Source organism: Rhizobium oryzihabitans, from assembly GCF_010669145.1.
Classification (GTDB): domain Bacteria; phylum Pseudomonadota; class Alphaproteobacteria; order Rhizobiales; family Rhizobiaceae; genus Agrobacterium; species Agrobacterium oryzihabitans.
This window is the reverse complement of the sequence record NZ_CP048635.1, coordinates 687,644-743,353: the sequence shown is the minus strand read 5'-3', so window position 1 is coordinate 743,353 and position 55,710 is coordinate 687,644. Positions and strand designations below refer to the sequence as shown.

The window sequence follows — 55,710 nt, the reverse complement described above, 5'->3', positions numbered from 1 at the left end:
GCCCCCGATGCGACACTCCCGCTGCATTTTTTTGGAGCTGCTATGCAGACCTGAGATCTTCTGGTGAGCGACATTAAGGGAGGGACATGCAGCGCGAGCTGGTCCAGTTGGCGCAGACGATCGTCTGGCCGTTTCTGGAAGAGCATTTTGGCGAGGTTTATCAGGATGGATCAGATATCCCGCCGCTGCCGACCCGGCTGGGAATCCTCAAGCATACATTCAATCTATCGGGTTGGAATGTGCGTCTGCTGCCGCGACAGTCCGTACTTCCGCAAGCGAGCACTTCACACAGTCCTCACTAACTTCTTACAAAGAAGGCGATCACGCGATAACGGATGGGTCTAGCCCCCGTCGGATCGCCTCTTGTTAGGGAACACGCAGTATTCCCTTTGCATTTTGATCGCCAAGCACCTTGCGTCTTCCTTCCGGGGAGATTTGACCTATCGCATCCACCAACGGACCGCCGATTGCGTCCATAAACTCCGTCCAGGCGGACTGCGTTGCACTGAGGGCCGTCAGTGTTGCGACAGGATCAAATTGGTCAGAAGATATCTGCTTCAGCATTTCTTGCCGCGCCTGGGTAACGTTCTTCACGGCTCGCGCATATCGCGGTTCTTCTTGGAGAAGAGTCTGGCGGAATGACTTGAAGTCAGAAGCAGAAAGGGTCGCTTCCGCAACAGCCAGAATGCGAGCAAGAGGGTCAACACCTTTTGGAACCTCCGGTGTCGCACGCAGCATTTGCCCCCCCAGGAAAGCGAGGAGGAACATGTTCAAAACGAGTGATAGGGGAAGAGCAATTCGCAGCCATTTTCTTGTGCCAACCTGTTTCTGAACCATATTGCTGTTCATTCCGCGAAAATTGGGATCGATGCGACCTGAAGCGTGGAAAGCAGGTCACCGGAGGCGGGTAAGTTCGGGGAGTGCATCCCGATGAACAGTCCCGCGGCCACTGCTATTCCGCTACCGGAGGAAAGACCGATCCAATTCAAATCGGGCCATAGCCCGCGAACATGCGCAAAAAGTCGTGCACCGAACGGGATCGGCCCGGATGGTGCTGGCGCAATTCGCGCAGCGACGTTCGTTCTCAGGCGCACCAGGGCGGCATTGCGTTCGCCCGGCGACCACAGGGAAATCTCTTGATGCCTACGCGCCGCCGCGAGCACATCATCCATCAAGCGTTCCTCCGCAAGAACGGTATGCGCCACTTTCGAGATCTTTAGCAGAGACAACGCATCGGCCTGCACCTCTACAGGCCAGAGATCAATATTTGATCCGTAACTTCGCGCCAGAGATGTAAAACGTTCGATCTTCAACATATTTATTCTCCCTGTTTATCACGCTCTGCCAGCAGCCGCTCACGAAGTGTCGTTCTGGCGCGGGCAAGCAGACGCTCTATTGCTTTGGCCGATAGCCCAAGAATACGTCCCGCCTCAGCACCCGATACGCCTTCCTCGTAGACGAGTATCATCGCGGCCTGTTGGCTCGCGGGCAATGCGCGTATGGCTGCAGCGAGGGCGGCATCGCGCTCGGTACTCGTCAAAATCTCGTCTGCTGCGGCTCCTGGATCGACAGCATCAAAGTTGTCTGGAAGGGACTCCGGCTCTTTACGGCGGCGGCGATCAATACAGAGATTGACGACGATCTGGTAAAGCCAGGTTCTCAACTGAGCGCGCTTTGGGTTGAAGCGGCCAGCGTGCTTCCACACCTTGACCATTGCCTCCTGGGCAATGTCCTCAGCATCGCGAAAATTCGGGGTTATGCGGCTGGCTACACTTAGAACAAACGCACCGTGACGAACAACGATTTCGTCGAAGGCTCTCCGGTCTCCTTGTGCAGACCAGAACAGGAGTTTGTCATCAGCAACCTTGTTATAGGCCCGGGGTTCGACCATGCCGGTGCCCAGAGTCCGCCTGACTAGCAACGCGAGCGCGTCCCATTCGAGTTCCATCTCCTGCCATCGCGCTGCCAATTCCTGTGCCTGCATGTGCGCCGCTCGCTTTTCCCGGCTCTTGCAGCTTATACGGGGCGCGCACCTGTTTCCCCCTCATGCGATCGAGATTATGCGCGGCAATCCCGATAGGCACGCGGGCGACTTCCCGCCCAAACGCGCAGACGGGAATTGCATGGCCGCAGGTTCAACCGTTGCGCTCATATCGCGCCATCGCCCTACAACCAGATCGTCAATCCTTGCCCCAGGATGCCGCGCGCACAGCTCGGGCTTGACCGCTGGGCTAGCGCAGGAACGCCCTGAAACGGCGCAGCGAGAAGAAGAACAGCGCCACCCCAAGAACCAGCAACGCCAGAAACTGAGGCCAGACGACATCCAGGCCCGCGCCTCGAAACAGTATCGCCTGCGCCAGCATGACGAAGTGCGTATCGGGTGCGACGAGCATGACGTCCTGGATGATCTGCGGCATGCTCTCGCGCGGCGTCACCCCGCCCGACAGGACGCGCAATGGCAGCAGGGTCAGCATCAGGAGAAGACCGAACTGTGGCATTGAACCGGCCACCGTCGCGAGAAATATGCCAAGCGAGGTGGTGGCAAACAGCTGAAGCACCGTGCCCGCCAGAAACAGCATCAAAGAACCTTCGATCGGCACCTTGAGCAGACCTTTCACGACGAAGACAAGCGAAACCGTTGAGGCGAGAAGCACCACAAGTCCCATCGACCAGACCTTGCTCACCATGATCTCGGTCGGAGTAACCGGCATGACGAGCAGGTGTTCGATCGTGCCGTGCTCACGCTCGCGGATCAGGGCAGCACCCGTAAGAACGATCGCGAGCATGGTGATCGAGAAGATCACATTGTTGACTGCTCCGAACCACGCCTTGTTAAGCGACGGATTGAAGCGGGCGCGCAGAGCCAGATCGACAGGAAGGGTGGTGTTTCCCCGGTAACGGTTCAGGTACTCGCTGACCTCGCCCGAAACGATCGACTGGACGTAGCCGCCGCCGCTGAAAGCTTGGGTCATCCGGGTGGCGTCGACATTGAGCTGGATCGTCGGCGCCTTACCGGCGAGCAGGTCGCGCTGGAAGTTCGGGGGGATGTCGAGGGCGAAGGTATCGAGGCCGCTGTCCATGCGGCGGTCCATTTCGTACTGCGAAATGATCTTTGGGATAGAGAAATAAGGTGGATAGAATGCGGTCAGGATGCGCGAGGAGACAGGAGACTGATCCTCATCCACGACCGCGATCGCCGCATTGTTGAGTGTTTCAGGCACTGCCGTCGACGCGGTGTAGATCGACAGCGTGAATGCGTAGACGATCAGGACGGCGAGCATCGGATCGCGGGCAAGCCCCCGCAATTCCTTGACGCCGAGTTGAATGACGTTGGCCAGTCGCATGGATCACGCCGCCTGTTTCTTGAGGAAGGCCACGGTCATCCCGGTGAGAATGGGAATGGCGATCAGGAGGGGGATGAAGGAGGTGGCGAGATCATTGAAACCGAGCGACTTCGAAAACGTGCCGCGGGCGATCGTCACGAAATAGGTTGCTGGATAGATCTGGCCGATATAGGCGCCAATGCCCTGAAGCGACGAGACGGGGTCGATCATCCCCGAATATTGGACTGCCGGAATGAGAGTGATGAGGGCCGTGCCGAAGATGGCGGCGATCTGGCTGCTGATGAAGCTCGAAATCAAAAGTCCGATTCCGGTCGCTATGATGACGTAGAGGAAAGCCGCTAGCGTGAGTGTGAGTAGGCTCCCGGTCAGCGGCACCCCGAACACAAACACCGCAAACGCCGTCAGCATGGCGAAGTTCAGCATGGCGAGCGCGATATAGGGCAGTTGCTTGCCGAGGATAAATTCGAAGCGCGTCACCGGCGTAACATAGAAATTGACGATGGAGCCGAGCTCCTTTTCGCGAACGACGCTCAGCACTGCCAACATGGACGGGATCAGCATCAGGAGCAGTGGAATGACGGCCGGTACCATGGCGATCAGACTGTCGACGCTCGGATTGTAGCGATATCTGAGCGCGATCTGGAATTGGCCGATCGTCGCCGCATCGCCGTAGAGTTCGCGCGCCTTCTGGGTCAGCCAGGTCTGATGCATGCCCTGCACGTAGCCCTGGACGGTCTCGGCGCGCGACGGCGAAGCCCCATCGATCCAGGCGCCGATCTCGACTTTTGTGCCACGCGAAACATCGCGTCCGAAGCCAGGTGGAATTTCCAGCGCCAGGCTGAGCTCGCCATTGCTCATGCGCCGGTCGAGGTCAGCGTAGTCGGTGATCGGGGCCTTTTCGGTGAAGTAGCGGGAACCGGCGATCTGAAGCGTGTAGTCGCGGCTGACCGTGGTGTCGTCGCGATCGAGCACGGCAAAGGACAGGTTCTCGACATCCATGTTGATGCCGTAGCCGATGACGAACATGAGGATGACGCTGCCGAGAACGGCAAGCGTTGCCCGGATCGGGTCGCGGCGCAACTCGAGCGCCTCGCGTTGTGTATAGGCCAGCATGCGCCGCATGTTGAAGGCAGATGGGGCTCGGGCGGCGACGCCCCATCTGCCTCCTCCTCCTCACGCTGCGCGTGGGGTGTTCGCGCAGGTGAAGCCTGTTCGCCAATTGCTTCTTCGAGATAAGAAATAAAGGCTTCTTCAAGCGTCGCCGCGCCCCGCTTTTCCACTATGGCACGAGGCTTGTCGCTGATCAGAACCTTGCCGGCATGCATCAGCGAGATGCGGTCGCACAGCTCCGCTTCGTTCATGAAATGGGTGGAGACGAAGATCGTCACCCCGTCATTGCGCGACAGATCGGATAGAATCTGCCAGAAGCCGTCGCGCGCGACCGGATCAACGCCGGAAGTCGGCTCGTCGAGGATCAGGATGTCCGGAGCGTGGATCATTGCCACGGCGAGCGACAATCTCTGCCGGATACCGAGCGGCAGCGCATCGGGCAACGCATCCATGATCTCGGTGAGATCAAAGCGCGCGGCCATCTCGGCGATGCGCGCCGGGATCTTTTCGAGCGGCAAGTTGAACAGGCGGGCATGCAGATCAAGGTTCTGACGAACCGTCAGCTCGGTGTAGAGCGAGAAGGCCTGGCTCATGTAGCCAACCTTTCGCCGGACCTCGATATCGTTCGGATCGACCTCATGTCCGAACAGTTTCGCGGTTCCCTCACTTGCCGGCAGGAGACCGGTCAGCATCTTCATCGTGGTGGTCTTGCCGCAGCCATTCGAGCCGAGGAAGCCGAAAATCTCGCCGCGCGGGATCTGGAAGCTGACATCGTCGACCGCCGTGAAATCGCCGAAGCGCATCGTCAGGTGCTCGGCTTCGATAGCGAACTCCGCCTCCCCTCTATCGGGTCGGGGCGGTATGACGACCTCGTGATGGCCCTGCCGCTTTTCTTCCGGAAGGAGGGCGACGAAGGCGGCGTCGAGATTGGCGGCTCCGGTGCGGGACAGCAATTCGGCGGGCGTTCCAGTTGCAAGCACGCGGCCGGCATCCATCGCGACGAGCCAGTCGAAGCGCTCGGCTTCTTCCATGTAGGCGGTCGCGACGATCACGCTCATTCCCGGACGCTCGCCCCGGATGTCGTCGATCAGTTCCCAGAATTGCCGGCGTGACAGCGGATCGACGCCCGTGGTCGGTTCGTCGAGAATGAGGAGGTCGGGATCGTGGATCAACGCGCAGCAGAGACCGACCTTCTGTTTCATGCCGCCCGAGAGCTTTCCGGCCGGACGATCCGGGAAAGGTGCAAGCCCCGTCCGCTCCAGCAGGTCGCTGATGCGGCGCTGCCTTTCTTCCTGGTCCTGGCCGAACAGGCGCCCGAAGAAATCGATGTTCTCAAACACCGACAGTGTGGGATAGAGGTTCTTGCCGAGACCCTGCGGCATGTAGGCAATCTGCGGGCAGGTGCGGTTGCGGTGCCTCACGTCGGCAATGTCGCCGCCGAGCACTTCGATCCGGCCGCCCTGAACCGTGCGGGCTCCGGCGACGAGGCTAAGCAGGCTGGACTTGCCGACACCGTCCGGGCCGATGAGCCCAACCATGATGCCCGACGGGATATCGAGGCTCACATTGTCGAGGGCCCTGATTTTTCCATAGGACAGGCCGACATTTGCCAGCTTCGCGACCGGCGCAGTCTGCGTTTGGTCCTCCGTCTCTCGCGGCGTTTCCCCGGTCATTGAACGAGCGCTTTCGTGAGCTGTTCAGGCCATTCTGCCTTGGGGTCTATCCGGACATAGGCCATACCCGGAAGACCGGTCTTGGCCTGCTGAATGTGTTCGCGAAGCAACTCCGGCGGGATCTTCGCCTTGATCCGGAACATCAGTTTCTGTCGCTCCTCCTCGGTCTCCACTGTCTTGGGCGTGAACTGGGCGACATCGGCCACGAAACTCACGCTCGCCGGGACGACAAATTGCGGCGCTGCGTCGAGTACGAGACGAACATCGGAACCGATTGCGACACGTCCAGCCTGAGCCGTCGGGAGAAAAAATGTCATGTAAACGTCGGAGAGGTCGACGAGATTGAGTACCCGCCCACCGGAGGCCAGGACCTCGCCGGGCTCCGCGACGCGATATTGCACACGCCCGTCGCGTGGCGATCTGAGGGTGCTGTCATCGATATCGGCAACAATACTTTCAATCGCCGCATCTGCGGCAATGACGGCAGCCTCTGCATCGACGATCTGGGCCTTCGCAGCGCCGATCGCCGCATCGGAAGCGGAAAGAGAAGCCCGGGCTGCAGCAGTAGCCGCCCGTGCCCCCTGTGCCGTCGCCCGGTCGTCGTCGAACGTTTGCTGGGAGGTCACGTTGGTCTTGATCAGTTGCTCCGTTCGAGCGAGCTTTCGTTCTGCGGCATCCTGTTCAGCCGCGCGTTGAGCGATCACCGCAGCTGCAGATTCTTTTTCAGCCTCGCGCTGGGCGAGGAGGCTTTTCGCCGTATCCACACTGATCACGGCGCGTTGACGGGAGGCTTCGGCTTGCCGCCGTTGTGCCTCCAATTGCTGGGTGTCCATGCGCGCCAGCACCTGTCCGGCGGTGACGAGACTCCCTTCGTCGACGAGGATCTCCTTGATCCGCCCGGCCGTCTTGGCGGAGACGTCGATTTCGGTTGCCTCGATGCGGCCGTTGCCGCCGACGATCCCGGCCGGCAGGCCCGTACCGTCATACATCCGCCAGCCATAGTAACCGCCAGCGAGAACCGCGACGCCGAGAACGGTCAGTATCCAATTTTTAGCGGACTTCACGACTGCATCCACCCAGCTTTTCTGTCACTGAGGGAAAGTCCGTCGGACTCTTTTGTTGTTGGGCTTGAATGTTGGGAATGAGTATTCGCCATAAAAACCTACCTTATCTTGATTGACGTGTGTCGCGGCCGATCGAGGTTCATGACCGGCCTCTGCCTTGTGCCTGGTGTTTAACGTGTCCCTACCGAAGGCGCTGCACGCAGGGCACAGAGCAGCAATCGATCGCTATGTACCTGGGGTCATCCGACGGGCGAAAGATTGGCCATGCCCTGTTTGGACGTATGCCTTCCTTCACTTATCCAACCCGTCATAAACTCGCGGATGTTGCTGCCGCGACCAGCAAGCATCTCGGCAGGCTGATCGATTGTCGACAGTTTGCGAAGGTAGGTCGCTTGCTCTGGGACGAGGCGCAATGTCGCCTTGAGGCTTCCTCGATATCGTCCAGAATAAAAACCGGCTAAAGACGATGATAATGATTTCATCAAATAGAATGAAATCATGCCGACGTCGTGTGTCGACCTATTCTGTAGCCTTCTCGCCTTGCCGGTTTTCATCGCCCCTCACTTCATTGTTGGTTACATGAAATCCCCCAACAAGCATGCGCATCGAAACGGACACGTTGCATTTTGTTATATCATCACCTGTTGACCGCCTTGTCAACAGGTGATGATTTCGTTGCTGTCGTTTGATAATACTCCGTCTGGTGAAGGCGACTCGTTCACCCTGAGTGCGTTCGGGTTCGCTACGGCAGACGGTCTCGGCGTTTGCTCTCCTCGGCTTTCGAAAAGCTGGGCGCAGTAGTGAGTGGCGTGCCCTTGAAATCGCGCGGTGTCGGTAGCTCGGCATCCAATGCGTGGCAGACCGGCGATCGAACCGGTCGACAGCCTTATCGTTGCCGCCAAATGCAGCCCGACGACCTTTGCCGGATTGACGGCAACCTCAATAATTATTGCGGAATTTGCAATAATACTGAATTCGTCACCCATCCCAGGGAACTCAGTCTAGTCATCATGCGTTGACTGTTAAGCTTTGTGCAGCTAATCCTGCTACTCGGTCAATAGGAGAAATCATGCCCAACCGAGTCATAAGCCCGGATGCCAACGACACGACGCGCGAGCGCATTCTAAAAGCCGCCATCCTTCGTTTTTCGGCCCATTCCTATGACAATACGGGCCTTCGCGACATTGCGGCCGACGTTGGGGTGGACATGGCTTACGTCCACCGCTCCTTTGGATCCAAGGAGAAACTTTTCTACGAGGCGGTCAAGGAGAGCGGCAAACCCGAGCAACTCTTCGCCGATGACGATGGCTGCCTGCCCTCAATTCTGACGAAGCAGATCCTGTCAAGGAAGGCCGCCAACGAGATTCGGGTACTCGATATCGTGATACAATCGTTCGCTAGCCCGGCAGCCTCGCGCGTGCTCAACGAGTTCCTCGAAGAGGATTTCGTTACTCCACTGGTGAGCAAGCACCCGATGGTACCGAGGAGGCGGGCAGCACTGGTCGCAGCGTTTCTGGCGGGTGTTGGCATTCTTAAGGACGTGATCAAGGCCGACCCTCTTCTGAAGGGAGACGCCGCGGCGCTGGAAGAAGACGTCAGGATGGTCATCGCGGCCATCCTTGAGTTGGGCCCGAATGATCGCGACACATCTTGCGATTAAGTTCCGCGCGAACGCGCCGCTGATGACTGAAACAGTTCCGAGTGGACTTGCCGTGCCCAACCTCTCAGCGCACAGCGACGGCCACGATACCCGCATGGCGCCCGACGGATGTCACCTTCGTGTTGACCAGCGCGTCCAGAATGCCGGGATTGTTAGCGAACCCGGTCATCGTAGTCGACGCTATAGCGTCGCCTTGAACCGAACGGCTGATCTCTGCCTCAGCCCGGATGATGGATTGGCGCAGCGATGCAAAAGGAGGGGTCCTGGTGGGAGGAATGGCAGGGCTGGCTTTCGGCGCAGTCGCTGGCTGGACGCGTACCTCCGCCAAAAATGGACGCGTCTGACTCGGAATTTCCGCCGCTCTGCGGTGCTCGCGGCACCTATGTTTTTCAGAAGTGAGGCTATCGTGGCTCCCGGCAGGCTGAGGAATCGAACATTTGACGAGTTGGAGCTCGGAGACACGGCCTCTCTGGTGCGGGTCGCGGGCGTGGACAAAGGCGAGATCGACCCGCCAATGGCAACGGGCGAAGGCGATGCGTCACCGGATACGGCTGCCGAGGCGATGCACGTCTTCAATAGCGTCGTCACGAATGGTGCATGGACGGGCACGCTGATTTCCGAAGTGTTGGGTTCGCAACTGCCCGGGCCCGGGACAACCTATCTCGGACAGGAGTTCCGCTTCCTCAAGCCGGTCCTGTCTGGCGACACGATCACAGCGACGGTTCGCGTCACCAGGAAACTGCCGGCAAACCGGGTTGTGATCCTCGACACGACATGCTCGAACCAGAAGGGCGAAGAGGTCCTCTCAGGGACTGCGACGGTGATTGCGCCTGCCCATTCCATAGAGTGGCCAACGCCGCAACCGTCCGGTCACGCAACGGCACGCAGCGATCGATACGACGCCTTTGTGCGGCAGGCCCGCGAACTGCCGATGGTACGCGCGGCGATCGTGCATCCATGCTCGACCGAGGCAATACTCGCTGCCGTCGAAGTCCGCGAAAGAGGATTGTTCGAGCCGCTCCTTGTCGGCCCCGAGGCCAAGATCCGGGCGGCGGCGGCAGTCGCGAAAACCGACCTCGACGGGATCGCGATCGAGCACGCGCCGCATAGCCATGCCGCGGCGGCGCGTGCGGTGGAACTTGCCGTTTCCGGCAGGGTGGCGGTCCTTGTCAAAGGCAGCCTGCATACAGACGAATTGCTTGGCGCCATCGTCGCGCCGGGATCCGGGTTGAGAACCGAGCGCCGCATCAGCCATGTGTTCGCGCTGGACGTGCCCGCCTACAGCAAGCCGTTGATCGTTACCGATGCGGCGATCAATATCCAGCCGACGCTCGATCAGAAGCGAGACATTTGCCAGAACGCAGTCGATCTGCTGCGGGCACTTGGCGTCGAAAAGCCGCGCGTTGCTGTGCTCGCCGCAGTCGAGACGGTGAATCTAAAGATGCAGGCGACCCTCGATGCGGCCGCCCTGACCGTAATGGCGGCGCGGAGTCAGATTACTGGCGCGTACGTCGACGGGCCGCTCGCATTCGACAATGCGATCAGTATCGATGCGGCGCGGACCAAAGGGATCGTCTCCGAGGTCGCCGGCAAAGCCGACATCCTCCTGGTCCCCGACCTTGAAGCAGGCAACATGCTCGCCAAACAACTCATCTATTTTGCCGGAGCAACGGCAGCCGGGATCGTGCTCGGGGCACGCGTGCCGATCGTGCTGACCAGCCGCTCCGACCCGCTCGCCGCGCGGATCGCTTCGGCAGCCCTCGCAAAGTTGCTTGTGGGCCGCAGCGAGCGGCTCGCGGCGGGGACAGCAGCATGAGCGCCAAGCTGCTGATCACGTTCAACGCCGGTTCGTCGACCGTCAAGATCGGCCTGTTCTCCGTGGAAGGGCGGCATCTCGAACCTGTCGGCAAGGGCATGATCGACTTTCGAAGCACGCCGCTGCGCTTCCAATTCCTGGAAGGGTCGCAGCATGTCGATGTCGAGCTCAAGGCACAACCGGGCGAGGAACTGGACGAGGTTCTCGGCGAAGCGTTCAATCATCTGGCAGGGCACTACAGGCTCGACTGTCTGGCGGCGATCGGGCATCGCGTGGTGCATGGCGGCGACATATTCTCAGGCCCGGTGCTTGTCGATGAAGGTTCACTACGTCAGATGGAGGCCCTTGTTCCGTTAGCGCCGCTGCACCAACCGCAGGCCCTTAGACTGATCCGCGCCATCAGGCGGCTCCGGCCAGACCTTCGCCAGACCGCTTCCTTTGACACGAGCTTTCATCGCACAAATTCCGACCTGGTGCGCCGCTTCGCCCTCCCGCGAGCACTCCACGAGCGCGGGATCAAGCGCTACGGGTTTCACGGACTATCTTACGCGTTCATCGCAGGCGAGCTCGCACGCAACTGGCCACAACTGGCCGGCGGCAAGGTCGTTGCTGCCCATCTTGGTTCCGGTGCCAGCCTCTGCGCCATGCAGGACGGCGGCAGCGTCGATACCAGCATGGGCTTTTCGACCCTCGACGGCGTGCCGATGGCGACGCGATGCGGCGCGCTGGATGCCGGCGTGCTTCTCCATCTGCTGTCGCAGGAAGGGATGCCGGTGGCAGCTCTGGAGGATATGCTCTATCACCGCTCCGGACTACTCGGTGTTTCCGGCATCGGCGCCGACAGCCGCGACCTTCTGGCCAGCGAGGCGCCGCAAGCAAGGGAGGCTCTGGATCTCTTCACGCTGCGCGTCGCCGGAGAAGCTGCTCGGCTTGCCGCAACGGTGGGTGGTCTCGATGCCATGGTGTTCACCGCCGGCATCGGCGAGCATCAACCAGCGATCAGGGCCGACATCTGCAGCCGACTGATGTGGCTCGGCATCGATCTCGATCCCGCCGCGAACGCCGCCAATCAGTCGATCATAACAAGCGCCGCGAGTCGGATCCCGGTGATCATCATTGCGACGGACGAGGAGCAGGTGATCGCCACCGATGCCCTGGGCGTCCTGATGATGTGAGATATGGAGGCGGTCTCGATCTGTGCGGGAAACGTGGGCTCGTCGTCAGCGTAGCAAATGAGACGCCCATTGCGGTCGGCTGCGCGACGGCGTTCCGTGCTGTCGGCGTAGACCTCACGATCACCTATCTGGATGAAAGGGCGGCTCCGTTCACCGACAGATCCGACTGCCTGCAAGCACGCCTCGAAAAGCCGCTTTCCTATTCCGACATTTTTCCTGGCGATTTGGACTTTACGGCCGCCTCCCCACTACCGGTATCCTGAACCGGGACAGGGTCACCGGGCGAGCTCTCTCCATCTCTTTCGACCAAAGACAGATATTCATCCATGGCTTGAAACCAGTGGTCGAGTTCTTTTCCGTTCGGGCACCCTACTGCTTCCCATATTTCATGCGCGCGATTGCGAACCCAGTTCTCATCGATGTCCGACATTTGATCGTCTTCCTCAAGTGTGTGGATTGTTTCTGTGGTTGTAACGGATCGGCAGGTCAATATCCGGTCATGCGCCTCCGCTTTCTCGGCATATCTGCGTCACCGCCCACCGGTCGATTAGAAAGCGGCGCAAGCCTGCCCATTCGAGCAAGTCAACGATGTGGCAGAAGCCAAATCAAAACCCTACCAAGCTGGTGTTGGAAACGTCTTCACAGGAAATTGCCGACATCCTCATTTTGGCGGCAATTTAGATTAATCATCACTCGATGACAACAGGAATCATCGGACGATGATAACTTCTGTCGCGGAGCCCTGGCCCCCAAGTGCCCAGCGATATGAATCTTTGTCAGTGGTGATGCGCTTGGCAGCGACCAGTGGGAGCGGAACAAGGATTTCGTGCCCAGTGATAGGAAGATCACTGTTCGAGGATGTCTTCGCCCATGAGCGCGTAGATGAGCGACGATTGCGCAACATTTCGGCCTTCCACGGACGCGACTGCCGTCATTTGGCTACCCTCGGGATCCCCTCCGCGCTTTCTGATTGATTTTAGTCAACGACTGATGACAAGATCATCTATAGGGTTCATGCTGTTTTAAGGCGGACGGATATTGAGATTCGCAGAAGAGTTCGCTTTCAGTTTTTCTAGTTTCGGAGGAGTGCATGGACGGGCAGCCGGAAGAGACAGGCGGGTTGCTCGCCCTTCGGGAGCTGGCTCTCGACCTGCATTGGTCCTGGAACCACGCCTCCGACCGGCTGTGGAGGGAGCTCGATGCTGAAACATGGGAAACCACGGGCAATCCATGGGGTGTTCTCCACACCGTCTCGCGCTCCAAAACAAGGGCTCTGCTTGCTCAGTCCGATTTCAGGCAAACTATCGAAGCATTGCTGAAGGAGAAGCGGGAGGCTGCAAACGAATCGAGATGGTTCCAACAGGCACACCCAGCCTCGCCGCTGAAAACCGTAGCCTATTTCAGCCTGGAGTTCATGCTGACCGAAGCCCTGCCCATCTATTCGGGCGGGCTGGGCAACGTGGCGGGAGATCAGCTGAAAACCGCCAGCGATCTCGGCGTGCCGGTCGTCGGGGTGGGCTTGCTTTATTCACAAGGCTACTTCCGTCAATCGATAGGGCGGGACGGTAGCCAGGAAGCCCTCTACCCGGTCAACGAGCCGGATCAGCTCCCAATCCAGCCGTTGCGTTCCGCCGATGGCGAATGGTTGCGACTGCAAATCGACCTTCCCGGATGCAAGCTCTGGATCAGAACCTGGGAAGTCCAGATCGGACGGCTGAAGCTTTACCTGCTGGACATGAACGATCCCGCAAATCCCGCGACGTATCGATGCATCACGAGCGAGCTTTATGGCGGCGGCCCCGAGACGCGTCTGATGCAGGAAATGATATTGGGAATGGCCGGTTGGCAGCTCCTTCGCACACTCGGGCTCGAACCGCAGGTCTGCCATTTGAATGAAGGGCATGCGGCCTTTGCCGCTCTGGAGCGCATCCGCTGCTTCCGGGTCGATCATGACGTATCTTTTGCCGAGGCTCTGGCGGCAACACGGGTCGGCAATGTTTTCACCACTCATACCGCCGTCGCGGCCGGTTTCGACCGCTTCGCGCCTGAACTGATCACAAAATACTTCCGGTCCTATGCCGAAAATCATCTCGGCATCGCCATCGCCGATTTTCTGGCCCTCGGCAGGAAGGATCGCAACGATGACCTTGAGCCGTTCAACATGGCTTACCTGGCCATCCGTTCGAGCGGCGCGGTGAACGCCGTCAGTGCGCTCCACGGAAAGGTTAGCCGGTCGCTCTTTCAGCCTCTCTTCCCTGGTTGGCCGACCGACGACGTGCCAATCGGGCATGTGACGAACGGCATACATGTTCCGACATGGGACTCGGTTCAGTCCGACGCTCTGTGGACCGAAGCCGCAGGCAAGGATCGCTGGCGTGGCGACCTGACCGGACTGGAAACCGGCATCCTCAAGCTCGACATCCAGCAAATCTGGCGAATGCGCAATGAATCGAGGCAAAACCTTTGCGATCGGGTTCGCAGGCAATATCTGCGCCAGCGCGTGGAAGACGCGGAGATCGGCGGTGGGCTCGACGCCGCCCATGGGATTTTCGACCCGCATGCCCTGACACTCGGATTTGCGCGCCGCTTCGCAACCTACAAACGTCCTGCTCTTCTGCTGCGCGATCCCGACAGGCTGGTCCGCATCCTGACCGATGCCCGGCACCCGGTCCAGCTCGTGTTGGCCGGCAAGGCTCATCCTCAGGATGCCGAAGGCCAGGCGCTGATCAAAGCCTGGAACGAATTCGCCAGACGGCCGGAACTGAGATCCCGGCTTATCTTCGTGCGCGACTACAACATGCGCCAGGCCGAATGGCTCGTCCAAGGGGTCGATGTGTGGATCAACACGCCGCGCCGGCCCTGGGAAGCCAGCGGCACCAGCGGCATGAAAATTCTTGCCAACGGCGGGCTCAATCTGTCGGAACTCGATGGCTGGTGGGCGGAGGCCTATGAACCCGAGGTCGGATGGGCCATAGGCGACGGCGAGGAGCACGGAGACGATCCGACTGTTGACGAGGCGGAAGCGGATGCACTCTATTCGCTCCTGGAGGACGTCATCGTTCCCGAATTCTACAGCCGCAATCAGGATGGTATTCCCACTCGCTGGATTGAGCGGGTCCGCGAAAGCATGGCCAGCCTCGCGCCACGGTTTTCGACAAATCGCACCGTTCGGGAATATGCGGAGAAATTCTATCTCCCTGCCGCCGTGGCCTATGAAGCGCGCTCGGCGGAAGGCGGCAAGGTCGCGCGGGAACTGGCGCGATGGAAACAGGACCTCGACAGGCTCTGGCCGCATGTGCGCTTCGGCGCCGTAAATACGGAAGAGGCTGAAGACACCCGCCTTTTCTCCGTCGAGGTCTATCTCGGCGAACTGCCGCCGGAGATGGTCAAAGTGGAACTCTACGCCGAACCGATGGCGGGCGAAAAGGCGTTCCTCGCGGTGATGACAGGACAGGATTCGGGCCAAGGCTCTTATCGATACCGCGCCTCCATCCCCCGAACCGGCCGGTCTCCGACTTCACGCCGCGCATCGTCCCCTATCACCCGCTGGCCCGCCTGCCTCTGGAGGACACAAGGATCGCCTGGCAGCGGTAGGGAAGGATCGGCAATTGGCGCGATACGCACGTAAGACAACGCAAATATCGAACAAGTGACACAACCACAGGAGATGTGATGATGTTCAGTTCCAAATCTTCGAAGAAGAGTGACAAATCCGGCCAGTTCATTGTTGAAGTCAGGAAGCCGAAAAAAAGGCTCGTCCGTCCAAATGATGCGTCCTCGCAAACCATCCAGCGCCAGCAAGACAGAAACGCCGCGAAGGCGGATGTGAGGGACGCATCGGTGTTCCGCTCCTGGGCGATGCCGGAAGAGGCGGAGTGATATTTAGCTGGCGAAAAAGGTTCGGCCACAGATATGCCGGCAACTACGTTGGCGTCGATATCGACTTCCATCGTGTCGTTTTAGCGCGGCCCCAGCCGTGACGGCTGCTGCCCCTTCACCAACGATAATGATCCCGCGCCTCAACTCCGACACCTGAACTGCTCGGACATCCTGAACGGCCATTCAAGGTGCTCCTCCCACTTGCAGAATTACATATCTGGTTTTATGTAAGTGTGTAATTCATATCTGCAGGTGTCAAGGAGCCGCCCGATGAAACCGATACCGCTCACAGAGAAGCTTTCTGTCATAGGGCAGCTTCAACCCGAGGAGTTCGTCGAACTCGCCCGGCGCGGCTTCAAGACGATCATCAACAATCGGCCGGATGGTGAAGAGGCTTCTCAGCCGGGGACAGCGGCAGAGGAAGCCGCGGCGAGAGCGGCAGGTCTCGACTATGTCTTCATCCCGGTGACGAGCAGCAACATGGGGCCGGAAGACGTGCGGCGCTTCGCGGAGACGATCGTCGCCTCGGACGGTCCGGTGCTTGCGCATTGCCGATCCGGGGCCCGGTCCTTCTACATGTGGGTTCTGGCCGGTGACGCCGACGTCGTGGGCCTCCGCGACGACGAACTGATTGCCGTCGCCGGCGAGATCGGCATTGCGCCCGACAACGCCCGCGACTGGCTGGCCGCGCATCGACACACCGGCAAGACGGAGGTCAAGGGCTTCTACGAGAAGCGCACCGGCAGCATTCAATATGTCGTCAACGATCCCGCGACGAAGAAATGCGTCATCATCGACCCGGTGCTCGACTATGACGAGAAGTCAGGATCGACCAGCACCGAGCAGGCAGATACGATTCTCGCCTACATTGCGGAGAAGGGCCTTACCGTCGAGTGGGTCCTCGACACCCATCCGCACGCCGACCACTTTTCCGCGGCCCGCTACCTCAAGGACAAGACCGGAGCTCCGACAGCGATCGGCGCGCACGTCGTCGATGTGCAGAAGCTCTGGAAGGCGTTCTACAACTGGCCTGACTTCCCGGCTGACGGCAGCCAATGGGATCGGCTCTTCACCGAAGGCGACACATTCAAGGTCGGCACGATCGAAGCGAGGGTGATGTTCTCGCCAGGGCACACGCTTGCTTCGGTCACCTATGTCATCGGCGACGCCGCTTTCGTCCATGACACGCTGTTCATGCCGGACTCCGGAACTGCACGCGCCGATTTCCCGGGCGGCAGCGCAAAAGTTCTCTGGAAGTCGATCCAGGACATACTCGCCCTTCCTGACGAAACCCGCGTCTTCACCGGCCACGACTATCAGCCCGGTGGGCGCGAGCCGTTGTGGGAAAGCACCATTGGCGAGGAGAAGCGCTCCAATCCGCATATCGTCGGCCAGACGGAGGAAAGCTTCGTCAAATTACGCGAGGAGCGCGACGCGACCCTGCCGATGCCCAAGCTCATCCTGCATGCGCTGCAGGTGAACATCAACGGCGGCCGGCTTCCCGAGCCGGAGGGTAACGGCAAGCGCTACCTGAAGATCCCGCTGGACGTGCTCGAGGGGGCTGTCTGGTGACGGACACCTATTTCGCTCCCCTGGGCGGCGGCGCGCTGATCGGCTTGTCGGCCAGTCTTCTCATGCTGCTCAACGGTCACATCGCCGGGATCAGCGGTATCGTCGGCGGGTTGCTTTGCCATCGCGGCCAGCGCTTGGGTCATGACATCGCCTTCGTCGCCGGCCTTCTTCTCGGTCCGCTGACCTATCTCGTCATCTTCGGAACAGCCCCACAGGTGGTCGTTGCGGCGTCCTGGCCGTTGCTGATCGTCGCTGGTCTGCTCGTCGGCTTCGGCACGCGCATGGGTTCCGGCTGCACCTCCGGACATGGCATCTCGGGACTGGCACGACTGTCTCCCCGGTCCTTCGCGGCGGTGCTGACCTTTCTGATCACCGCGATCTTGACAGTGCTCGTGATGCGGCTCGGAGGCTGGCTATGACGGCGGCCATGCGCATCCTGACGAGCCTTGCCGCCGGCCTGCTCTTCGGGCTCGGCCTTGCGATCTCCGGCCTCCTCAATCCCGCAAAGGTGAAAGCTTTCCTCGACATCACAGGTGCATGGGACCCGAGTCTGATCTTCGTTCTCGGCGCCGGCGTCGTCGTCGCCTTCATCGGCTACAGGATCGCCTCCGCGATCAACAAGCCTCTGTTCGACGATAAGCTTCAGCTGCCGACCAAGACCCGCATCGACCGCCCACTCATCATCGGTTCATCGATCTTCGGCGTCGGCTGGGGGTTGGCCGGCTTCTGCCCCGGTCCTGCAATCGCATCCCTCTCGCTTGGTCTGCTGCCCGCAGTGATCTTCGCGGTCGCCATGTTCATCGGAATGGTCACCCATGATCGATTTCTGGCCGGGAAGGTGTGAGCCATGCTTGCCAATCTCGGCCCGGCATTCGCTTCGGGCGGCCTCGTCGGCTTCTCCCTGGGTCTCGTCGGGGGTGGTGGCTCGATCCTGGCGACGCCTTTGCTGCTCTACGTGGTCGGAGTAACCCAACCGCATATTGCCATAGGAACCAGCGCGCTCGCCGTATCCGTCAACGCCTTCGCCAATCTCATCGGCCATGCGAAGAGCGGCAATGTCCGCTGGCGCTGTGCGATCATCTTCGCAGGCATCGGCACACTCGGCGCGTTCGCCGGCTCGACCCTCGGCAAACTCGTCGACGGTCAGCGGCTGCTTTTCTTGTTTGGCCTGCTGATGGTCCTCGTCGGCATCCTCATGCTGCGTCCGCGTAAGCCCGGAAGCGCTCCGGAACGTCCTGCGGATCTGCGCACCTGCCTCGTCACGGCCGCCGTCGCATTTGTCGCCGGATCGGCATCTGGCTTCTTCGGGATCGGCGGCGGTTTCTTGATCGTACCCGCGCTCATTCTGGCAACCGGCATGCCGATAATCAATGCGATCGGCTCTTCACTTTTGGCGGTCGGTAGCTTCGGGCTCGCCACGGCGCTCAACTATGCCGCTTCCGGCCTCGTCGATTGGCCCGTTGCCTTCGAGTTCATCGCAGGAGGGCTCGCCGGCGGCGTTGCTGGCATGATGCTCGCCAATCGCCTGTCGACGGGCAAGAACACGCTGAATCGTATCTTTGCGGGCCTGATCTTTGTCGTCGCGGCCTACGTGCTCTATCGCAGCGCTGGCGCCTTCATGACTTGATTCCATTTCGTACTTTCGCGGCTTCCAACGGTTTGGAGCCGCGCAGCAATATGCTTGAACACAGGAGATGACCATGATCGAAGACTGGAAAAAACTCATCGAGAATATGAATGGTGGCGTAAAGTCCCTCCGGCAGGATGCGCCCAATGTTATGAAAGCCTTCAGCGACATGTCACGGGCCGCACATAGCGGCGAAGCGCTCGACCAGACGACGAAGGAGTTGATTGCACTTGCCATTGGCGTCGCGACGCGGTGTCAGCCTTGTATAGCCTATCATGCCGAAGGTGCCGTCAAAGCCGGCGCGAGCCGTGAGCAGATCAGCGAGACCTTGGCCATGGCCGTCTATATGGGCGCGGGGCCGTCGGTCATGTACGCGGCCCAGGCGCTTGAAGCCTGCGATCAACTCGCGGGGTAGCTGTGCATCTCATTGACCTGTAGAAGCGCGATATCGTAGCGTATCCTTTCTGCCGTTGTGACGCGCTCCTGCGGCAATTCAATGCTCGGAGAGAGTGCCCCGCCTGCACACTTAAGAGTGGTTCAAGGCATGCCTTCCGGTCAACGTATTCGCACGAAGTTGGCCGCGCCCCGCACGATCCCGCTTCGCTCCGGCCGGACGTCCGGTTTGACCATGCTCAAGAGCGCCTGTTCAGGATCGCCGGCGCCGAACACCGCCTCGATGCTGCGCACACACAAGACGACGGTGTCATCGGCGAGGCTGTAATAAACCTGCTTCGCCTGCCGGCGCGTTGTCACGAGTTCTGCCTTGCGGAGTTCGGCGAGCTGCTGGCTGAGTGCCGGCTGGCCGATCTCGCTCGCCATGTCGATTTCGGTGACCGATTTTTCACCTTCGAGCAGAAGGGACAAGATCATCAATCTTTGCGGCTGAGCGAACCTGCGAAGCTTGTCGGCCGCGATATCCGCTTGCGCCCGCGATTGCCAGAGCGTCATCATCCATCCCTCCGACAGAACCAGTCGGCTTCATCCTGAGCCTTTTCGTCGGCGGGATGAAGCAGTGGCTGGCCCGGCTGCCAGTCGGCCGGCGCCAGCTTCTCGCCCGAATAGGTGGCTTGCAAGGCCGCCACCATCCGCACCATCTCGTCGACCGAACGCCCGATCGTCAGAGGGTAATGGGTGATCGCCCGGATCACGCCTTCCGGGTCGATGAAATAGCTCGCCCGAACGCCAGCGCTGTCTTCAGACGCTTCGTCGATCATGCCGTAGGCTCGGCCTACGAGCATCGAGGGATCTTCGATGACTGGGAAGGGAATGTCGACCGAGAACAGCTCGCGGATGGCGCGGCTCCAGGCGAGATGCGCATAGAGACTGTCGACCGATAGTCCCAACAGCGCACAGTCGAGAGCCGCGAACCGGTCATGGGCCTTAGCGAGTGCAACGAACTCCGTCGTGCAGACGGGTGTGAAGTCGGCCGGGTGCGAGAAGAATACCAGCCACCGGCCCTTGAAGTCGGAAAGCCGAACCGGGCCCTGGGTGGATCGGGCTTCAAAATCAGGGGCGGCGTCGCCCATTCGCAAAGCGGGAGAGGAAATACTGGTCGATACGTCGTTCATTGAAGTCATGGTCTCGAAAGCGTCATGACCGAGTTTGTCACACGCCCGTCGGGTTGACGCAATACGATTACACAATTACACAATTTGATAAACAGATAAATAGCGATCGCCTGACGGTGGTATGGCCGTCCGTTCGCAGCAGTTCGGGAACGAACGATAACGTCCAGGATCTTGGCATTCCGATCTGATCTCGAGCCCTGAGCAGACAGAGGGCCTTATGATGAGATATTGGAAGTCCACTGCTTGCCCGGCATCCGCGCGTCCTTCGATGGAAAGAGAAGCGCGATGTTTGATGCCCGGCTGTCGGTAAGAATTCAATTGGGCTTCATTGTCAGCTTCCATTTCATCTTTCCAGTACGCTCTATTGGCCTTGCAGTCGGTCCAAATTCTGACCTTCGGTTTGTCCGGAGGTCGCAACGCCAATTTGATAGACGTCAGCAAAAAATTGCGTCTTGGCGACATTGGATTATGTCCCCATCCAGATCGTGGGGCAGAAGCGTCACGCTACAATATCCGAGAATGCTATTTCTCGCGCTTACAAACTGCTGACAACGCGCCGTCATCGAAGCTGTGTCAGCAAAAAGCGCCCCGTAGGGCGCTTCTTAAGCTTTTGATTTTCATGAAGAAAACTGGAGCGGGCGAAGGGATTCGAACCCTCGACCCCAACCTTGGCAAGGTTGTGCTCTACCCCTGAGCTACACCCGCTCAAATCCATCGGTCCGGGGTAGTACGCTGAACCGTGGGTCGCCACAGTTGCGGCGACGGGCGCTATATCGCTCAATCGATTTTGGAATGCAACAGGGAAATGACAAAAACGCGAAAATTTCTTTGAGAAATGCGACAAGCGGCGGAAATGATTGAGAATTTTCGAGCCGTTCCGTCTTCACGCGTTGCCAAGCCCGGATCGCCCCCTTAATCATGGCGGTGAAGATATCGGAATCGGCAAAGGCAGGCGGCAGGATATGGCGGAAAATTCTCCGAAGACGGCAGCGGATTTGTTCGCTTTTCTGGACGGGCTCGGCATCGCGCATACGACGAAGGAGCATGAGCCGGTCTATACCGTCGCCGAATCCCGGTCCCTGCGGGATCTCATCCCGGGCGGTCATACGAAGAACCTTTTTGTGAAGGACAAGAAGGATCAGTATTTCGTTCTGACCGTTGAGGAAAATGCGGTCGTTGACCTGAAGAGCGTTCACAAGACGATTGGCGCCGCAAGTCGCGTATCCTTCGGCAGACCGGAAAAAATGCTGGAATATCTGGGCGTCGTTCCGGGTTCCGTGACGGTTTTCGGCGCCATCAACGATAGTGGCGGCGAGGTTACCTTCGTGCTCGACAGCGATCTTCTGGAAAACGAGCTGATCAATGGTCATCCGCTTTCCAATGACCAGACGACGACGATAGGAAACAGGGATCTCATTCGTTTTCTGGAGGCGACCGGTCATACGCCGCTTGTCTTGAAAGTCAGCGAGTGAGATACGATCTTTGCTTCAATCTATACAATATGACAGAGATTACGGGAGACCGGCATGAGCGGCACGAACAATCCTTACGGCAGTTCCTATGGCGGGCAGATGTCCGGCAACGCGCAATATAGCGGCGAGCTGAACGGTGCATCCTCCGGTCACATCAAGGACACGACGACAGCCGCTTTCTCCAGGGATGTTCTGGAAGAATCGCGCCACCAGCCGGTTCTTGTGGATTTCTGGGCCCCGTGGTGCGGCCCGTGCAAGCAACTGACTCCGGTGCTTGAAAAGGCCGTCAACGAGGCCAACGGCCGCGTGAAGCTCGTGAAGCTGAATATCGACGATCACCCGTCCATTCCGGGCCAGCTCGGCATCCAGTCCATTCCCGCCATCGTCGCGTTCCTGGATGGCAGGCCTGTCGACGGCTTCATGGGTGCTGTGCCGGAAAGCCAGATCAAGCAGTTCATCGACAAGATCGCTGGACCCGATGCGGGTGATCCGAAGGCCGAGATCGAGGCGGTTCTTACCGAAGCGAAGCAGCTTCTGGCGGATGGTGATTTTAACGGCGCGGCGCAATTGTTCGGCGCCGTCATGCAGGCCGATCCTGAAAACCCCGCCGCCATTGCCGGTATTGCCGAATGCATGATCGCTGTGGGTCAATATGAGCGGGCAAGCGAACTCCTGTCTTCCCTGCCGGCAGAGGTCGCCGAGGATGCGGGCATCCAGCTCGTGTCGAAAAAGATCGCGCAATATGAGGAAGCCCGCAAGATCGGCGACCCGGTGGCGCTGGAACGCGATATTGAAATCAATCCCGATCATTTCGAGGCGCGGATAAAGCTTGCCAAGGTCCTGAACGCTCAAGGGCGGCGTGACGAGGCGGCGGATCATCTGCTTTATGTCATGCGCAAGGACAGAACCTTCGATGATGACGGCGCGCGCCGCCAGCTTCTGGAGTTTTTCGAAGCCTGGGGCTTCAAGGACCCGGCAAGTGTCGCCGGTCGCAGGAAGCTTTCGGCACTACTCTTTTCGTAATGCGGGCATATCCCGGCAATAGCGGTTGATCCGCCCGCCGGGCAGCAGTGAACAGGGGGCTTGATCCCATGCATGTCGGAAATGCGAGATATGTGAAGAACGACGACCTGCCGGAAACCGTGCCGGTCTTTCCATTGCCTGGCGCCCTGCTTCTGCCGGAAGGCCATCTTCCGCTCAATGTCTTCGAGCCCAGATATCTCGCCATGATCGATATGGCGCTGGCTGGCCACCGTGTCATCGGCATGGTGCAGCCTGCCCTCAATGTCATGGAGGCGGGGCTTGAGGGTGGTCCTCTCAGCGCTGTTGGATGCCTTGGTCGCATTACCTCCTTTTCCGAAACGGGGGATGGCCGTTACATCATCTCGCTCACCGGTGTGTGCCGTTTCCGCCTGCTGGAAGAGGTGGATGCGGGCAAGCCCTATCGCAGTTTCCGCCATGCGCCTTTCATCGCCGATCTTTCCGGTGAATATGATGAGGATGCGGTGGACCGCGAAAACCTGCTGCGGGTGTTCCGCGCGTTTCTTGATGCCAACCAGCTGGAGGCGGATTGGGAAAGTGTGGAGAGGGCGGGCAACCGTGTTCTTGTCAACTCGCTCTCCATGATGTCTCCGTTCGGGCCGGCCGAAAAGCAGGCGCTGCTGGAAGCACCCGATCTGAAAACGCGGGCCGAAACATTGATCGCCATCACCGAAATCGTTCTTGCCCAGGGATCGGGCGAGGGCGGCAACGTGCTGCAGTAGGGTCGCCGCCATGGACGACAGGATGAGCAATGTCGATCCCAAGCTCCTGGAGCTACTGGTCTGCCCTTTGACGAAGGGACGGCTTTCCTACGACCGGGCCCGCAACGAACTCATTTCCGAGAGCGCCAGACTTGCCTACCCGATCCGGGACGGCGTGCCGATCATGCTGATTTCCGAAGCGCGGAAAATCGAAGACTAACCTTTCCCTGACCCTCCGGTCTCTCCACATTGTCGCGTCGCAAATTGACGATGATGCGTTGACAACCGTGCGTGGATTTGACCAGAGTCCCGCCCGACATGTCTGTTGCGGGGAGAAAACTGATGTCGTTGCGCGCGCTCGTCCGGATCTCGTTGGTTGCGGTCTCAACCGCCATTGCTTTTCTTCCAGCCGCGGCGGCGGAGCCTTCCCGCAAGGTCGTCACCACCCAAAACGGTGATTATTTCGGCTTCGATCTCAGAACAGAACAGAATGTCTCGCTGGAGCAATGCGGCGATATTTGCGTTGGCGATACCGCCTGCAAGGCCTTCACCTACAATCCCAAGGTGAAATGGTGTTTTCTCAAGTCGGATTTCAATCAGCTGAATGCCTTTCCCGGCGCGGTTGCCGGCAAGATCGTGGAAGTGGCGGCTGAGGCCGATATCGGCGCGCCGCAACGCCTGTCCTTCGTCACGGATAGCCTGCAGCAGGAAGCGCGCCGGTTGAAAACGGGCCTTGCGGCAAACGCGGGACAGGGCGAAGGCGGGCTGGAAAGCCTGCTTCAAACGGCAAGACAACAGGCAGCGGCGGGCAATATTCCGGATGCGGTCGAAACCTATAAGGCGGCTCTCGCGATCTCGCCCGATGACGGCGCGCTGTGGGCGGAGCTTTCGCAGAAGGCGGCGCAGGTCAGCGATAATTATGCGATCGCTGGCCAGGCCGCTTCCGCTGCCATCAACGCCTATCAGCTAAGCCGCACGGTCAGCGCCCGCACCGAGGCGCTGAACCGGCTGGCGCAGGCTTTCGAAAAGACCCAGAATTATCGCGCGGCACTCAGCGCTTACAAGGAAAGCCTCACGCTTTCCGATAATCCCCAGACAAAGGCGGCCTATGCCGATCTGCGCACGCGCCAGGGTTTTCGCGTCATCAACAATACGATCGATACGGATAGCGTCAGCCCGCGCGCCTGCGTGCAGTTCTCCGAACCGCTGGTAAAGAATGGCGTCGATTATTCCTCCTTCGTCACGCTGGACGGAACCGCACCCAAGGCCATCGAGGCGAAGGGCAGCGAGATTTGCGTCGAGGGGTTGACGCATGGCCAACGCTACAAGATCGCGTTTCGCGCCGGCCTGCCGTCCTCGGTGGAAGAGCCGCTGGAAAAGCAGGTCAATCTCGATATTTACGTGCGCGACCGCGCAGCGAGTGTGCGCTTTACCGGCGAGAACTTCGTCCTGCCAGGCACGGCGCGTCGCGGCATTCCCATCGTTTCGGTCAATGCCGACCAGGCCAACCTGAAGCTTTACCGCGTCGGTGACCGCAACATCACAGCGCTTCTCACCAATTCGCAGTTTCTGACGCAGATGGACGGTTATAATGCCGACCGCATTGAAAACGAAATCGGCGAACTGGTCTGGCAGGGCGCGATAGACATCCAGCCCGACCTCAACAAGGATGTGGTGACGAGCTTTCCGGTGGATGAGGCCCTGCCGGAGCGTAAACCCGGCATCTATGTGCTGACCGCGGTTCCGCCCGGCACCGCACCGGAGACTTGGGATTCCCGCGCCACGCAATGGTTCCTCGTGTCCGATACCGGCATCACCACCTATGCCGGGACCGATGGTCTGAACGTCTTCGTCCGCGCGCTTGGCAGTGCCGAACCACTGGCAGATGTGGATTTGCAGCTGCTTGCCAAGAATAACGAAGTGCTCGGAACCGCAAAGACGGATGCGGATGGCAGGGCAGTGTTTTCGGCGGGCCTCATGCGCGGCACGGCGGCACAGGCGCCCGCCATCCTCACGGCGCGCAACGGCGACAAGGATTATGTCTTCCTGGACATGACGCGTGCCGGCTTCGATCTCTCCGATCGTGGCGTGACGGGGCGCGCTGCCCCCGGCGCCATCGACGTGTTCAGCTGGACCGAGCGTGGCATCTACCGCGCCGGCGAGACCGTGCATGCGGCCGCTCTTGCGCGCGATGTCGACGGCAAGGCGATCGAGGATTTGCCGCTGACCTTCATCTTCTCGCGCCCGGATGGCGTCGAGGACCGGCGTTTCGTCAGTGATGGCAAGGCGCTGGGCGGCCATGCGGTTGATCTGCCATTGCAGGCAAATGCCATGCGCGGCACCTGGACGCTGCGCATCCACACCGACCCAAAAACGGCTGCGATCAGTGAAAAGAGCTTTCTGGTCGATGATTTCGTGCCTGATCGCACGGAATTTGATCTGTCCAGCAAGGTGAAACAGATCGAGCCGGGTGCCGAAACGGCAATCGATGTCGATGGCCGTTATCTCTACGGCGCGCCCGCCGCAGGCCTGACGCTGGAAGGCGAGGTTGCCGTCAAGCCGACCCGCACGAGCGCCGATTTCGAGGGGTATTTCTTCGGTCTGGCCGATGAGGAAAGCGAAGAGGAAAACCGCACCACGCTTGCCGACCTGCCAGCGCTGGACGAAGAAGGCAAGGTGAGCTTCAATGTCGATCTGACCGATCTTCCGTCCACGACGCAGCTGCTTTCGGCCAATATCACCGTGCGCATGCGTGAGGCCGGCGGCCGCGCCGTGGAACGCTCGCTGACGCTGCCGGTGAAGGCGCAGGCGTCGATGATCGGCATCAAGCCGCAATTTTCGGGTGATCTCGCGCAGAATTCCGTCGGTCGTTTCCACATCGTCGGCGTCTCAGCCGATGGCACGAAACAGGCGATGAGCGGTCTCAACTGGAAACTCATCAAGGTCGAGCGAAACTATCAATGGTATCGTCAGGGCAATTCCTGGCGTTACGAGCCGGTGGAATATACCAAACAGACCGAAACAGGCACGCTTTCCGTCGATGCCAATGGCGCAGAGATTTCCGTGCCCGTCACCTGGGGCCGTTACCGGCTGGAAGTGGAAGGTGCCGGCAATGGCGCCCCGGTTTCCAGCGTCGAATTCGATGCCGGTTTCTACGTCGAGGCAAGCTCGACAGAAACGCCGGATGCGCTGGAAATCGCGCTGGACAAACATAGCTACAAGATCGGTGATACCGCGAAACTCAAGGTGTCGTCGCGTTTTGCCGGTCAGCTGATGGTCACCTCCGGTTCCGAGAAGCTGATTTCAGTGCAGAATGCTGAGATCGGCGAGGATGGCGGCGAAATCGACATTCCGGTCACCGAGGAATGGGGCGCGGGTGCCTATGTCACGGCCACGCTGTTCCGCCCGGGCGATGCGCAGGAAAGCCGTATGCCGATGCGCGCCATCGGCATCAAGTGGCTTGCCGTCGATCCGGCCGAGCGCAAGCTTGCCGTGACACTTGGCGCGCCGCAGAAGACGCTGCCGCGCCAGCCGCTTGAAATCCCCATCAGCGTCGCCGGTGCGGGCGTGGGCGAAAAGGCCTATGCCATCGTCGCGGCGGTGGATGTCGGCATATTGAACCTTACCCGCTATGAGCCGCCGAAGCCGGATGAATGGTATTTCGGCCAGCGCCGGCTTGGTCTGGAGATCCGCGACCTCTATGGCCGCCTGATCGACGGTTCGCTTGGCGCTACCGGCCGCCTGCGCACGGGCGGCGATGGCGGGGGCGCAGCATTGCAGGGCAGCCCGCCCACCGAAAAGCTCGTGGCCTTCTTCTCGGGACCTGTCGAACTGGATGCGGATGGCAAGGCGACCGTGAGCTTCGACATTCCGCAGTTCAACGGCACGGCGCGCATCATGGCTGTCGCCTGGACAAAGACGGGCGTGGGACACGCTGTCTCCGATGCGGTCATCCGCGATCCCGTTGTGGTCACCGCCAGTGCTCCGAAGTTCCTTGCGCCCGGCGATGTCTCGCAATTGCGGCTCGATATCGCCAATACCGATGGCGAGGCCGGCGACTACCGGCTGGATGTGACGAGCAACACGGCCCTGACGGTCGATCAGGGCGAGATGTCGCAGACCTTGGCGCTTCAAAAGGGGGCAAGTCTTCGCTGACCGTTCCCTTGACGGGCGAACAGCCCGGCAATGGCGCAATCACCATCAAGGTTTCCAATGCTGCCGGTATTTCGCTGGAACAGGTTCTGAACGTTCCGGTGCGCCCGGCCGTTCTGCCGGTCACGACGCGGCGTGAGATCAAGATTGCGCCCAATAGCAGTCTGACGATCAATGGCGACCTTCTGGCCGATAGCATGCTTCTCGGCTCGTCCGTCGCCGTCAACGTCACGCGCTCGCCAGCCTTCGATGTTCCGGCGCTGGTGATGATGCTCGATAAATATCCCTACGGCTGCGCCGAGCAGACGACGAGCCGCGCCCTGCCGCTGCTTTATCTTTCGGAAATGACGAAGGATAGCGGCATGGCCGAAGACCCCGATACCCACCGGCGCGTGCAGGAGGCGATCTACCGGGTGCTCTCCTTCCAGTCGAGTTCCGGCAGTTTCGGCCTCTGGTCGCCCGGTTATGGTGATCTGTGGCTCGATGCCTATATCAGCGACTTCCTGACAAGGGCGCGCGAGCAGAATTACGACGTTCCCGAACAGGCCATGGTGCAGGCGCTGAACAACCTGCAGAACGGCCTTTCCTATGACAGCAACGTCAAGGACCGCGGCAACGAGATCGCCTATTCGCTCTATGTGCTGGCGCGTAACCGCAAGGCGGCGATCAACGATCTTCGTTATTACGCGGATACGGCGCTTGGCGATTTCCCGACGCCGCTTGCCAAGGCGCAGGTTGCCGCAGCACTCTCGCTTTATGGCGATCAGGCCCGCTCGAAGGCTGTGTTTGGCGCGTCGCTCGATATGGCGAGCCGTGCCACCAATGTGAGCTTCGCAAGGGCGGATTATGGTTCCGCCCTGCGTGATGGCGCGGCGACTCTGGCGCTTGCGGCGGAAAGCCGCCCGGTTCCGGCCGTTGTGCCGCAGCTTGCCGGTGCGGTGGCGAAGGAATGGGAAAAGAAACCCTATACCAGCACCCAGGAACAGGCATGGATGCTGCTTGCTGCCCGCGCCGTCAAAGGTGAGGACAAGGATATCCGCCTCGATGTGAACGGCGATTTGCAGACCGGCGGCTTCGGCAAGCGGATGAGCGGCGACGAATTGCTGGCCGCTCCTTTAAAAATCGCCAATGCTTCGGCCGATCCCGTCACGGCTGTCGTCACCACGGTCGCACCGCCGGCGCAGCCGCTTGCCGCCGGTGGCGAGGGCTTCACCATCACCCGCACCTACTATTCGATGGATGGCGAGGAAGTGAACCCGAGCGAGGTGGCGCAGAACGAGCGTTATGTGGTCGTGCTGAATGTCGTGCCGCAAAATAACTGGCAGTCGCGTATTCTGGTAACCGACCTTCTGCCTTCCGGTTTCGAGATCGACAATCCGAGCCTCGTCAATTCTGCAGCCCTTTCGAATTTCGACTGGTTGCCGGAAACGGAAGCCGCGCATACCGAATTCCGCTATGACCGGTTCGTTGCGGCCTTCGACCGCTCAGCCGGTGACAGTTCGGAAATTACGCTCGCCTATGTGGTGCGCGCGGTTACCCCCGGCACCTATGATCATCCGGCAGCGTCGGTGGAAGATATGTACCGGCCGCAATTTGCCGCCCGCACGGCAACGGGCCGCATGGAGGTGCGTTCGGCAACCCCATGAGGCGGAAAAAGGCGATCATCTTCGGCATCGTGTCGGCCGCGCTGCTTTTAGGCGGCGCGGCCTTCGGCCTCGATGCGCTGGACAAGGCCTATCCGCCACCGCTGGACGCCGCTCGGCAGCGGTCCTTCGAGGTGCTGGACCGCGACGGCCGGCTGCTGCGCGCCTTCGCGACACCGGATGGCCGCTGGCGGCTGAAAACCACCGCCGCCGAGGTCGATCCGCAATTTCTGCGCATGCTGGTCGCTTATGAGGATCAGCGTTTCTATGAGCATCACGGCGTCGACCCGTGGGCACTGCTGCGCTCCGCCTGGCAACTGGCGAGCAACGGCCGGATTGTCTCCGGCGCATCGACGCTCTCCATGCAGGTGGCGCGGTTGATCGAACCGCGTGCCGACCGGTCGTTTTCGGCGAAATTTTTGCAGGCCGCACGTGCGCTCCAGATCGAAAGACGGCTCAGCAAGGCGGAGATTCTCGATCTTTATCTGAATATCGCGCCCTATGGCGGCAATCTCGAAGGCATTCGCGCCGCAGGCCTCGCCTGGTTCGGCAAGGAACCTGCGCGGCTCGATACGGCCGAGGCCGCCCTGCTCGTGGCGCTGCCGCAATTGCCGGAAAAGCGCCGTCCGGACCGTTTCCCGGATGCGGCAAGGCAGGCGCGGGAGCGCGTGTTGCAACGCCTTGCCGTCGAGCGTGTGGTGGGGGAAGGGGAGGCGGAAAGGTCGGGTCTTGCGGGCGTGCCCGCCAGCCGGCGGGATCTGCCATCCTATGCGCCGCATATGGCCGTTGCCGCGCGGGCGAAATTTCCAAATGTTACTGAGGTGCATTCCACGCTGAAACTGCCAATCCAGCGGGAACTGGAAGATGTGGCCCGCCATGCGGCGGAAAAGCTGGGAGACAGGGTCTCCGTCGCCATCGTCATGGCCGACGCGCAGACCGGCGACATTCTGGCGGAGGTGGGCTCGGCGGATTATCTCGATACGGCAAGGCGCGGTTTCGTGGAGATGAGCCGGGCCGTGCGCTCGCCGGGGTCCACCCTCAAGCCTTTCATTTATGGCCTCGCCTTCGAAGACGGTCTTGTCGGGCAGGAAACCATCATCGAGGATCGCCCGGCTGATTTTTCCGGTTATCGCCCGCGCAATTTCGACATGCATTATCAGGGCGATGTCAGCATCAGGCAGGCGCTGCAACTGTCGCTCAACGTGCCCGCCGTCAAACTTCTGGATGCGGTCAGCCCGTCTGCGCTGATGGTGCGTTTCCGGCGGGCGGGCGTGAGGCTCGTGCTTCCCGCAAACGAGGCGCCGGGGCTCGCCATCGCGCTTGGTGGCGCGGGTATTTCGCTGGTGGATCTGGTGCAGCTTTATGCGGGACTTGCTGGCGGCAGTGAGCCCGTGCGGCTCGGGGATGGCGTCCGCTCCACCCCGGAACGGCTCGGCGGTGACCGGCTGTTTTCCGATGCCGCGATCTGGAACGTCTCCGACATCCTGTCCGGCGTGCTGCCGCCGCTCGGCATGAAGCAGCGCGGCATCGCCTACAAGACCGGCACCAGCTACGGTTACCGCGATGCATGGTCGGTGGGTTATGACGGGCGGCATGTGGTCGGCATCTGGGTCGGGCGTGCCGACAATGGTGCGGTTCCGGGCATCGCCGGTTATGCGACGGCCGCCCCGATCCTGTTCGAGGCCTTCGAGAAGTCCGGCGTGGCGATCACGCCGATGCCGGCCGCACCTTCCGGTGTTGCGCGGGTTGCCGTGAGCGACCTTCCCGCCAACCAGCGACGTTTCACCCTGACCGCAAGTGGCCTGCTTTCCGCCTCGAAACGGGAAAGCGCCCCGCGCATCGTTTATCCGCCGGAAGGGGCAAGGGTCGAGCTTTCCAGCCAGTCGGGCATTTCGCCGCTGGTGTTGAAGCTGCAGGGCGGGCGTGCGCCTTTCCGCTGGCTCGCCAACGGCATGCCCCTGCCGGATGTCTCCCTTCGCCGCAACAGCGAATGGCGGCCGGAGGGGCAGGGATTTTCGACGCTGACGGTGATCGACGCCGATGGCCGCGCTTCGAGCGTGCGGGTTTTCATCGAGTGAGTTTTTAGGGTGCGCCTGCCGCAATAAGCGGTTTCGTGCTCGCCATTCTTCCCAATTTAAAACCACCGGATGGCGCGGCCTGCGAAGCTGCGGAGGCTGGGCCTTTGTTCTTCTCTGGTTCATTGGTCCAGCAACCTCATCCGTAAGTTGGTCCAAGCCGAAATTCTGCAATTTTTGTTGCGAATCCCGTTTCATCCCGTTGTGTTGAAACTGCGCCCGGAAAACGCCGGCCGCCAAGCCGACCATCGTACTCGGAAATAACGACGAGATGGCGCTCGGCGCGATCCAGGCGTTGAAATCGTCCGGTGTCGGCAAGAAGGACGTTTGCAGACCATCAAACGCGGCGCGGATGACCTTTCCGAAGATGCCAAAGCCCGCACCCGCACCCCGCCCGGACACCCGGAAGGATATCTGGAAGCCTTTGCCAATCTCTATGCCGGTTTCGCGGAAGCTATCCGCGCCCGCAAGGCAGGACGCGAGCCTGATGCCATCGGCCGCAACATCCCGCTTGCCCATGACGGGCTGAAGGGCGTGGCTTTCGTCGAAGCGGTGGTGGATAGCGCAGGAAGTGCCGATCCGCGCTGGATTACGCCGGTGGCGGTGTAGGCAGGCGGAAAAAGATTGGCTGGCAGTGAAAGGCTTGCTCCCGCGGGGGCAAGCTTGTTCAAGGTGTCTCGTGGCTCAGGTTTGAATAGCCAAGGTGGTGTGCTCTTTGAGGTGCGGCGCTTATGTCGGCCAACGCACCACCGCTTCGCGGCCAGCATCGGTCAGACCATAGACCCCACGGTCAAGCCTCTCAAACCAGCCATATACATTTGAGAGCAGTATTTTGCCCGCATCAGGGACGTCCAGCCTCACATCACGCACGCGCAGTGGCCCCTGAGCCAAGGCTTTCGCACATCCAAGCGCCTGCTGGCGATATGCCGTCATGAGCGGCGTACGCGTGCTGCCACCAAGCGCCGGATCACCCCTGCGCTTCTGGTGTTCGCGTATAAGCCGCGACCGTCGTTTGGGATTTGTTCGAGGCATGGGAGAAACAGAGCTCACGATGATATTGACGTGACCGTCTTCCGATACCCCAAGCATTCCAATCCCCAGACGACGACAAAGGTCTCGATAACGTTTATCGGTCTCCCGTCCTTTCCCTCGGGCGGACATTTTCGCTGCGATCCAGACTTCGTCAGAGATCGATCCGCGATCAACCGCCTGAAGGATCAGCTCGAGATTGAAAGCCAGTTTCAGTTCGCAAATCACGACGACGGGTGGGTCACCGTCACTTAAACCAACGAGATCACAATTGCCGACCTCTCCCTTGACCACATAGCCAGCCTTTTCGAGAAAGGCTTTCACAGGTTGATAGAGAGAAGTTTCCATGGATGCACTCTGACGGAGAATCGTCTGTCGACAATACATGGAACGCCGCCCAGGATCACCGCCCACTGGCGGCGGAGCCGCATCTGTCGCGTCCGGGGCCTTCGTCAGCCCTTGCTTTTCGACGATGCAGCCAAGTCGATCAGATTTTCAGCGCGACCGGCGCGTCTAGGTGTTGCCGACAGCAACATCGAATGGGTGACGATCAACCCGGTCTTGAAGCGCGATCACCACAGCCTGGAGAAAATCCCGTCGCCTCGGGTCGATGGTTCCCGCAAGCGTCGTCGTCAGCCGACCGCTGATCTTGTTCATAAAACCAATATGGTCGAAGCTGTCGGCTTTGATGTTCACCTCGACCTCTTCCATGTAGTGCGCCAGGTGCGATTCCAATTCAAGGTTTGTGTCCTTCTGATACCGGGCGGCCATTTGCTCAGCAAGCGTGCCCATCTGCACGTGCGGGCCATATTGGTCGATCATTATGCCTCCTTCGACGTTCTTCAGTGACTTAGATAGGCGTGTGTTGTGAAGGCGCGAGGTTATCGAGGGAAACGAGACGTGCAAAATAGCCATATCACGGGAATTTGATTGCATCCTGCCGACGCCACTGAGGTGGATCAGTCCTCGCGAAAGACGCCTAATCTATTGTTTTCACGGGATAATATTCAGGAAAATGGTGTCCACGAGAGGATTCGAACCTCCGACCCCAGGATTCATACCACTTCGGCTTTAGCCGCCGTCCCGTCGTCATCGGACAGAACGTTCGTGGTCTGGACTGTCCCTTCACCATGAGCCATCAGGCCTTTAGGTGCTGCCCATCCAGTCTCTACACCTTCACCGGATTTCTCCGGAGCTTGGCTCGGGATTGGCATGCTGGAAGACCAGCGAAGCTTTCCCCGACTTTGAGCAGATCGATTGCGTCGTTTCCGGGCGCAACCCCCAATTTGCCTTAGGAATCCTGTGCTCTATCCTGCTGAGCTACGTGGACACTGAATTGCTCTTTAACCTGCCGTCGCCGGCGGATCAACCGCGTTCTTTGCCACGGTTGATCTGTTCCTCCGCTTTCTTCGTATCAGCCGGCAATCAGGCCGTCAGGCGCTGTTCGGCCAGTTTCACCCAGTAGGAAATGCCGTAGGCGATGGCGTCGTCGTTGAAATCGTAGCCGGGATTGTGAAGGCCAGCCGAATCGCCGTTGCCGATGAAGATGAAGGCACCCGGCCTTTCCTTCAGCATGAAGGAAAAATCCTCGCCCGCCATGGAAGGGTCGACATCGGGATCGACATGTCTCTCACCCGCGACATCGCGGGCGACGCGAATGGCGTGGTCGGTCTCGTCCGCATGGTTGAAGGTTACCGGGCAATAACGCTCATAGACGACCTCGGCTTCCGCGCCGTTTGCAAGTGCCACACCTTCCGCCATCTGCTTGATGCGATCTTGCGCGAGATCACGCACCGTCTCGTCCAGACTGCGCACGGTGCCGGCGATCAGCGCATCATTGGGGATGATGTTGTGGCTGGAACCGGCGTGAAAGCGGGTGACGGAGACGACCACCGAGCGGATCGGATCGGCGTTGCGTGAGGCTATCATCTGCAGGTTGCCGACGATCTGTGCGCCAATGGTGATCGGATCGATGGTGCGGTGCGGCTGCGCCGCATGGCCGCCGCGGCCCTTGACCGTGATTGAAAACTTGTCCGGGGCCGCCATGATGCCGCCCTTGCGGATGGCGAAGGAGCCGAGCGGGATGCCCGGCATATTGTGCATGCCGTAGACCTCGTTAATGCCGAAGCGCTCCATCAGGCCGTCTTCGACCATGGCGAGCGCGCCCGCGCCACCTTCTTCGGCGGGCTGGAAAATGACGGCGATCGAGCCGGCGAAATTGCGTGTTTCGGCAAGATATTTTGCGGCGCCGAGCAGCATTGCGGTGTGACCGTCATGACCGCAGGCATGCATTGCGCCTGTCGTTTTGGAAGCCCATGGCTTGCCGGTTTCCTCGAGAATGGGAAGAGCATCCATATCCGCGCGAAAGCCGATTGTGCGCTCACCCGCAACATTGCCCCTGATGATGCCGACCACGCCCGTGCGGCCAAGGCCGGTCACGATTTCGTCAACGCCGAAAGATTTCAGCTTCTCCGCAACGAAGGCCGCGGTGTTGTCGACATCATACAAAATCTCGGGGTTTTCGTGCAGGTGACGCCGCCATTCGCTGACTTCCTGCTGAAGTTCGGCGGCTCTGTTCAAAATCGGCATTCGTTCATTCCTGGGTTTATCGGTGCGGTATGTCGCAAAAGCCTATCCTCCGCGGTGGATAGTGCGCCGCATAATTGACGTAATCAATGTACTTTGCCATTGCTAGGACATATATGGTGAATATTGCCATTCCCCGACCGAAGACGGGAATTCGAGGACAAGCCTTGCCACAGATATTCAAATCGCCAAACGCCGCCCGGCGGCTCTCCGCAGTCGTTGCCATCATGACCGCAGGCCTTGTTGCCGCAGCACCCGTGGCGAATGCCAATCCGAAAATGGTGGTCGATGTCAAAACCGGCAAGGTGATTTCCCATCAGGAAGCGTTCCGCAAGTGGTATCCGGCCTCGCTGACCAAGCTGATGACCGCCTATATCGCCTTTTCGCAGATGAAGGCCGGCAAGCTCAGCCCGCAGACCGAGGTGGTGATGAGCAAGAAGGCCGCCGACCAGCCGGCCTCGAAAATGTATTTCAAGCCGGGCCAGAAGCTGACGATGGACAGCGCGCTGAAGCTGCTGCTCATCAAATCCGCCAATGACATCGCGGTCGCCATCGCCGAAACCATCGGCGGCACCAGCGAGAATTTCGTGGCGCAGATGAACGCGCAGGCGCAACGGCTGGGCATGAGCTCCACCCGTTACGTCAATGCCAACGGATTGCCCGGCAAAGGGCAATATACGACCGCGCGCGACCTTGCCCTTCTGGCCCTGATCATCAAGCGGGAATTCCCGGAATATGCCGGTTATTTCTCTCTTGAGGGCGTTACCACCGGCAAAAAGAACTATGCGAATTTCAACATGCTGGTCGGCCGCTTCGACGGTGCGGACGGCATGAAGACCGGCTTCATCTGTGCGTCCGGTTTCAACCAGGTGTCATCCGCCGTGCGCAACGGCCGTTCGGTCATCACCGTCGTTCTGGGCGCAGATAGCCTTGCCGGTCGAACCGATCAGTCGGCCGATCTTCTGCAGATGGGTCTCACCGCGCCGTCGGGCCAGGGTGTTTCGCTCGCCTCGCTGGCGCCCTATGGCGACACCGGCGAAGTAAATGACGTGAGTGCCGAGATTTGCAATCCGAAGGCCGCCAAGGTGCGCAGCGAAAGCCGCGATGAGGCGGGCCGGATGGTCATCCACTCGCCCTACGTCACGGAAATGACCCGCCCGCCGGAATATTCCTTCGCCGGCCTCATTCCAGGCAGCGAGACAGTGGCGGTCAACACCGTTAAGGGAGCTGCCGGCAAGGGTGAGCTGGCCAACGTGCCTATCCCGATCCCGCGCCCGACATTTTGATTGTCGGCACCGCTCTCTTCAATGGACGAGGGCGGACGCGCTTTGCGGATTGGGTATTCGCAGGCCTGATCTGTTATGATATTACAGTGTCGCTCGCGGTCTCAGGGCCCGGGCGATTTCTGTTTTTATCGCGCGGTTCCGGTTGTGCCGGAGCGGCCCTCAACATACAGGCAAGGCATGTCTCGCGATCGTATACCGGTTTCCATCATCACCGGATTTCTCGGCGCCGGAAAATCGACGCTTCTCAACCGGCTTCTCAAAGACCCTGAGATGAGCGATGCCGCGATCATCATCAATGAATTCGGTGATGTCAGCATCGATCACATGCTGGTTGAAAGCGCAGGCGAGGGGATCATCGAACTCGCGGAAGGTTGCCTGTGCTGCACCGTTCGCGGCGAATTGGTGGATACGCTGGCGGAACTGATGGACGGCATCCAGACCGGCAAGCTGAAGCCGGTGAAGCGTGTCGTGATCGAGACGACCGGCCTGGCTGATCCCGCTCCTGTCATGCAATCGGTCATGGGCAACCCGGTGATCGCGCAGAATTTCGTCCTGAATGGCATGGTCACGGTGGTGGATGCCGTGAATGGCCTTTCCACCCTCGACAATCATGAGGAGGCAGTGAAACAGGCGGCCGTGGCAGACCGGCTGGTGATGACGAAGCGCAAGCTTGCCGACGCTTCCGCGATTTCGGCGCTGACGGCGCGTCTTCAGGCCCTCAATCCGCGCGCGACAATCGAGGATGGCGACAAGGCCGACTGGAGTGCTGCGGGACTTCTGGACAACGGCCTTTACGATCCCGGCAGCAAAAATGCCGATGTCGGCCGCTGGCTGGGTGAGGAGGCGGCACATGATCACCACCATCACGACCATGACCACCTCGGGCACGGCCATCACCATCATCATGGCGATGATGATGACCATCACCGTCACCATCACGATGTGAACCGTCACGATGCATCGATCCGCTCTTTCTCGATTGTTCATGACAAGCCGATCAACCCGATGGCGATCGATATGTTCGTGGATTTGCTGCGCTCGGCGCATGGGGAAAAGCTGTTGCGCATGAAGGCCGTCGTCAAGCTGTCGGATAATCCGGACCGGCCGCTGGTGCTGCATGGGGTCCAGAGTATTTTCCACACGCCCGAACGCCTCGCAGCCTGGCCGGATCCATCCGATCAGCGCACGCGCATGGTGTTGATCACCAAGGATTTGCCGGAGGCTTTCGTGCAGGACCTGTTTGCCGCCTTCACCGGCGCGCCGGGCATCGACCGGCCGGACAGGCAGGCGATGACGGATAATCCGCTGGCGGTTTCCGGGTTGCGGTTTTAGGGCACGCGGCGCTTTTCAACATTCACAGCCGTGGTTACCCCCTCTGCCCTGCCGAGCATCTCCCCTCAAGGGGGGAGATTGGCAAGAGGCCTGCTCCGAATATCTTTATGGGCATCTTAACTGCAATTGCAGACGTTGTGAGAAAACGAGCGGCTGCCCCATCCGATCTCCCCCTTGAGGGGGAGATGTCCGGCAGGACAGAGGGGGTAAACCGCAGGCTCGAAGGTTAAAACGCAGCGAATTACGCCCCTTTTACGATCCGAAACCGATGCCCCTTATCCAGCGCAACCGTCTCCACCAGCCTATGCCCGTCCTCATTGCACATATGGGCAATATCGATCACGGCCAGCGGATCGGTCGTCTCGACAGTCAAGACATCGCCCGCCTTCAGCGCCGCAAGCTTCTTGCGGCTTCTCAAAACCGGAAGGGGGCATTTAAGCCCCCTCAAATCATAAACGATCTCGGCTGTGCCGCTCATTCCTTGGCCCAGAACTTCCAGAACGGCTTCTTTTCCGGCGCTTCCGGTTGTGGAGCGGCGGAATAGGCGAGCGGGTTCAAAGCCGGAACCGGGATGCCCTGGGCGGCAGTTCCGCCCTGACCGGCAGCTGCAGGCGCCGGAGTGGCAGCGGCAACCATTGTCGGTGCTGCCGGGGCAGGGTTCGATTGCGGAGCGGCGGGCTGAACAGCGGAAGGACGCGGACCGCGCAGGGACGAGGCTGTTGCGGTGGTCGCCGGTGAGGACGACGTGACCTGCTGCGCCTTCTTCTCCATCAGCGCGGCATATTCCGTTTCTTTCATCAGCTTGCCGGCCTTTAGCGCCGAGCCGGTTGGCGCATAGGCAGGTTCGCGGCCCTTGCGCTTTTCGGCGACCAGCGCCTTGCGCTCCGCCTCGCTCGGGTCGTACCAGGCCATGCCGTCATATTTCGACATCGCCTTTTCATAGGCGAGATCGTAGGTCTTCTCGTAGCTCGAAAGCGCGCTGACAAGCGCCGGCGGCGTGCTCATGGCCGGGCATTGGGCGGAGGCGTTGAAGCTGCCGCCTTCCGTCTGCTGGTTGAAGACGTATTTCTTCTCGCAGACATTCACTTCCGGCGGGCGCTTGGTCACTTCGAAGTTGTCGTAACCGACCTTCAGCATCTTCCAGAATTCGAGATGCTCACTCTGGCGATGGCGGGCCATGTTCTCCGCCGTCATGCGGAACGGGAAGGCCTGCAGCTGCACGGTCTTCTGGCCGCCCTTGAAGGCGTCACGGGCAAAACCATAGATTTCAAGAATCTGCGCATCCGTCATCGAATAACAGCCTGACGATGAGCAGGCGCCATGGATCATCAGATTGGTGCCGTTGCGGCCATTGGCGGCATCGTAGCGGTTCGGGAAGCCGGTATTGATGGCGAGATAATATTTCGAGTTTGGATTAAGGTGCGCGGGCGTCAGGTTGTAGAAACCTTCCGGCGCCTGCCGGTCGCCTTCCTTCACCTTCGGTCCGAGTTTGCCGGACCATGCGCAAATCTCGTAACCGGCGATCTTCTCGAAGCGGTTGTCGCGTCTGGCCTTCCAGATTTCCAAGGCACCTTCTTCCTTGAAGATGCGGATCATGATCGGCGAGGTGCGGTCCATGCCCCTTTTGTCGATCTCGGCCAGAATGGACGGAGACAGCGGGTAATCGACCTTGTTCTTGACGTGGGAAACGTCGCGTTCCACGGTTTCGAGCGTATCGTTGCAGCCGGTAAGAATGAGCGCGGTGCAGGCGAGAAGGGCAAAATGTGTCAAACGCATGATCTGATCCGAAAGACGATGGCACGAAGCGGCGCAAGTTCTACACCAGCACGCGTGTATTTTAAATACGGTATTAACCGTTTACATCTTCTTAACTCAAATCGGACCCGCCCCGCGGCCGCCGATACATCTTTTGATGTGACCGGACTATGGCCGAGTTGGGGCGATATTCAAGGAAAATAAGGCCGGCGTTAGAGATTCCGGCCAATATCCAGGAACTTCTGGCGGCGTTCAGCGCGCAGCTGTGTGCCGGAACGCTGGGAGAGATCGGCCAGCGCCTTGGCGATGACATCGCCGGTCGCACCGATCACGGTTTCCGGTGCACGGTGTGCGCCGCCGATCGGTTCGGGAATGATCCCGTCGATAACGCCAAGCGATTTCAGATCTTCCGAGGTGATCTTCATATTGGTTGCAGCTTCCTTGGCGCGGGTCGAATCGCGCCAGAGAATGGAGGCTGCACCTTCCGGCGAGATCACCGAATAGATCGCATGTTCGAGCATGTAGACGCGGTTGCCGGTGGCAATCGCGATGGCGCCGCCCGAACCACCTTCGCCGATGACGACGGAGACGATAGGCACCTTGACGTTGAGGCACATTTCCGTTGAACGGGCGATGGCTTCGGCCTGGCCGCGCTCTTCCGCGCCGACGCCAGGATAGGCGCCTGCCGTATCGATGAGGGTTATGACCGGCAGCGAGAAACGGTCAGCCAGCTCCAGCACGCGGATCGCCTTGCGGTAACCTTCCGGGCGCGGGCTGCCGAAATTGTGCTTCAGGCGGCTTTTGGTGTCGTTGCCCTTTTCCTGGCCGATGATGGCGACGGGCTGACCGTTGAAGCGGGCAAGGCCCGCCTGAATAGCCGCGTCCTCGGAAAATTTGCGGTCGCCGGCAAGCGGCGTGAAATCGGTGAACAACGCCTTGGCGTAATCGACGAAATGCGGGCGCTGCGGATGGCGCGCGACCTGCGTTTTCTGCCAGGCGTTCAGCTTGGAATAGATGTCCTGCATCGCATCGTTGACGCGCGATTCCAGACGGTTGATCTCCTCCGAGGTGTCTATGCTCTCGTCTTCATCGGCAAGCTTCTTCAGCTCGATGATCTTGCCTTCAAGGTCCGAGATAGGTTTTTCGAAGTCGAGATAATTGTGCATGAGATCCGTTTCCGATCGTTTTGCGCAAGGTTTGACCGGATTATCCGGCGGTTCCGGTCGCTCTAATCAAGGTTTTTGCCCTGTTTGGCAAGGGGGTGATGTGTTTGTACCAGCTCTTGCAGGCGTTCTTCCAGCACATGTGTATAGATTTGTGTCGTGGAAATGTCGGAATGGCCCAGCAGTTCCTGCACGGCGCGCAAGTCAGCGCCGTTCTGCAAAAGGTGGCTGGCAAAGGCATGACGCAGGACATGCGGTGATACCGCGGATGGGGTCAGACCCGCACGAATGGCAATATCCTTGAGGTCGCGGGCAAAGACCTGGCGGGGCAGGTGACCTTCCTTGCTATTCGAAGGAAACAGCCACGGGCTCTCCTGTGTCTCCGGTTTTTTCTGCGTAGCGGCCGCCCTGCTTTTCTCCGGCGCGAGCGCCTTTCTGGCAGCCTCGTATTTTTCCATCGCCTCGATGGCGGCGCGGGAAAGAAGAACCATGCGGTCCTTGTTGCCTTTACCGCGGATCATCAGGAAGCGGCCTTCCTGACGCAGCACCTTAACCGGCAGCGAGACAAGTTCGCTCACACGCATGCCGGTGGCATAAAGAAGCTCGAGCAGCAGATGCATGCGGATGCGGGCAAGCTGGCCGGGACCGGATGTGGCGGCTTCCTGCGCGGCAAGGGCAAGAAGCCTGTTCACATCGTCGACGCTCATTGTTTTCGGCAGGGTGAGGCCTTTTTTCGGGGCGTCGATGATGCCGGTTGGATCGTCGCTGCGCAGCCCTTCCGAATAGAGGAAACGATAGAATTGCCGCATGGAGGACAGGCGTCTTGCCTGTGAAGTGGCGGCAAAGCCCTGAGCGGAAAGATGGGTCAGATAGGCGGAGAGGTCCGGGGTGCCCGCTTCCGTCAAAGACTGGCCGCGCTGGCCGAGAAATTCGCGCAGATCGGAAAGATCGTGCTCATAGGAAGAGAGTGTGTTTGTGGCGGCGCCGCGCTCGGCGCTCATCATTTCCAGAAAGCTTTCCAGCCGCGCGCCATCGCGCCCTCCTGCCGCCTGAGCGTTCATGGGGTGCGCCTGGCCGGCTCAGCCGCCGGTGGGTTCAGCCGCTCGGAAGGAATGCGCACGGTCACTTCGCGGTCGCGTGGCTGAACGAACATGACAAGCAGCACCATGCCGCCATAGATCAACCCCGCAATGGTCGCCAGTATCATCGTGAAGCGGAAGAGGGTGGGCATGGCGGCTCCGTGAAGGTGGCGGTCGAAACTTATATGCGGTGCGGCGATAGCGGCAGCAAGATCAAAAAGCCGACGTCTACTCCGCGCCGCATGCGGCGTTGATTGTGATTCAACGCAATTCAGTCAGCAATTTGGCTTGACGCTTCGTAAACATTTGCAGATATCCATGCCAAACGGGCTTTCAAATTTATGAATGAAACGAATTTATCCGTCCCGGCCACACTCGGGGAACAAGCGCGGGCAAAGCTCGGACGGCGCAACATCGTCTTTGTCGGGCTGATGGGGGCTGGAAAATCCGCGATAGGCCGCATGGTCGCCCAGCAACTCAAGGTCTCCTTCATCGATACGGATGTCGAAATCGAGCGGGTTTCGCGCATGACGATAGCCGAGCTTTTCGCCACCTATGGCGAGGAGGAATTCCGGGCGCTGGAAACACGGGTCATCAAGCGGCTGCTGCGCGGCGGCCCCAAGGTCATTTCCACCGGCGGCGGCGCCTTCATCAACGACAATACCCGCCGGCACATCACGCGCGGCGGTATTTCGCTGTGGCTGAAGGCCGATCTCGAGGTGCTCTGGGAAAGGGTCAACAAGCGTGACCACCGCCCGCTTCTCAAGACCGAAAACCCCAAGGCGACGCTCGCGGCCCTGATGGAAAAACGTTACCCGATCTATGCCGAGGCGGATCTGACCATCGAATCCCGCGATGTCCGCAAGGAAATCATCGTGACAGAAGTGCTGGCCGCCATAGCCGGCATCGAACAGAAAGACTGATCCCCATGACGCCTTCCGAAATCCACGCCGATGAACGTCTCGTCCATGTGCCGCTCGGCGAGCGCGCCTATGACATTCTGATCGGGCCGGGCCTGATCGGCCGGGCGGGCGGCGAGATTTCGGCGCGGCTGAAGGGCCGGCGCGCGGCCATCATCACCGATGAACATGTCGCGCCGCTTTACCTCGAAGGCCTGATGGATGGCCTGCAGACGGATGGCATCGAGGCCGTCTCGCTGACCCTGCCGGCCGGCGAAAAGACCAAGAGCTTCGAACATCTGGTCACCGTCTGCGATGCGGTTCTGGCAGCAAGGGTGGAGCGTAACGATGCGGTGATCGCGCTCGGCGGCGGCGTGATCGGCGATCTCGCCGGTTTTGCAGCGGGCATCGTGCGCCGCGGCGTGCGCTTCGTGCAGATACCGACCTCGCTTCTGGCGCAGGTCGATTCCTCCGTCGGCGGCAAGACCGGCATCAACAGCCGCCATGGCAAGAACCTCATCGGCGTATTCCACCAGCCCGATCTGGTGCTGGCGGATACGGCCGTGCTCGATACGCTGAGCCCGCGTGAATTCCGCGCCGGTTATGCCGAAGTGGTCAAATACGGATTGATCGACAAGCCGGATTTCTTCTTCTGGCTGGAAAAGAACTGGGATGACATCCGCACCGGCGGACCCGCCCGCATTCAGGCGATTGCAACGAGCTGCCAGGCGAAAGCCGATGTGGTGGTGGCGGATGAGAAGGAAAACGGCGTGCGCGCCCTCCTTAATCTCGGCCATACATTCGGCCATGCGCTGGAGGCGGCGACCAATTACGATAGCAAGCGGCTGGTGCATGGCGAAGGCGTCGCCATCGGCATGGTGCTGGCGCACCAGTTCTCCGCGCGGCTCAACCTTGCAAGCCCGGACGATGCCGCTCGCGTTGAAGCGCATCTGAAGGCTGTCGGCCTGCCGACGACGATGAAGGATATTCCGGGCGAGTTGCCGCCGGTCGAAACGCTGATGACGGCAATCGCGCAGGACAAGAAGGTCAAGGGCGGCAAGCTCACCTTCATCCTCACCCACGGCATCGGCCAGTCCTTCGTGGCCGATGATGTTGCGGCGTCCGAGGTGCAGTCCTTCCTGTCGGAAAAGCATCCGGGGTAAGATTTTGAGCGATACGGTGAGGGCGCCCCCTCATCGCCTCGCTTCGCTCCGGCACTTCTCCCCGACCGGGGAGAAGAACAAGCCGCTTTGGCAATGCCATACGAAACAGCATTGCTGCAGCTGCATTGATGTCTGAGCTTTGAGCACGGCGCTGCCGCAGGTTTTCTTCTCCCCGCCGGGGAGAAGGTGGCCCGTAGGGCCGGATGAGGGGGCTTGCTCGAGGTTTAAAACCGCACCGCTTCCCCCGGCGCCGCCGCCTCTATCGCCAGCGCATGCAGGCCGGCATCGAGTTCCGGCTTCAAAAGCGCGTTGATCGCCCGGTGGCGCTCGACGCGAGACTTGCCGGAAAAGCTTTCCGACACTATCTGAACACGCATATGCGTCTCGCCTGTGCCGGTTATATCAGGCTGGTGGCCCGCATGCATCTGGCTTTCATCGACGACCCTCAGGCGCTCCGGTGAAAAGCTCTCCCGAAGCTTGGTTTCTATGCGTTCTCGCAGGGACATGCGACGGGCTCCATTCTCGTTGGCTGGTCTTGAAGGGGGCTACCTAAAAGCCTGTAACATTCCGTTTTGTCAATTCTTGTTGTGCGGCTTTTCGCACCCCATAATCAGGGCATCATGAAACTGGATTCGAAATATTTCGACCGCATCCGCACGCGCCGGAAAAGGGAGAGGGAACCTGAGGTTCAGGCCCCCACCTGCCAGTGGGACGGATGCGACAAGCCGGGCGTTCACCGCGCACCCGTCGGCCGCAATGCCGAGGGGCAATTCTTCCTGTTCTGTTTTGAGCATGTGAAGGAATACAACAAGGGCTATAATTATTTCTCGGGCCTGTCCGACGGCGAGATCGCCCGTTACCAGAAAGAGGCGATCACCGGCCATCGCCCCACCTGGACGGTGGGCGTCAACAAGACGGCGCGCGACAGCCCTTTGCACTCCACACTTCGATCCGGCACTGCGAGCGGCAATGCCCGCATTCGCGATCCCTTCGGCTTCGCCGGCGGCTTTGCGGGTGGCGCAAGGGCAGGCGGACAGCGCATGCAGCAGGACCGCAAATTGAAGACGCTGGAGGCGAAAGCCTTCGATACGCTCGGTCTTGCCGCCAGTGCGAAGCAGGAAGAGATAAAAAGGCGCTATAAGGAGCTTGTCAAAAAGCACCATCCTGATGCTAATGGTGGCGATCGTGGTTCGGAAGAACGTTTTCGGGCTGTTGTTCAAGCATATCAATTGTTAAAGCAGTCAGGTTTCTGCTAAGCCAACTTACGTGTTTACCGCCTGATTGATGATGTGGCCGGGTGGCTGCCGCCCGCCTTGGAGACGTGATGAGCAAAATCGACCTTGATATTTCCAACCTGCCCGACACGACGGTGTCTGTACGGGAGGTTTTCGGCATTGATACGGATCTGCGGGTTCCCGCCTATTCCCAGGGCGACGCCTATGTGCCTGACCTTGATCCCGACTATCTTTTCGATCGCGACACGACGCTTGCGATCCTTGCCGGTTTTGCTCACAACCGACGTGTCATGGTCTCCGGTTTCCACGGCACGGGTAAATCCACCCATATCGAGCAGGTGGCTGCCCGCCTGAACTGGCCTTGCGTGCGCGTCAACCTCGACAGCCATGTCAGCCGTATCGACCTCGTCGGCAAGGATGCCATCGTTCTGAAGGACGGCAAGCAGGTTACCGAATTCAAGGACGGCATTCTGCCCTGGGCCTACCAGCACAATGTCGCGCTCGTCTTCGATGAATATGATGCCGGCCGCCCGGACGTGATGTTCGTTATCCAGCGCGTGCTGGAATCCTCCGGCCGCCTGACGCTGCTCGACCAGAGCCGCGTCATCCGTCCTCACCCGGCCTTCCGCATTTTTGCGACCGCCAACACGGTCGGCCTCGGTGATACGACCGGCCTTTACCACGGCACGCAGCAGATCAACCAGGCGCAGATGGACCGCTGGTCTATCGTCACCACGCTGAACTACCTGCCGCATGAGCAGGAAGTGAACATCATTGCCGCCAAGGTGAAGAGCCTCGATAATCCGAAGGGCCGCGAAACCGTCTCCAAGATGGTGCGTGTTGCCGATCTGACCCGTTCTGCCTTCGTCAACGGCGACCTTTCCACGGTCATGAGCCCGCGTACCGTCATCACCTGGGCGGAAAATGCGGAAATCTTCGGCGATCTCGCCTTTGCCTTCCGCGTGACCTTCCTCAACAAGTGCGACGAACTGGAGCGCACGCTGGTGGCCGAGCAATATCAGCGGGCTTTCGGCGTCGAGCTGAAGGAAAGTGCTGCGAACATTGTTCTCAGCGCCTGATAGTCCCCGGCTTTTCCGGAGAAGATCACCGATGACTTGAAGATGCTGGCGGGCCGCGCATCCATTGATGAGCGGCTCCCACGCGTCGACAAATGACAGGAAAGACAATGGCAGCGCGCGGCGACAATTCCAGAGCAAAACCGGGTACGGCGGTCGATACGGAGCCGTTGCGTCAGGCGATTGCCGGATGCGTGCGATCCGTTGCCGGCGATGCCGAGGTCGAGGTCGTGTTCGCCAATGAGCGGCCCGGTCTTGCCGGCGAGCGCATGCGCCTGCCGGAAATATCCAAGAAACCCACCGCGCAGGAAATCGCCGTCACGCGCGGTCTGGGCGATTCCATGGCGCTGCGCCTTGCCTGCCATGACGCCGACACCCATGCGGTGATGTCGCCGCAAGGGGCAGAAGCGCGGCTGATTTTCGATGCGGTTGAGCAGGCGCGGGTGGAATCCATCGGCGCGCTGCGCATGCCGGGCATGGCTTCCAACATCCAGGCCATGAACACCGAAAAATACGCCAAGGCGAATTTTTCGGGCATCAACAACAAGGATGACGCACCGCTTGCCGAAGCCGTGGCCCTGCTGGTGCGCGAAAAACTGACAGGCGAAAAGCCACCGGCAAGCGCCGGTCAGGTTCTCGATCTGTGGCGCGACTTCATTGAAGACAAGGCCGCTGGCGATCTCAAGGATCTCTCCAGCGTCATCACCGATCAGAAGGCGTTTTCGCGGCTGGTGCGCAAGATGCTGACCTCCATGCAGATGGCGGAGGATTTCGGCGACGAGGATAACGAGCCTGACAGTCAGGAGGCGGAGTCCAACGAGGATCAGCCGCGTACCAACGAGACAGAGGAAGAGCAGGCCGAGGAAGAGGCCGGTTCCGATGCGACGCCGGCCGATGAAAACGAGGCCTCGCAGGAGGAAATGGAAGAAGGCGAGATGGACGGCGCCGAGATGTCGGACGAGGAGATGTCCGATGATCTCGACGAGGATTCCGAGACGCCCGGCGAGACCCGCCGTCCCAACAGCCCCTTCGACGATTTCAACGAAAAGGTCGATTACCGCATCTTCACCCAGGAATTCGACGAGGAGATCCACGCCGAGGAACTATGTGACGAAGCCGAGCTTGACCGCCTGCGCGCTTTTCTCGACAAGCAGCTCGCCCACCTTCAGGGCGCCGTCGGGCGTCTGGCGAACCGGCTGCAGCGTCGCCTGATGGCGCAGCAGAACCGTTCGTGGGATTTCGACCTTGAAGAGGGTTATCTCGATCCGGCCCGCCTCGTCAGGCTCATCATCGATCCCATGCAGCCGCTTTCCTTCAAGAAGGAGCGCGACACCCAGTTCCGCGATACCGTCGTTTCGCTCGTCATCGACAATTCCGGCTCGATGCGCGGCCGGCCCATCACTGTTGCGGCCACCTGCGCGGATATTCTGGCGCGCACGCTGGAGCGCTCGGGCGTGAAGGTGGAAATTCTGGGCTTCACCACCAAGGCTTGGAAGGGCGGGCAATCGCGTGAGCAATGGCTGGCCAGCGGCAAGCCGGCTTCGCCGGGCCGCCTCAATGATTTGCGCCACATCATCTACAAGTCGGCGGATGCCCCGTGGCGGCGTTCGCGGCGCAATCTCGGCCTGATGATGCGCGAAGGCCTGCTGAAGGAAAATATCGACGGCGAAGCGCTGATGTGGGCGCATAACCGCCTGATCGGCCGGCCCGAGCAGCGCAAGATCATGATGATGATTTCGGACGGTGCGCCCGTCGACGATTCGACGCTGTCGGTCAATCCGGGCAACTATCTAGAGCGGCATCTGCGCGCCGTGATCGAGCAGATCGAGACACGGTCGCCGGTGGAACTGCTGGCGATCGGTATCGGCCACGACGTGACGCGTTATTATCGCCGTGCCGTAACCATCGTGGATGCGGACGAGCTGGCCGGCGCGATGACCGAGCAGCTCGCGGCGCTCTTCGAGGACACGAGCAATGCTTCCGGTTCGTCCCGCAGGGTTCGCCGTGCGGGATAAGCGGAGCCGGGCTTCCCTCTCCCGCAAGTCTCTGGTCGTTGCCGCTACCCTGGCGGTCGGCTCGCTTGTTCCGGTTCCGATTGGTGCGTCCACCATCGACGTGCCGGTGAGCGTTCGCCAGCTGTCCGGCTTCGAGGTCGGCACCAGCGCAAAACGTTTCGGCAAGCTGGAATTTATCGGCGGCATGGTGATGAGCGCGCCGGAAAAACTGTTCGGAGCCATATCTTCCATCCGCTTCCGCCCCAATGGGGAGGACTTTGTAGCGGTGTTGGATACCGGCCACTGGCTGACGGGCAGAGTCATGCGCGATGCAGCCGGCGCGCTGTCCGGGCTTGCTGATGTTCGCATTACCCCCATGCTGGACATGGGCGGGCGCGAACCGCCGCGCAAGATGGAAATGGATGCGGAAGGTCTGGCACTGCGTGACGGCAAAGTTATCGTCAGCTACGAGCAGCGGCACAGGATCGATATCTATTCCGATCCGGGCTTCGAGACATCGAAACCGCTCGGTCGCCTGCCGCATCTCATCCCCAATAACGAGTTGCGCCATAATGGCGGCATGGAGGCCCTGGCAGTATCGCCGGCCGATTCGCCGCTAGCCGGCGCCCTGGTCGTGGTGGCTGAAAAAAGCATCGATGCCGACGGCAATCTTCTCGCCGCCATATTGGAAGGCCCGCTGAAGGGCACATTCGCCGTCACCCATCACCCCTCATTTGATGTGACGGATGGCGCTTTCTTGCCCAATGGCGATCTGCTGCTGCTGGAGCGCCGCTTCAACTTCGCGGAAGGTGTGGGCATGCGCATCCGCCGCATCCGTGGTGCCGATATCAGGCCGGGCGCGGTGGTGGATGGCGAAATCCTCATGGAAGCGGGCATGGCCTACCAGATCGACAATATGGAAGGCATGGATGTCGTGAAAGGGCCTGATGGTTCCACGCGCCTCATCATCGTTTCCGACGATAATCACTCGTTCCTCCAGCGCAACCTGATGCTGGAATTCAAGCTGGTGGAGTGAATTTCAGACCGTCTGCGCCGCCTTGTAGGCCGCCATCATATCCTCGACGGGAATGCCGTCGATCTTCATGCCGGTCATTCGGCACCCCGTTATCTGCACGCCGGACAGGTTTGTGTTGCTCAGCTTCAACCCGGTGAAATTGACGTCATAGATCGACCAGCCGGACATGTTGCTGTCCGTAAACGACGCACCGGAAAAGTTGATGTCGTTGAAGCGTGTGCCGGCCAGATTGACATTGTTGAAGACCGTTCCCGACAAATTGACGTCGTCGAAGCTGGAGCCCGAAAGCGTGGCGCTCGTCGCATCTATAATGTCGATGACGTCCTTGATCTGCATGCCGATTTGCCCCCTAGCTGTGCAACGGACGGCAGACTGCAACGCCACCAGCGGGTTTGCAAGCGTGATTTGATCCACGCCTGCCCGACCTCAAATTCAGCTGACAGAAAATGTCAGCCCTGCTTTGCGGCGCCTGGCATCGGCTTCAATGTGTTCATCAGCGCGCCGTAAGGCAGGAGCATGATGAGGCCGACGAGAACCTTCACCGAAAGATCACCCATCGCCCAGGAAATCCACCGAGGCGCTTCCACGGCGAAGACACCAAGGATGGGCGCGTTTTCGATGGCGAAGGCATCGTTGGGGCCAACGAAAGAGAAACTCGCTGCAAAGGCGATGGAGAAGAACAGCGCCGTATCCAGCACCGAACCCAGCATGGAGCCGGCAAGCGGCGCGTGCCACCAGCGCTGGCGGCGCAGGCGGTTGAAGACGGAAATATCGAGCAGCTGGCCGATCAGATAGGCGGTGCCCGATGCGACGGCGATGCGCGGAATGGAGGTCCAGAAGGACAGCGTGACACCGACGACGAAGCCGGCAAGCACGACGCGGCGCGCTATGGACGGGCCGAACTGGCGGTTGGTCAGGTCCGTGACGAGGAAGGCGACCGGATAGGTGAAGGCGCCCCAGGTCAGAAGATCGCCGAGATTGACACCGAACAGCGATCCGGAAAGCGGATACTGCACCAGAATATTGGAGGCGACGACCACCAGTGTCATCAAGAGAACGTAGATCAGCGTATAGCGCAGATAGGGCATTTTTTTATCCTGGGTGATGCCACCAGTTAGAGCCAACTAAAACAAACAAAAGGCTTGAGCGGCAAAAGCCATTCAAGCCCTCTGAATATCGATGATGTCGAAACCGCTATTAAGCAGCTTCAGCCGTCTTCTTGGCGATCTGGCGGCGCAGGAGACGAGCGCGCATGCTCAGTTCGTTTTCGCCGGACTTCAGAAGGAAGGCATCGAGGCCGCCACGGTGTTCAACGGAGCGCAGAGCTGCTGCGGAAACACGCAGGCGGAAGCGCTGGCCGAGAGCATCGGAGATCAACGTGACCTGGCAGAGGTTCGGAAGGAACCGGCGCTTGGTCTTGTTGTTGGCGTGGCTGACGTTGTTGCCCGTCTGGACGCCCTTGCCGGTCAATTCGCATACACGGGACATGGGTACACCTATTTCGTTTCGTCTGTTTCACCACTGGCTCGCCACCGGCAAAACCGGGGTGGCAATCCAACTGGCCATGATTGGAAAGTTGCGGTTCTATAGTCAGACGAGACTTAACAGTCAAGCCGCTCGCGAGCAAATGAAAGGAAATTCCGGCGTTTTCAACCGGCATCCGCTTTTTTATTGCCACAAGTCGGCGTATATCATCGCCAGATAAGGCCGCTTCCGCGCCTCTTTTAAGGTGATATCAGAATGATTGCCAGAGGAAAAAGCATTTTCGTGGCCGCGACAATGGCGTTAACGGGCGTTTCCCCCTCGCTCGCCGCCGAAGCGCGCCACACAAGCGAATACAGCATCAATCTCGGTATTTTGCCGATTGCCCGGGCAAGTTTTTCGACTCGCATGGATGGACCGAACTATTCGATCTCCGGTTCCTTCAGTGCCGCCGGCCTTGCCAGCATTTTAAAGGACATTTCCGGCAAGACGACGGTTTCCGGCGCCAAGCGCGGCCATCGGCTGCAGGCCAACGAATATTCGCTGGTCTACAAGGACGGCAAGCGGGTGCGGACCTATGACGTGGTCTATCGCAACGGCAACGTCACGTCGACAACGGTGAAACCCGAGCCGAAGGCCCGGCCGGATAATTGGGTGGATGTGAAGGACCGCGACCTGCGCTCGGTTCTCGATCCGATCTCCGGTTTGATCATTCCCTCCGGCGGCCGTATCTGCCCGACCCGCCTGCCGATCTATGACGGCGAATCGCGGCTGGATCTGGTTTTGAGTTCCAGCGGCACCAAGCCCTTCAAGACCAACGGTTTTAGTGGTGATGCCATCGTCTGCAAGGCGCGTTACGTGCCAAAGTCGGGCTACCGGCAGGGGCGCAAGGATATCGAATATCTGAAATCCATCTCAATGGAGATCTGGTTCGCCAAGTCGAACAATATGGATGTTTATGCGCCGGTCTACGCCATCATTCCGACGCGGGTGGGGCAGGTCTACATCACGGCGACGAAATACGGCGGCTGACCAAAGCTGACGGTGGCATAAGAAAAGCAGACGTTGCGGCGTATTTCTTCTCCCCGCCGGGGAGAAGGTGGCCCGAAGGGTCGGATGAGGGGGCGACGTTGCCGGATATCTCTACCCTTGCCCCCTCATCCCGCTGCCGCGGACTTCTCCCCCTCGGGGAGAAGAAACAAGGGGCACTCACTCACTCCGCAGGCGACTGCTCTAGGTTCAGGGCGCATCCCCCGGCGACCAGCCGGGTTCGGCCATGACGAAGCTCGAAAAGGCAAATCCCGGCGAGACGGTGCAGCCGACGAGGGTGAAATCGCCGAGGCTTTCCGCCGATTGCCAGCAATTGGCCGGCACGATCACCTGCGGGCGCTCGCCGTCGAGAATGGCGGGACCGAGCGTGAAGGTCTGCACCTCCCGGCCGTCGTCCGAAAGATGCAGCGCGATGGGTGCGCCGGCATAATAATGCCAGACCTCAACGGCATCGGTGACCCGATGCCAGTGCGAGCGAACGCCCTTTTCGAGAAGATAATAGATCGCCGTCGAATGGCCGCGTTCGCCGCCCGCCTTGTCGCGAAAAGTCTGGTGATAAAAACCGCCCTCGGGATGCGGCTCGAGACCCAGTTCGCGAATGATCGCTTCCGCAGACAGAACGGCGCCCATCAGAAATTGTCCTTGCGCGTGCGGATTTCCGCAAAAACGTCCGCGTCAGCGGCGGTCTCCAGGCCAAGATGCCGGCGGATACCGGCATCGGCGACCCGCATATAGGGATTGGTCTGCTTTTCGAGCCCGATGGTGGTGGGAATGGTGAATTCATTCGCCTGCCGCGCCTTTTCAACACGTGCCGCACGCTCGCTCAGAACCGCATTGTCGGGATCGACGGTGACCGCAAAGCGGGCATTCGCGAGTGTATATTCGTGGCCAAAATAGACTTTTGTGTCATCGGGCAGCGCCATCAATTTCTGGAAGGAATGCCACATATCCGCCGCCGGGCGTTCGAACAGCCGGCCGCAGCCCATGGCAAACAGCGTATCGGCGGCAAACAGTAACCCGTCATCGGGAAGATAATAACAGATGTGTCCGGCTGTGTGGCCGGGCGTGGAAATGATCTGGACGCGGCGGCCGGCGAATTCGAATTCGTCACCATCGGCCTGCGAGCGGTCGAGACCGGGGATCGCGATAGCCTCGTCGTAAGGCCCGTGCACTTCGCAGCCGAACTTGTCCTTCAGCGCCAGATTGGCTTCTACGTGGTCCTGATGATGGTGGGTGGTAAAGATATGAGTGAGTTTCCAGCCATGACCATCGAGAGCCTGCAGGATTGGGGCTTCCTCGGGTGCGTCGATGGCGGCGGTCGCCCCGCTTTCGGGATCGTGCAGCAGAACCCCGAAATTGTCGCTGCGGCAAAGAAAGACGTCTATTTCCAAAGGTTTCATCTCATCCTCTCCATTTGCCGGCCGGAGCCGACGCATTTATCCGCCTGGGTTTCAATGTAGGGGCAGACGCCTTGAAGTCCAACCGCCTGATGCTACATTCTCGCCCATGAACACTGATATCGTCGATCTGCGCGAATTCTATCATTCCCCGCTTGGCCGCTCGGCCGAGCAGGCGATCACCATGGCGCTTTCGACGCTCTGGCCGCCTTTGCCGGAAGAGCGACTGGTCGGCCTCGGTTATGCGGTGCCGTTTCTGGACCGGTTCCGCCACGACACCGAACGCACCTTCGCCTTCATGCCGGCGGGGCAGGGGGCGGTGAACTGGCCGGCTGGCGAGCTGTCTTCCACGGCGCTGGTGTTTGACGAGGAACTGCCGTTGCCCGATTCGTCCATAGACCGGGTGCTGATGGTGCATGCGCTCGAATTTGCCGAAAATCCGCGCGAAACTCTGAAAGAATTGTGGCGGGTACTGGCGCCCGGCGGCCGTCTGGTGATCGTGGTGCCGAACCGGCGCGGCGTCTGGGCGCGCATGGAACATACGCCCTTCGGCTCGGGGCGGCCCTATTCGCGCGGCCAGCTGACGGCGCTGCTGCGTGAAACCAACTTCACGCCGGGGGCTTCCGCCGAGGCGCTGTTCTTTCCGCCGACCACCAGCCGCCCGGTATTGAAATTCCGCCGTTACCTCGAACTCACCGGCCGCAGGCTGTGGCCCCTGTTCTCGGGCGTCATCGTGGTGGAGGCGCAGAAACGTCTCTATCAGGGATTGCCCGTCACCCAGCGCGCCTCGCGCCGGGTTTTTGTACCCGTGCTCGCGCCGCAGGGTGTTCCCACCACCCGCACCGCCGCAAAGCACGGAAACCCGCGCTGACCCTCGACAAAACGCCCATTCCGGTCTAATGCCTCCGGCATTGCTGTTGCCGGGTTCTCCGGCGTTTTTCCAAAGGTCGATCAAATGAGTGCAGAGCTTAGCCAACCTGTTCCGCGTCCGGGTATTCTGGATATCGCCGCTTATGTTCCCGGCAAGGAACATGTGGACGGCGTTGCGAAGGTCTATAAGCTCTCCTCCAATGAAACGCCGCTCGGGCCAAGCCCGAAGGCGATTGAAGCCTTCGGCACGGCTGCCAGCCATCTGGAAATCTATCCGGACGGTCAGGCCATCGCGCTGCGTCAGGCTATTGCCGATGTGCATGGTCTCAACATCGCAAACATCATGTGCGGCAACGGTTCGGATGAGCTTCTGGGCCTGCTTTGCCATGTCTATCTCGGTGCAGGCGATGAGGCGATCATCACCGAACACGGATTCCTCGTCTACAAGATCCAGATCATGGGCGCAGGCGCAACCCCGGTGACGGTGAAGGAAAAGGACTGCGCGGTCGATGTGGATGCGATCCTCGCCGCCGTCACGCCGAAGACGAAGATGGTTTTTGTTGCCAATCCCGGCAACCCCACCGGCACCTACGTTCCTGTCGCGGAAATCCGTCGCCTTCAGGCCGGTCTGCCGAAACATGTCGTGCTGGTGCTGGATGCGGCCTATGCCGAATATGTGCGCAAGAACGATTACGAGGCTGGTCTCGAACTGGTTTCCGGTAACCGCAACGTGGTGATGACCCGCACCTTCTCGAAGGTCTATGGTCTTGCGGCACTGCGCGTCGGCTGGATGTATGCTCCAGCCGCCATCATCGATGCGCTGAACCGTGTTCGCGGACCGTTCAACATGAGTGCGCCGGCAATAGCGGCGGGCACCGCTGCCATTCGTGATCAGGCATTCGTGGAAAAGGCCGTGGCACATAATGCCCTGTGGATGGAAAAGCTGGTGACCGCCTTCACCGGTCTCGGCCTTAGCGTCACACCCTCTGTCACCAATTTCATCCTCATCCATTTTCCGGATCAGGACGGCAGGCGCGCGGCTGATGCGGATGAGTTCCTGAGCCGTCGCGGTTACATTCTGCGCGCGGTACGCGGTTACGGGTTCCCCAATGCCTTGCGTATGACCGTCGGTTCGGAAGAAGCCAATCTCGGCGTCATCGCGGCGCTTGGCGAGTTCATGGGGCAGGCGTGATGGGTGAAATCATGTTCGACCGCATCGCGCTGATCGGCATCGGCCTGATTGGCTCGTCGATTGCCCGCGATGTCAGGGAATTGGGACTTGCCCGGCATGTCACGATTTCCACCCGCAGCGAAGACACGCTGAAACGGGCGGAGGAGCTGGCGCTCGGCACGGATTACACGGTCTCGGCGGCGGAGGCGGTGAAGGATGCCGATCTCGTCATCGTCTCGGTGCCGGTCGGGGCTTCGGAAAGCGTCGCGCAGCAGATCGCGCCGCACCTGAAGCCCGGCGCCATCGTTACCGATGTCGGCTCCACCAAGGCGTCCGTCATCGCGCAGATGGCGCCGCATATGCCTGACAATGTGCATTTCATTCCCGGGCACCCGCTGGCGGGTACGGAAAAATCCGGCCCGGATGCCGGTTTTGCCGGCCTCTTCCGCGAGCGCTGGTGCATCTTCACGCCGCTGCCTGGCACGGACGCCGAGGCGCTGGAGAAGCTGAAGGATTTCTGGCGGGCGCTCGGTTC

At 60.0% G+C, this 55,710-nt stretch carries 52 protein-coding genes, 1 tRNA gene and 4 pseudogenes (1 of these 57 running past the window's edge); 30 read left to right on the top strand and 27 right to left on the bottom strand.

All coding sequences use genetic code 11. From position 1 onward, the window contains the following. Positions 1-83 precede the first annotated feature (83 nt). Positions 84-230: pseudogene (locus tag G3A56_RS20125) on the top strand (IS5/IS1182 family transposase); the annotation flags it as partial. Positions 231-366: 136 nt separating this feature from the next. On the opposite strand, the gene G3A56_RS20120 reads toward G3A56_RS20125, so the two are convergent. The 8 genes and pseudogenes from G3A56_RS20120 to G3A56_RS20085 all read right to left on the bottom strand — a co-directional run bounded on the left by G3A56_RS20120 (position 367) and on the right by G3A56_RS20085 (position 8,177). After that, on the bottom strand, positions 367-837 hold the full coding sequence (locus G3A56_RS20120) for a periplasmic heavy metal sensor (RefSeq protein WP_164056803.1): 471 nt from the start codon (positions 835-837) through the stop codon (positions 367-369). Between the two features lie 8 nt (positions 838-845). Continuing rightward, the gene (locus G3A56_RS20115; RefSeq protein WP_164056802.1) at positions 846-1,316 is read right to left on the bottom strand and encodes a hypothetical protein; all 471 of its coding nucleotides are present in this window, start codon (positions 1,314-1,316) and stop codon (positions 846-848) included. Positions 1,317-1,318: 2 nt separating this feature from the next. After that, positions 1,319-1,984, bottom strand: a complete 666-nt coding sequence (locus G3A56_RS20110; RefSeq protein ID WP_164056801.1) for a sigma-70 family RNA polymerase sigma factor — start codon at positions 1,982-1,984, stop codon at positions 1,319-1,321. Positions 1,985-2,231: 247 nt separating this feature from the next. Further along, entirely contained in the window at positions 2,232-3,344 is a 1,113-nt protein-coding gene (locus G3A56_RS20105; RefSeq protein WP_164056800.1) for an ABC transporter permease, read from the bottom strand. A 3-nt stretch (positions 3,345-3,347) separates the two neighbouring features. Next, positions 3,348-6,127: pseudogene (rbbA, locus tag G3A56_RS20100) on the bottom strand (ribosome-associated ATPase/putative transporter RbbA). After that, positions 6,124-7,203: an HlyD family secretion protein gene (locus G3A56_RS20095; RefSeq protein WP_246231397.1), complete on the bottom strand. Its 1,080-nt coding sequence runs from the start codon at positions 7,201-7,203 to the stop codon at positions 6,124-6,126. The pseudogene rbbA and the gene G3A56_RS20095 overlap by 4 nt, the downstream one beginning before the upstream one ends. 227 nt (positions 7,204-7,430) lie before the next feature. Further along, positions 7,431-7,691 carry a hypothetical protein gene (locus tag G3A56_RS20090; protein WP_164056799.1) on the bottom strand — a complete coding sequence of 87 codons (261 nt, stop codon included), beginning with the start codon at positions 7,689-7,691 and terminating at the stop codon, positions 7,431-7,433. A 156-nt stretch (positions 7,692-7,847) separates the two neighbouring features. Then, positions 7,848-8,177 carry a hypothetical protein gene (locus tag G3A56_RS20085; RefSeq protein WP_125301470.1) on the bottom strand — a complete coding sequence of 110 codons (330 nt, stop codon included), beginning with the start codon at positions 8,175-8,177 and terminating at the stop codon, positions 7,848-7,850. An 83-nt stretch (positions 8,178-8,260) separates the two neighbouring features. Between G3A56_RS20085 and G3A56_RS20080 the strand changes: the two genes are divergently transcribed. The 3 genes from G3A56_RS20080 (at position 8,261) to G3A56_RS20070 (ending at position 11,842) form a co-directional block, all read left to right on the top strand. Beyond that, the gene (locus G3A56_RS20080; RefSeq protein WP_164056798.1) at positions 8,261-8,851 is read left to right on the top strand and encodes a TetR/AcrR family transcriptional regulator; all 591 of its coding nucleotides are present in this window, start codon (positions 8,261-8,263) and stop codon (positions 8,849-8,851) included. A 382-nt stretch (positions 8,852-9,233) separates the two neighbouring features. Next, complete coding sequence (locus tag G3A56_RS20075) at positions 9,234-10,667, top strand: bifunctional enoyl-CoA hydratase/phosphate acetyltransferase (protein ID WP_164056797.1); 1,434 nt, start codon at positions 9,234-9,236, stop codon at positions 10,665-10,667. Continuing rightward, the gene (locus tag G3A56_RS20070) at positions 10,664-11,842 is read left to right on the top strand and encodes an acetate/propionate family kinase (protein ID WP_164056796.1); all 1,179 of its coding nucleotides are present in this window, start codon (positions 10,664-10,666) and stop codon (positions 11,840-11,842) included. The genes G3A56_RS20075 and G3A56_RS20070 overlap by 4 nt, the downstream gene beginning before the upstream one ends. Before the next feature lie 199 nt (positions 11,843-12,041). On the opposite strand, the gene G3A56_RS20065 is transcribed toward G3A56_RS20070, so the two are convergent. Further along, complete coding sequence (locus G3A56_RS20065; RefSeq protein WP_164056795.1) at positions 12,042-12,272, bottom strand: DUF2934 domain-containing protein; 231 nt, start codon at positions 12,270-12,272, stop codon at positions 12,042-12,044. 660 nt (positions 12,273-12,932) lie between these two features. On the opposite strand from G3A56_RS20065, the gene glgP reads away from it, so the two are divergent. The 7 genes from glgP (at position 12,933) to G3A56_RS20030 (ending at position 19,335) form a co-directional block, all read left to right on the top strand. Further along, entirely contained in the window at positions 12,933-15,470 is a 2,538-nt protein-coding gene (gene glgP / locus G3A56_RS20060) for an alpha-glucan family phosphorylase (protein ID WP_210255079.1), read from the top strand. Between the two features lie 44 nt (positions 15,471-15,514). Beyond that, positions 15,515-15,721: a hypothetical protein gene (locus G3A56_RS20055; RefSeq protein WP_097141131.1), complete on the top strand. Its 207-nt coding sequence runs from the start codon at positions 15,515-15,517 to the stop codon at positions 15,719-15,721. Positions 15,722-15,991: 270 nt separating this feature from the next. Next, positions 15,992-17,293, top strand: coding sequence for a bifunctional sulfur transferase/dioxygenase Blh (gene blh, locus G3A56_RS20050; protein WP_097141132.1), 1,302 nt, complete (start codon positions 15,992-15,994; stop codon positions 17,291-17,293). Further along, positions 17,287-17,712, top strand: coding sequence for a YeeE/YedE family protein (locus G3A56_RS20045; RefSeq protein WP_235824447.1), 426 nt, complete (start codon positions 17,287-17,289; stop codon positions 17,710-17,712). Before blh ends, G3A56_RS20045 begins: the two co-directional genes overlap by 7 nt. Beyond that, entirely contained in the window at positions 17,709-18,137 is a 429-nt protein-coding gene (locus G3A56_RS20040; RefSeq protein ID WP_097141133.1) for a YeeE/YedE family protein, read from the top strand. The genes G3A56_RS20045 and G3A56_RS20040 overlap by 4 nt, the downstream gene beginning before the upstream one ends. Before the next feature lie 3 nt (positions 18,138-18,140). Further along, positions 18,141-18,920 (top strand): sulfite exporter TauE/SafE family protein, encoded by a 780-nt coding sequence (locus tag G3A56_RS20035; RefSeq protein ID WP_097141134.1) that lies wholly within the window; start codon positions 18,141-18,143, stop codon positions 18,918-18,920. Positions 18,921-18,993: 73 nt separating this feature from the next. Beyond that, complete coding sequence (locus G3A56_RS20030; RefSeq protein WP_097141338.1) at positions 18,994-19,335, top strand: carboxymuconolactone decarboxylase family protein; 342 nt, start codon at positions 18,994-18,996, stop codon at positions 19,333-19,335. Between the two features lie 140 nt (positions 19,336-19,475). Here G3A56_RS20030 and G3A56_RS20025 read toward each other — a convergent pair whose 3' ends face one another. The 4 genes from G3A56_RS20025 to G3A56_RS20010 all read right to left on the bottom strand — a co-directional run bounded on the left by G3A56_RS20025 (position 19,476) and on the right by G3A56_RS20010 (position 21,193). Continuing rightward, the gene (locus G3A56_RS20025) at positions 19,476-19,871 is read right to left on the bottom strand and encodes an ArsR/SmtB family transcription factor (RefSeq protein ID WP_097141135.1); all 396 of its coding nucleotides are present in this window, start codon (positions 19,869-19,871) and stop codon (positions 19,476-19,478) included. Then, the gene (locus tag G3A56_RS20020; protein ID WP_425503371.1) at positions 19,868-20,497 is read right to left on the bottom strand and encodes a peroxiredoxin; all 630 of its coding nucleotides are present in this window, start codon (positions 20,495-20,497) and stop codon (positions 19,868-19,870) included. The genes G3A56_RS20025 and G3A56_RS20020 overlap by 4 nt, the downstream gene beginning before the upstream one ends. A 66-nt stretch (positions 20,498-20,563) precedes the next feature. Then, the gene (locus G3A56_RS20015) at positions 20,564-20,830 is read right to left on the bottom strand and encodes a hypothetical protein (RefSeq protein ID WP_164056794.1); all 267 of its coding nucleotides are present in this window, start codon (positions 20,828-20,830) and stop codon (positions 20,564-20,566) included. 288 nt (positions 20,831-21,118) lie between these two features. After that, positions 21,119-21,193: transfer RNA gene (locus G3A56_RS20010), tRNA-Gly, on the bottom strand. A gap of 257 nt (positions 21,194-21,450) precedes the next feature. Here G3A56_RS20010 and G3A56_RS20005 point away from each other — a divergent pair. The 7 genes and pseudogenes from G3A56_RS20005 (at position 21,451) to G3A56_RS19975 (ending at position 32,181) form a co-directional block, all read left to right on the top strand. Further along, positions 21,451-21,960, top strand: coding sequence for a prolyl-tRNA synthetase associated domain-containing protein (locus G3A56_RS20005; RefSeq protein WP_082186036.1), 510 nt, complete (start codon positions 21,451-21,453; stop codon positions 21,958-21,960). 54 nt (positions 21,961-22,014) lie between these two features. Further along, positions 22,015-22,983, top strand: coding sequence for a thioredoxin (trxA, locus tag G3A56_RS20000; protein ID WP_003497545.1), 969 nt, complete (start codon positions 22,015-22,017; stop codon positions 22,981-22,983). 68 nt (positions 22,984-23,051) lie between these two features. Then, a complete protein-coding gene (locus tag G3A56_RS19995; RefSeq protein WP_035242879.1) occupies positions 23,052-23,723 on the top strand; it encodes an LON peptidase substrate-binding domain-containing protein in 672 nt (223 codons plus the stop codon). A gap of 10 nt (positions 23,724-23,733) precedes the next feature. Then, complete coding sequence (locus G3A56_RS19990; RefSeq protein ID WP_003497541.1) at positions 23,734-23,922, top strand: Trm112 family protein; 189 nt, start codon at positions 23,734-23,736, stop codon at positions 23,920-23,922. Positions 23,923-24,044: 122 nt separating this feature from the next. Beyond that, positions 24,045-29,500 (top strand): annotated as a pseudogene (locus G3A56_RS19985) (alpha-2-macroglobulin family protein). Beyond that, complete coding sequence (pbpC, locus tag G3A56_RS19980; RefSeq protein WP_164056793.1) at positions 29,497-31,575, top strand: penicillin-binding protein 1C; 2,079 nt, start codon at positions 29,497-29,499, stop codon at positions 31,573-31,575. The pseudogene G3A56_RS19985 and the gene pbpC overlap by 4 nt, the downstream one beginning before the upstream one ends. Before the next feature lie 324 nt (positions 31,576-31,899). Then, positions 31,900-32,181 carry a hypothetical protein gene (locus G3A56_RS19975; protein ID WP_246231396.1) on the top strand — a complete coding sequence of 94 codons (282 nt, stop codon included), beginning with the start codon at positions 31,900-31,902 and terminating at the stop codon, positions 32,179-32,181. Positions 32,182-32,301: 120 nt separating this feature from the next. Here G3A56_RS19975 and G3A56_RS19970 read toward each other — a convergent pair whose 3' ends face one another. The 3 genes from G3A56_RS19970 to G3A56_RS19960 all read right to left on the bottom strand — a co-directional run bounded on the left by G3A56_RS19970 (position 32,302) and on the right by G3A56_RS19960 (position 35,190). Further along, entirely contained in the window at positions 32,302-32,949 is a 648-nt protein-coding gene (locus tag G3A56_RS19970) for a DUF2161 domain-containing phosphodiesterase (protein ID WP_035242877.1), read from the bottom strand. A gap of 165 nt (positions 32,950-33,114) precedes the next feature. After that, positions 33,115-33,423: a hypothetical protein gene (locus tag G3A56_RS19965; RefSeq protein WP_082185420.1), complete on the bottom strand. Its 309-nt coding sequence runs from the start codon at positions 33,421-33,423 to the stop codon at positions 33,115-33,117. Between the two features lie 603 nt (positions 33,424-34,026). Beyond that, positions 34,027-35,190: a M20 aminoacylase family protein gene (locus tag G3A56_RS19960; protein WP_082185422.1), complete on the bottom strand. Its 1,164-nt coding sequence runs from the start codon at positions 35,188-35,190 to the stop codon at positions 34,027-34,029. Between the two features lie 224 nt (positions 35,191-35,414). Between G3A56_RS19960 and G3A56_RS19955 the strand changes: the two genes are divergently transcribed. Both G3A56_RS19955 and G3A56_RS19950 read left to right on the top strand, forming a co-directional pair. Further along, positions 35,415-36,473, top strand: coding sequence for a D-alanyl-D-alanine carboxypeptidase family protein (locus G3A56_RS19955; protein ID WP_051032459.1), 1,059 nt, complete (start codon positions 35,415-35,417; stop codon positions 36,471-36,473). Between the two features lie 177 nt (positions 36,474-36,650). Continuing rightward, positions 36,651-37,805: a CobW family GTP-binding protein gene (locus tag G3A56_RS19950; protein ID WP_082185425.1), complete on the top strand. Its 1,155-nt coding sequence runs from the start codon at positions 36,651-36,653 to the stop codon at positions 37,803-37,805. Between the two features lie 241 nt (positions 37,806-38,046). Here G3A56_RS19950 and G3A56_RS19945 read toward each other — a convergent pair whose 3' ends face one another. The 5 genes from G3A56_RS19945 to G3A56_RS19925 form a co-directional block, all read right to left on the bottom strand. Beyond that, on the bottom strand, positions 38,047-38,283 hold the full coding sequence (locus G3A56_RS19945) for a sulfurtransferase TusA family protein (protein WP_082185427.1): 237 nt from the start codon (positions 38,281-38,283) through the stop codon (positions 38,047-38,049). Continuing rightward, entirely contained in the window at positions 38,280-39,581 is a 1,302-nt protein-coding gene (locus G3A56_RS19940) for a L,D-transpeptidase family protein (RefSeq protein ID WP_137067598.1), read from the bottom strand. The genes G3A56_RS19945 and G3A56_RS19940 overlap by 4 nt, the downstream gene beginning before the upstream one ends. Positions 39,582-39,772: 191 nt before the next feature. Further along, the gene (locus G3A56_RS19935) at positions 39,773-40,726 is read right to left on the bottom strand and encodes an acetyl-CoA carboxylase carboxyltransferase subunit alpha (protein ID WP_035222548.1); all 954 of its coding nucleotides are present in this window, start codon (positions 40,724-40,726) and stop codon (positions 39,773-39,775) included. A 62-nt stretch (positions 40,727-40,788) separates the two neighbouring features. Then, positions 40,789-41,784 carry a site-specific tyrosine recombinase XerD gene (xerD, locus tag G3A56_RS19930; RefSeq protein WP_082185430.1) on the bottom strand — a complete coding sequence of 332 codons (996 nt, stop codon included), beginning with the start codon at positions 41,782-41,784 and terminating at the stop codon, positions 40,789-40,791. After that, positions 41,781-41,954 (bottom strand): histidine kinase, encoded by a 174-nt coding sequence (locus tag G3A56_RS19925; RefSeq protein WP_082185432.1) that lies wholly within the window; start codon positions 41,952-41,954, stop codon positions 41,781-41,783. Before G3A56_RS19925 ends, xerD begins: the two co-directional genes overlap by 4 nt. Positions 41,955-42,143: 189 nt before the next feature. Here G3A56_RS19925 and G3A56_RS19920 point away from each other — a divergent pair, with 189 nt between their 5' ends. Then, positions 42,144-42,725 carry a shikimate kinase gene (locus G3A56_RS19920; protein WP_080838076.1) on the top strand — a complete coding sequence of 194 codons (582 nt, stop codon included), beginning with the start codon at positions 42,144-42,146 and terminating at the stop codon, positions 42,723-42,725. A 5-nt stretch (positions 42,726-42,730) separates the two neighbouring features. Next, positions 42,731-43,864 carry a 3-dehydroquinate synthase gene (gene aroB / locus G3A56_RS19915; protein WP_080838074.1) on the top strand — a complete coding sequence of 378 codons (1,134 nt, stop codon included), beginning with the start codon at positions 42,731-42,733 and terminating at the stop codon, positions 43,862-43,864. 224 nt (positions 43,865-44,088) lie between these two features. Here the strand turns inward: aroB and G3A56_RS19910 are convergent, their stop codons facing one another. Further along, positions 44,089-44,370: a BolA family protein gene (locus G3A56_RS19910; protein WP_035222555.1), complete on the bottom strand. Its 282-nt coding sequence runs from the start codon at positions 44,368-44,370 to the stop codon at positions 44,089-44,091. Between the two features lie 114 nt (positions 44,371-44,484). Between G3A56_RS19910 and G3A56_RS19905 the strand changes: the two genes are divergently transcribed. From G3A56_RS19905 to G3A56_RS19890, 4 genes are all read left to right on the top strand, one after another. Continuing rightward, positions 44,485-45,120, top strand: coding sequence for a J domain-containing protein (locus tag G3A56_RS19905; RefSeq protein ID WP_035222802.1), 636 nt, complete (start codon positions 44,485-44,487; stop codon positions 45,118-45,120). A 68-nt stretch (positions 45,121-45,188) separates the two neighbouring features. Continuing rightward, positions 45,189-46,178, top strand: a complete 990-nt coding sequence (gene cobS, locus G3A56_RS19900; protein WP_003509875.1) for a cobaltochelatase subunit CobS — start codon at positions 45,189-45,191, stop codon at positions 46,176-46,178. Between the two features lie 107 nt (positions 46,179-46,285). Next, positions 46,286-48,190, top strand: coding sequence for a cobaltochelatase subunit CobT (gene cobT, locus G3A56_RS19895; protein WP_082185434.1), 1,905 nt, complete (start codon positions 46,286-46,288; stop codon positions 48,188-48,190). Beyond that, positions 48,180-49,205 carry an esterase-like activity of phytase family protein gene (locus G3A56_RS19890; RefSeq protein WP_082186038.1) on the top strand — a complete coding sequence of 342 codons (1,026 nt, stop codon included), beginning with the start codon at positions 48,180-48,182 and terminating at the stop codon, positions 49,203-49,205. Before cobT ends, G3A56_RS19890 begins: the two co-directional genes overlap by 11 nt. A gap of 3 nt (positions 49,206-49,208) precedes the next feature. Here the strand turns inward: G3A56_RS19890 and G3A56_RS19885 are convergent, their stop codons facing one another. The 3 genes from G3A56_RS19885 to rpmB all read right to left on the bottom strand — a co-directional run bounded on the left by G3A56_RS19885 (position 49,209) and on the right by rpmB (position 50,693). Beyond that, a complete protein-coding gene (locus tag G3A56_RS19885) occupies positions 49,209-49,541 on the bottom strand; it encodes a pentapeptide repeat-containing protein (protein ID WP_082185437.1) in 333 nt (110 codons plus the stop codon). Positions 49,542-49,654: 113 nt separating this feature from the next. After that, on the bottom strand, positions 49,655-50,293 hold the full coding sequence (locus tag G3A56_RS19880) for a queuosine precursor transporter (protein ID WP_082185440.1): 639 nt from the start codon (positions 50,291-50,293) through the stop codon (positions 49,655-49,657). A gap of 109 nt (positions 50,294-50,402) precedes the next feature. Further along, the gene (gene rpmB, locus G3A56_RS19875; RefSeq protein ID WP_003509888.1) at positions 50,403-50,693 is read right to left on the bottom strand and encodes a 50S ribosomal protein L28; all 291 of its coding nucleotides are present in this window, start codon (positions 50,691-50,693) and stop codon (positions 50,403-50,405) included. A gap of 252 nt (positions 50,694-50,945) precedes the next feature. Here rpmB and G3A56_RS19870 point away from each other — a divergent pair, with 252 nt between their 5' ends. Continuing rightward, complete coding sequence (locus tag G3A56_RS19870; protein WP_003497469.1) at positions 50,946-51,719, top strand: DUF3108 domain-containing protein; 774 nt, start codon at positions 50,946-50,948, stop codon at positions 51,717-51,719. Positions 51,720-51,926: 207 nt separating this feature from the next. Here the strand turns inward: G3A56_RS19870 and G3A56_RS19865 are convergent, their stop codons facing one another. After that, positions 51,927-52,367: a cupin domain-containing protein gene (locus tag G3A56_RS19865; RefSeq protein ID WP_164056792.1), complete on the bottom strand. Its 441-nt coding sequence runs from the start codon at positions 52,365-52,367 to the stop codon at positions 51,927-51,929. Then, positions 52,367-53,137, bottom strand: a complete 771-nt coding sequence (gloB, locus tag G3A56_RS19860; protein ID WP_082185443.1) for a hydroxyacylglutathione hydrolase — start codon at positions 53,135-53,137, stop codon at positions 52,367-52,369. The genes G3A56_RS19865 and gloB overlap by 1 nt, the downstream gene beginning before the upstream one ends. A gap of 106 nt (positions 53,138-53,243) precedes the next feature. On the opposite strand from gloB, the gene G3A56_RS19855 reads away from it, so the two are divergent. From G3A56_RS19855 to G3A56_RS19845, 3 genes and pseudogenes are all read left to right on the top strand, one after another. Next, positions 53,244-54,005: a class I SAM-dependent methyltransferase gene (locus G3A56_RS19855; RefSeq protein WP_082185445.1), complete on the top strand. Its 762-nt coding sequence runs from the start codon at positions 53,244-53,246 to the stop codon at positions 54,003-54,005. 84 nt (positions 54,006-54,089) lie between these two features. Further along, complete coding sequence (gene hisC / locus G3A56_RS19850; RefSeq protein WP_080838062.1) at positions 54,090-55,196, top strand: histidinol-phosphate transaminase; 1,107 nt, start codon at positions 54,090-54,092, stop codon at positions 55,194-55,196. Further along, a pseudogene (locus G3A56_RS19845) lies at positions 55,175-55,710 on the top strand (prephenate/arogenate dehydrogenase family protein) (its annotated part continues 415 nt past the right edge of the window); the annotation flags it as partial. The gene hisC and the pseudogene G3A56_RS19845, both read left to right, overlap by 22 nt.

What these genes read in the sequence shown, in the direction of transcription:
- G3A56_RS19855 (WP_082185445.1), top strand. Translation starts at nt 53,244, where the DNA reads ATGAACACTGATATCGTCGATCTGCGCGAATTCTATCATTCCCCGCTT.
- G3A56_RS19965 (WP_082185420.1), bottom strand. Translation starts at nt 33,423, where the DNA reads ATGATCGACCAATATGGCCCGCACGTGCAGATGGGCACGCTTGCTGAG.
- cobT (WP_082185434.1), top strand. Translation starts at nt 46,286, where the DNA reads ATGGCAGCGCGCGGCGACAATTCCAGAGCAAAACCGGGTACGGCGGTC.
- G3A56_RS20110 (WP_164056801.1), bottom strand. Translation starts at nt 1,984, where the DNA reads ATGCAGGCACAGGAATTGGCAGCGCGATGGCAGGAGATGGAACTCGAA.
- G3A56_RS20005 (WP_082186036.1), top strand. Translation starts at nt 21,451, where the DNA reads ATGGCGGAAAATTCTCCGAAGACGGCAGCGGATTTGTTCGCTTTTCTG.
- G3A56_RS19995 (WP_035242879.1), top strand. Translation starts at nt 23,052, where the DNA reads ATGCATGTCGGAAATGCGAGATATGTGAAGAACGACGACCTGCCGGAA.
- G3A56_RS20030 (WP_097141338.1), top strand. Translation starts at nt 18,994, where the DNA reads ATGATCGAAGACTGGAAAAAACTCATCGAGAATATGAATGGTGGCGTA.
- G3A56_RS19960 (WP_082185422.1), bottom strand. Translation starts at nt 35,190, where the DNA reads ATGCCGATTTTGAACAGAGCCGCCGAACTTCAGCAGGAAGTCAGCGAA.
- gloB (WP_082185443.1), bottom strand. Translation starts at nt 53,137, where the DNA reads ATGAAACCTTTGGAAATAGACGTCTTTCTTTGCCGCAGCGACAATTTC.
- G3A56_RS20080 (WP_164056798.1), top strand. Translation starts at nt 8,261, where the DNA reads ATGCCCAACCGAGTCATAAGCCCGGATGCCAACGACACGACGCGCGAG.
- G3A56_RS20025 (WP_097141135.1), bottom strand. Translation starts at nt 19,871, where the DNA reads ATGATGACGCTCTGGCAATCGCGGGCGCAAGCGGATATCGCGGCCGAC.
- trxA (WP_003497545.1), top strand. Translation starts at nt 22,015, where the DNA reads ATGAGCGGCACGAACAATCCTTACGGCAGTTCCTATGGCGGGCAGATG.
- G3A56_RS19870 (WP_003497469.1), top strand. Translation starts at nt 50,946, where the DNA reads ATGATTGCCAGAGGAAAAAGCATTTTCGTGGCCGCGACAATGGCGTTA.
- G3A56_RS19885 (WP_082185437.1), bottom strand. Translation starts at nt 49,541, where the DNA reads ATGCAGATCAAGGACGTCATCGACATTATAGATGCGACGAGCGCCACG.
- G3A56_RS19910 (WP_035222555.1), bottom strand. Translation starts at nt 44,370, where the DNA reads ATGTCCCTGCGAGAACGCATAGAAACCAAGCTTCGGGAGAGCTTTTCA.
- G3A56_RS20120 (WP_164056803.1), bottom strand. Translation starts at nt 837, where the DNA reads ATGGTTCAGAAACAGGTTGGCACAAGAAAATGGCTGCGAATTGCTCTT.
- G3A56_RS19970 (WP_035242877.1), bottom strand. Translation starts at nt 32,949, where the DNA reads ATGGAAACTTCTCTCTATCAACCTGTGAAAGCCTTTCTCGAAAAGGCT.
- xerD (WP_082185430.1), bottom strand. Translation starts at nt 41,784, where the DNA reads ATGAACGCTCAGGCGGCAGGAGGGCGCGATGGCGCGCGGCTGGAAAGC.
- pbpC (WP_164056793.1), top strand. Translation starts at nt 29,497, where the DNA reads ATGAGGCGGAAAAAGGCGATCATCTTCGGCATCGTGTCGGCCGCGCTG.
- G3A56_RS19880 (WP_082185440.1), bottom strand. Translation starts at nt 50,293, where the DNA reads ATGCCCTATCTGCGCTATACGCTGATCTACGTTCTCTTGATGACACTG.
- rpmB (WP_003509888.1), bottom strand. Translation starts at nt 50,693, where the DNA reads ATGTCCCGTGTATGCGAATTGACCGGCAAGGGCGTCCAGACGGGCAAC.
- G3A56_RS20015 (WP_164056794.1), bottom strand. Translation starts at nt 20,830, where the DNA reads ATGGAAGCTGACAATGAAGCCCAATTGAATTCTTACCGACAGCCGGGC.
- G3A56_RS19945 (WP_082185427.1), bottom strand. Translation starts at nt 38,283, where the DNA reads ATGAGCGGCACAGCCGAGATCGTTTATGATTTGAGGGGGCTTAAATGC.
- G3A56_RS20075 (WP_164056797.1), top strand. Translation starts at nt 9,234, where the DNA reads ATGTTTTTCAGAAGTGAGGCTATCGTGGCTCCCGGCAGGCTGAGGAAT.
- aroB (WP_080838074.1), top strand. Translation starts at nt 42,731, where the DNA reads ATGACGCCTTCCGAAATCCACGCCGATGAACGTCTCGTCCATGTGCCG.
- blh (WP_097141132.1), top strand. Translation starts at nt 15,992, where the DNA reads ATGAAACCGATACCGCTCACAGAGAAGCTTTCTGTCATAGGGCAGCTT.
- G3A56_RS20055 (WP_097141131.1), top strand. Translation starts at nt 15,515, where the DNA reads ATGATGTTCAGTTCCAAATCTTCGAAGAAGAGTGACAAATCCGGCCAG.
- glgP (WP_210255079.1), top strand. Translation starts at nt 12,933, where the DNA reads ATGGACGGGCAGCCGGAAGAGACAGGCGGGTTGCTCGCCCTTCGGGAG.
- G3A56_RS19955 (WP_051032459.1), top strand. Translation starts at nt 35,415, where the DNA reads ATGACCGCAGGCCTTGTTGCCGCAGCACCCGTGGCGAATGCCAATCCG.
- G3A56_RS20085 (WP_125301470.1), bottom strand. Translation starts at nt 8,177, where the DNA reads ATGGGTGACGAATTCAGTATTATTGCAAATTCCGCAATAATTATTGAG.
- G3A56_RS19865 (WP_164056792.1), bottom strand. Translation starts at nt 52,367, where the DNA reads ATGGGCGCCGTTCTGTCTGCGGAAGCGATCATTCGCGAACTGGGTCTC.
- G3A56_RS20065 (WP_164056795.1), bottom strand. Translation starts at nt 12,272, where the DNA reads ATGTCGGACATCGATGAGAACTGGGTTCGCAATCGCGCGCATGAAATA.
- G3A56_RS19990 (WP_003497541.1), top strand. Translation starts at nt 23,734, where the DNA reads ATGGACGACAGGATGAGCAATGTCGATCCCAAGCTCCTGGAGCTACTG.
- cobS (WP_003509875.1), top strand. Translation starts at nt 45,189, where the DNA reads ATGAGCAAAATCGACCTTGATATTTCCAACCTGCCCGACACGACGGTG.
- G3A56_RS20115 (WP_164056802.1), bottom strand. Translation starts at nt 1,316, where the DNA reads ATGTTGAAGATCGAACGTTTTACATCTCTGGCGCGAAGTTACGGATCA.
- G3A56_RS19905 (WP_035222802.1), top strand. Translation starts at nt 44,485, where the DNA reads ATGAAACTGGATTCGAAATATTTCGACCGCATCCGCACGCGCCGGAAA.
- G3A56_RS19920 (WP_080838076.1), top strand. Translation starts at nt 42,144, where the DNA reads ATGAATGAAACGAATTTATCCGTCCCGGCCACACTCGGGGAACAAGCG.
- G3A56_RS20105 (WP_164056800.1), bottom strand. Translation starts at nt 3,344, where the DNA reads ATGCGACTGGCCAACGTCATTCAACTCGGCGTCAAGGAATTGCGGGGG.
- G3A56_RS20040 (WP_097141133.1), top strand. Translation starts at nt 17,709, where the DNA reads ATGACGGCGGCCATGCGCATCCTGACGAGCCTTGCCGCCGGCCTGCTC.
- G3A56_RS20035 (WP_097141134.1), top strand. Translation starts at nt 18,141, where the DNA reads ATGCTTGCCAATCTCGGCCCGGCATTCGCTTCGGGCGGCCTCGTCGGC.
- hisC (WP_080838062.1), top strand. Translation starts at nt 54,090, where the DNA reads ATGAGTGCAGAGCTTAGCCAACCTGTTCCGCGTCCGGGTATTCTGGAT.
- G3A56_RS20070 (WP_164056796.1), top strand. Translation starts at nt 10,664, where the DNA reads ATGAGCGCCAAGCTGCTGATCACGTTCAACGCCGGTTCGTCGACCGTC.
- G3A56_RS19925 (WP_082185432.1), bottom strand. Translation starts at nt 41,954, where the DNA reads ATGCCCACCCTCTTCCGCTTCACGATGATACTGGCGACCATTGCGGGG.
- G3A56_RS20020 (WP_425503371.1), bottom strand. Translation starts at nt 20,497, where the DNA reads ATGACTTCAATGAACGACGTATCGACCAGTATTTCCTCTCCCGCTTTG.
- G3A56_RS19940 (WP_137067598.1), bottom strand. Translation starts at nt 39,581, where the DNA reads ATGCGTTTGACACATTTTGCCCTTCTCGCCTGCACCGCGCTCATTCTT.
- G3A56_RS20090 (WP_164056799.1), bottom strand. Translation starts at nt 7,691, where the DNA reads ATGATTTCATTCTATTTGATGAAATCATTATCATCGTCTTTAGCCGGT.
- G3A56_RS19950 (WP_082185425.1), top strand. Translation starts at nt 36,651, where the DNA reads ATGTCTCGCGATCGTATACCGGTTTCCATCATCACCGGATTTCTCGGC.
- G3A56_RS19935 (WP_035222548.1), bottom strand. Translation starts at nt 40,726, where the DNA reads ATGCACAATTATCTCGACTTCGAAAAACCTATCTCGGACCTTGAAGGC.